This window comes from Pseudogemmobacter lacusdianii (assembly GCF_030848395.1).
Lineage (GTDB): Bacteria > Pseudomonadota > Alphaproteobacteria > Rhodobacterales > Rhodobacteraceae > Pseudogemmobacter > Pseudogemmobacter lacusdianii.
Window position 1 is genome coordinate 57,139 of record NZ_JAVDBT010000015.1, and the last position, 46,551, is coordinate 103,689.

The 46,551-nt window shown below is 61.5% G+C and carries 52 protein-coding genes and 1 tRNA gene (1 of these 53 only partly in view); 22 read left to right on the forward strand and 31 right to left on the reverse strand.

Annotation, left to right across the window (positions count from 1 at the left end; all coding sequences use genetic code 11):
- From Q9295_RS14970 to Q9295_RS15005, 8 genes are all read left to right on the forward strand, one after another.
- A protein-coding gene (locus tag Q9295_RS14970; RefSeq protein WP_306681386.1) for a fructose bisphosphate aldolase crosses the window boundary here: on the forward strand, window positions 1-153 show its end. The gene continues 741 nt to the left of window position 1, outside the view; only the last 153 of its 894 coding nucleotides appear in the window; its start codon lies off the left edge, out of view; the stop codon is at window positions 151-153.
- Window positions 154-256: 103 nt separating this feature from the next.
- Window positions 257-724, forward strand: coding sequence for a hypothetical protein (locus Q9295_RS14975; protein ID WP_306681387.1), 468 nt, complete (start codon window positions 257-259; stop codon window positions 722-724).
- Between the two features lie 115 nt (window positions 725-839).
- A complete protein-coding gene (locus tag Q9295_RS14980) occupies window positions 840-1,142 on the forward strand; it encodes an FtsB family cell division protein (RefSeq protein WP_306681388.1) in 303 nt (100 codons plus the stop codon).
- Window positions 1,143-1,494: 352 nt separating this feature from the next.
- Window positions 1,495-1,998, forward strand: coding sequence for a serine protease inhibitor ecotin (gene eco / locus Q9295_RS14985; RefSeq protein ID WP_306681389.1), 504 nt, complete (start codon window positions 1,495-1,497; stop codon window positions 1,996-1,998).
- 199 nt (window positions 1,999-2,197) lie between these two features.
- A complete protein-coding gene (locus Q9295_RS14990; protein WP_306681390.1) occupies window positions 2,198-2,785 on the forward strand; it encodes an MOSC domain-containing protein in 588 nt (195 codons plus the stop codon).
- A 330-nt stretch (window positions 2,786-3,115) separates the two neighbouring features.
- Entirely contained in the window at window positions 3,116-4,102 is a 987-nt protein-coding gene (pdhA, locus tag Q9295_RS14995) for a pyruvate dehydrogenase (acetyl-transferring) E1 component subunit alpha (protein ID WP_306681391.1), read from the forward strand.
- A gap of 13 nt (window positions 4,103-4,115) precedes the next feature.
- Window positions 4,116-5,507 carry a pyruvate dehydrogenase complex E1 component subunit beta gene (locus tag Q9295_RS15000; RefSeq protein ID WP_306681392.1) on the forward strand — a complete coding sequence of 464 codons (1,392 nt, stop codon included), beginning with the start codon at window positions 4,116-4,118 and terminating at the stop codon, window positions 5,505-5,507.
- 14 nt (window positions 5,508-5,521) lie between these two features.
- The gene (locus Q9295_RS15005) at window positions 5,522-6,832 is read left to right on the forward strand and encodes a pyruvate dehydrogenase complex dihydrolipoamide acetyltransferase (protein ID WP_306681393.1); all 1,311 of its coding nucleotides are present in this window, start codon (window positions 5,522-5,524) and stop codon (window positions 6,830-6,832) included.
- Window positions 6,833-6,920: 88 nt separating this feature from the next.
- Here the strand turns inward: Q9295_RS15005 and Q9295_RS15010 are convergent, their stop codons facing one another.
- The 25 genes from Q9295_RS15010 to fabG form a co-directional block, all read right to left on the reverse strand.
- Window positions 6,921-7,547, reverse strand: a complete 627-nt coding sequence (locus Q9295_RS15010; protein WP_306681394.1) for a CDP-alcohol phosphatidyltransferase family protein — start codon at window positions 7,545-7,547, stop codon at window positions 6,921-6,923.
- Complete coding sequence (locus tag Q9295_RS15015; RefSeq protein WP_306681395.1) at window positions 7,547-8,491, reverse strand: phosphatidate cytidylyltransferase; 945 nt, start codon at window positions 8,489-8,491, stop codon at window positions 7,547-7,549. Before Q9295_RS15015 ends, Q9295_RS15010 begins: the two co-directional genes overlap by 1 nt.
- A complete protein-coding gene (locus tag Q9295_RS15020; RefSeq protein WP_306681396.1) occupies window positions 8,488-9,141 on the reverse strand; it encodes a lysophospholipid acyltransferase family protein in 654 nt (217 codons plus the stop codon). Before Q9295_RS15020 ends, Q9295_RS15015 begins: the two co-directional genes overlap by 4 nt.
- Window position 9,142: 1 nt before the next feature.
- Window positions 9,143-9,949, reverse strand: coding sequence for a serine O-acetyltransferase (gene cysE, locus Q9295_RS15025; RefSeq protein WP_306681397.1), 807 nt, complete (start codon window positions 9,947-9,949; stop codon window positions 9,143-9,145).
- A gap of 174 nt (window positions 9,950-10,123) precedes the next feature.
- Window positions 10,124-14,011 carry a baseplate multidomain protein megatron gene (locus Q9295_RS15030; RefSeq protein ID WP_306681398.1) on the reverse strand — a complete coding sequence of 1,296 codons (3,888 nt, stop codon included), beginning with the start codon at window positions 14,009-14,011 and terminating at the stop codon, window positions 10,124-10,126.
- Window position 14,012: 1 nt separating this feature from the next.
- Entirely contained in the window at window positions 14,013-14,480 is a 468-nt protein-coding gene (locus Q9295_RS15035) for an NlpC/P60 family protein (RefSeq protein WP_306681399.1), read from the reverse strand.
- Window positions 14,477-15,388: a phage/gene transfer agent baseplate hub protein gene (locus tag Q9295_RS15040; protein WP_306681400.1), complete on the reverse strand. Its 912-nt coding sequence runs from the start codon at window positions 15,386-15,388 to the stop codon at window positions 14,477-14,479. The genes Q9295_RS15035 and Q9295_RS15040 overlap by 4 nt, the downstream gene beginning before the upstream one ends.
- Window positions 15,388-16,020 carry a DUF2460 domain-containing protein gene (locus tag Q9295_RS15045; RefSeq protein WP_306681401.1) on the reverse strand — a complete coding sequence of 211 codons (633 nt, stop codon included), beginning with the start codon at window positions 16,018-16,020 and terminating at the stop codon, window positions 15,388-15,390. The genes Q9295_RS15040 and Q9295_RS15045 overlap by 1 nt, the downstream gene beginning before the upstream one ends.
- 9 nt (window positions 16,021-16,029) lie before the next feature.
- Entirely contained in the window at window positions 16,030-16,683 is a 654-nt protein-coding gene (locus tag Q9295_RS15050; RefSeq protein WP_306681402.1) for an RcGTA-type gene transfer agent tail tape measure protein, read from the reverse strand.
- Window positions 16,670-16,897, reverse strand: a complete 228-nt coding sequence (locus Q9295_RS15055) for a rcc01693 family protein (RefSeq protein WP_306681403.1) — start codon at window positions 16,895-16,897, stop codon at window positions 16,670-16,672. The genes Q9295_RS15050 and Q9295_RS15055 overlap by 14 nt, the downstream gene beginning before the upstream one ends.
- Complete coding sequence (locus Q9295_RS15060) at window positions 16,894-17,214, reverse strand: gene transfer agent family protein (RefSeq protein ID WP_306681404.1); 321 nt, start codon at window positions 17,212-17,214, stop codon at window positions 16,894-16,896. Before Q9295_RS15060 ends, Q9295_RS15055 begins: the two co-directional genes overlap by 4 nt.
- On the reverse strand, window positions 17,214-17,627 hold the full coding sequence (locus Q9295_RS15065; protein WP_306681405.1) for a phage major tail protein, TP901-1 family: 414 nt from the start codon (window positions 17,625-17,627) through the stop codon (window positions 17,214-17,216). Before Q9295_RS15065 ends, Q9295_RS15060 begins: the two co-directional genes overlap by 1 nt.
- Before the next feature lie 50 nt (window positions 17,628-17,677).
- Complete coding sequence (locus Q9295_RS15070) at window positions 17,678-18,073, reverse strand: DUF3168 domain-containing protein (protein ID WP_306681406.1); 396 nt, start codon at window positions 18,071-18,073, stop codon at window positions 17,678-17,680.
- Window positions 18,070-18,408 carry a head-tail adaptor protein gene (locus Q9295_RS15075; RefSeq protein WP_306681407.1) on the reverse strand — a complete coding sequence of 113 codons (339 nt, stop codon included), beginning with the start codon at window positions 18,406-18,408 and terminating at the stop codon, window positions 18,070-18,072. Before Q9295_RS15075 ends, Q9295_RS15070 begins: the two co-directional genes overlap by 4 nt.
- Window positions 18,405-19,004, reverse strand: a complete 600-nt coding sequence (locus Q9295_RS15080) for a head-tail connector protein (protein WP_306681408.1) — start codon at window positions 19,002-19,004, stop codon at window positions 18,405-18,407. Before Q9295_RS15080 ends, Q9295_RS15075 begins: the two co-directional genes overlap by 4 nt.
- A 79-nt stretch (window positions 19,005-19,083) precedes the next feature.
- Complete coding sequence (locus Q9295_RS15085) at window positions 19,084-20,292, reverse strand: phage major capsid protein (RefSeq protein WP_306681409.1); 1,209 nt, start codon at window positions 20,290-20,292, stop codon at window positions 19,084-19,086.
- Window positions 20,293-20,340: 48 nt separating this feature from the next.
- Complete coding sequence (locus tag Q9295_RS15090; protein ID WP_306681410.1) at window positions 20,341-20,907, reverse strand: HK97 family phage prohead protease; 567 nt, start codon at window positions 20,905-20,907, stop codon at window positions 20,341-20,343.
- 12 nt (window positions 20,908-20,919) lie between these two features.
- The gene (locus Q9295_RS15095) at window positions 20,920-21,165 is read right to left on the reverse strand and encodes a GTA head formation protein, RCAP_rcc01685 family (RefSeq protein WP_306681411.1); all 246 of its coding nucleotides are present in this window, start codon (window positions 21,163-21,165) and stop codon (window positions 20,920-20,922) included.
- Window positions 21,162-22,340, reverse strand: a complete 1,179-nt coding sequence (locus Q9295_RS15100; protein ID WP_306681412.1) for a phage portal protein — start codon at window positions 22,338-22,340, stop codon at window positions 21,162-21,164. Before Q9295_RS15100 ends, Q9295_RS15095 begins: the two co-directional genes overlap by 4 nt.
- A gap of 92 nt (window positions 22,341-22,432) precedes the next feature.
- Entirely contained in the window at window positions 22,433-23,776 is a 1,344-nt protein-coding gene (locus tag Q9295_RS15105; protein ID WP_306681437.1) for a DNA-packaging protein, read from the reverse strand.
- The gene (locus tag Q9295_RS15110; protein ID WP_306681413.1) at window positions 23,727-24,053 is read right to left on the reverse strand and encodes a hypothetical protein; all 327 of its coding nucleotides are present in this window, start codon (window positions 24,051-24,053) and stop codon (window positions 23,727-23,729) included. The genes Q9295_RS15105 and Q9295_RS15110 overlap by 50 nt, the downstream gene beginning before the upstream one ends.
- Window positions 24,054-24,264: 211 nt before the next feature.
- The gene (gene mltG, locus Q9295_RS15115) at window positions 24,265-25,425 is read right to left on the reverse strand and encodes an endolytic transglycosylase MltG (RefSeq protein ID WP_306681414.1); all 1,161 of its coding nucleotides are present in this window, start codon (window positions 25,423-25,425) and stop codon (window positions 24,265-24,267) included.
- A 3-nt stretch (window positions 25,426-25,428) separates the two neighbouring features.
- The gene (gene fabF / locus Q9295_RS15120) at window positions 25,429-26,688 is read right to left on the reverse strand and encodes a beta-ketoacyl-ACP synthase II (RefSeq protein ID WP_306681415.1); all 1,260 of its coding nucleotides are present in this window, start codon (window positions 26,686-26,688) and stop codon (window positions 25,429-25,431) included.
- A gap of 191 nt (window positions 26,689-26,879) precedes the next feature.
- Window positions 26,880-27,113: an acyl carrier protein gene (locus Q9295_RS15125; protein WP_306681416.1), complete on the reverse strand. Its 234-nt coding sequence runs from the start codon at window positions 27,111-27,113 to the stop codon at window positions 26,880-26,882.
- Between the two features lie 227 nt (window positions 27,114-27,340).
- Entirely contained in the window at window positions 27,341-28,078 is a 738-nt protein-coding gene (gene fabG / locus Q9295_RS15130; protein ID WP_306681417.1) for a 3-oxoacyl-[acyl-carrier-protein] reductase, read from the reverse strand.
- Between the two features lie 247 nt (window positions 28,079-28,325).
- On the opposite strand from fabG, the gene Q9295_RS15135 reads away from it, so the two are divergent.
- Window positions 28,326-29,063, forward strand: coding sequence for an outer membrane protein (locus Q9295_RS15135; protein ID WP_306681418.1), 738 nt, complete (start codon window positions 28,326-28,328; stop codon window positions 29,061-29,063).
- Window positions 29,064-29,158: 95 nt separating this feature from the next.
- On the opposite strand, the gene fabD is transcribed toward Q9295_RS15135, so the two are convergent.
- A complete protein-coding gene (gene fabD / locus Q9295_RS15140; RefSeq protein WP_306681419.1) occupies window positions 29,159-30,094 on the reverse strand; it encodes an ACP S-malonyltransferase in 936 nt (311 codons plus the stop codon).
- 209 nt (window positions 30,095-30,303) lie between these two features.
- Here fabD and Q9295_RS15145 point away from each other — a divergent pair, with 209 nt between their 5' ends.
- Window positions 30,304-31,530, forward strand: a complete 1,227-nt coding sequence (locus Q9295_RS15145; protein WP_306681420.1) for a cytochrome b/b6 domain-containing protein — start codon at window positions 30,304-30,306, stop codon at window positions 31,528-31,530.
- Between the two features lie 75 nt (window positions 31,531-31,605).
- Here Q9295_RS15145 and Q9295_RS15150 read toward each other — a convergent pair whose 3' ends face one another.
- Window positions 31,606-32,181 carry a YceI family protein gene (locus Q9295_RS15150; RefSeq protein WP_306681421.1) on the reverse strand — a complete coding sequence of 192 codons (576 nt, stop codon included), beginning with the start codon at window positions 32,179-32,181 and terminating at the stop codon, window positions 31,606-31,608.
- Window positions 32,182-32,462: 281 nt separating this feature from the next.
- Here Q9295_RS15150 and Q9295_RS15155 point away from each other — a divergent pair, with 281 nt between their 5' ends.
- From Q9295_RS15155 to Q9295_RS15175, 5 genes are all read left to right on the forward strand, one after another.
- Entirely contained in the window at window positions 32,463-32,906 is a 444-nt protein-coding gene (locus tag Q9295_RS15155; RefSeq protein WP_306681422.1) for a PACE efflux transporter, read from the forward strand.
- A 165-nt stretch (window positions 32,907-33,071) separates the two neighbouring features.
- Entirely contained in the window at window positions 33,072-33,485 is a 414-nt protein-coding gene (rpsF, locus tag Q9295_RS15160; RefSeq protein ID WP_306681423.1) for a 30S ribosomal protein S6, read from the forward strand.
- Window positions 33,486-33,511: 26 nt separating this feature from the next.
- Window positions 33,512-33,739 (forward strand): 30S ribosomal protein S18, encoded by a 228-nt coding sequence (gene rpsR / locus Q9295_RS15165; RefSeq protein ID WP_125327012.1) that lies wholly within the window; start codon window positions 33,512-33,514, stop codon window positions 33,737-33,739.
- 12 nt (window positions 33,740-33,751) lie between these two features.
- Window positions 33,752-34,321: a 50S ribosomal protein L9 gene (gene rplI / locus Q9295_RS15170; protein WP_306681424.1), complete on the forward strand. Its 570-nt coding sequence runs from the start codon at window positions 33,752-33,754 to the stop codon at window positions 34,319-34,321.
- A gap of 142 nt (window positions 34,322-34,463) precedes the next feature.
- Entirely contained in the window at window positions 34,464-35,408 is a 945-nt protein-coding gene (locus tag Q9295_RS15175; protein ID WP_306681425.1) for a DMT family transporter, read from the forward strand.
- Between the two features lie 104 nt (window positions 35,409-35,512).
- On the opposite strand, the gene tig is transcribed toward Q9295_RS15175, so the two are convergent.
- Both tig and Q9295_RS15185 read right to left on the reverse strand, forming a co-directional pair.
- Entirely contained in the window at window positions 35,513-36,847 is a 1,335-nt protein-coding gene (gene tig / locus Q9295_RS15180; protein ID WP_306681426.1) for a trigger factor, read from the reverse strand.
- 24 nt (window positions 36,848-36,871) lie between these two features.
- Window positions 36,872-36,956 (reverse strand) — tRNA-Leu (locus tag Q9295_RS15185).
- A gap of 265 nt (window positions 36,957-37,221) precedes the next feature.
- Between Q9295_RS15185 and Q9295_RS15190 the strand changes: the two genes are divergently transcribed.
- The 4 genes from Q9295_RS15190 (at window position 37,222) to Q9295_RS15205 (ending at window position 40,867) form a co-directional block, all read left to right on the forward strand.
- On the forward strand, window positions 37,222-37,707 hold the full coding sequence (locus tag Q9295_RS15190; RefSeq protein ID WP_306681427.1) for a Hint domain-containing protein: 486 nt from the start codon (window positions 37,222-37,224) through the stop codon (window positions 37,705-37,707).
- A 385-nt stretch (window positions 37,708-38,092) separates the two neighbouring features.
- Entirely contained in the window at window positions 38,093-38,431 is a 339-nt protein-coding gene (locus Q9295_RS15195; RefSeq protein WP_306681428.1) for a P-II family nitrogen regulator, read from the forward strand.
- Between the two features lie 101 nt (window positions 38,432-38,532).
- Window positions 38,533-39,942 carry a type I glutamate--ammonia ligase gene (gene glnA / locus Q9295_RS15200; protein WP_306681429.1) on the forward strand — a complete coding sequence of 470 codons (1,410 nt, stop codon included), beginning with the start codon at window positions 38,533-38,535 and terminating at the stop codon, window positions 39,940-39,942.
- A 163-nt stretch (window positions 39,943-40,105) separates the two neighbouring features.
- Window positions 40,106-40,867, forward strand: a complete 762-nt coding sequence (locus Q9295_RS15205) for a hypothetical protein (RefSeq protein ID WP_306681430.1) — start codon at window positions 40,106-40,108, stop codon at window positions 40,865-40,867.
- Between the two features lie 29 nt (window positions 40,868-40,896).
- Here the strand turns inward: Q9295_RS15205 and Q9295_RS15210 are convergent, their stop codons facing one another.
- Window positions 40,897-41,700: a heme-dependent oxidative N-demethylase family protein gene (locus tag Q9295_RS15210; protein WP_306681431.1), complete on the reverse strand. Its 804-nt coding sequence runs from the start codon at window positions 41,698-41,700 to the stop codon at window positions 40,897-40,899.
- Between the two features lie 178 nt (window positions 41,701-41,878).
- Here Q9295_RS15210 and dddP point away from each other — a divergent pair, with 178 nt between their 5' ends.
- Window positions 41,879-43,219 (forward strand): dimethylsulfonioproprionate lyase DddP, encoded by a 1,341-nt coding sequence (dddP, locus tag Q9295_RS15215; protein WP_306681432.1) that lies wholly within the window; start codon window positions 41,879-41,881, stop codon window positions 43,217-43,219.
- Between the two features lie 92 nt (window positions 43,220-43,311).
- On the opposite strand, the gene Q9295_RS15220 is transcribed toward dddP, so the two are convergent.
- On the reverse strand, window positions 43,312-43,773 hold the full coding sequence (locus tag Q9295_RS15220; protein ID WP_306681433.1) for a hypothetical protein: 462 nt from the start codon (window positions 43,771-43,773) through the stop codon (window positions 43,312-43,314).
- A gap of 470 nt (window positions 43,774-44,243) precedes the next feature.
- Between Q9295_RS15220 and purB the strand changes: the two genes are divergently transcribed.
- Together purB and Q9295_RS15230 are read left to right on the forward strand one after the other, a co-directional pair.
- Window positions 44,244-45,545 carry an adenylosuccinate lyase gene (gene purB / locus Q9295_RS15225; protein WP_306681434.1) on the forward strand — a complete coding sequence of 434 codons (1,302 nt, stop codon included), beginning with the start codon at window positions 44,244-44,246 and terminating at the stop codon, window positions 45,543-45,545.
- Between the two features lie 214 nt (window positions 45,546-45,759).
- Complete coding sequence (locus tag Q9295_RS15230) at window positions 45,760-46,524, forward strand: hypothetical protein (protein WP_306681435.1); 765 nt, start codon at window positions 45,760-45,762, stop codon at window positions 46,522-46,524.
- Window positions 46,525-46,551 lie beyond the last annotated feature (27 nt).

Genomic DNA, 46,551 nt, shown 5'->3' on the forward strand with positions numbered 1-46,551 from the left:
GCCAATGCGATCTTGGCGCGCAACCGCGGGATCATCGCCAGCTTCAGCCGCGCTTTGAGCGAAGGGCTCTCGGCGCAACAGTCGGACGCCGAATTCGATGGCATGCTGGAAGGCGCAATTGCGTCGATCCACGCCGCCTCGGTCGCGGGTTAAGCCCGTGCGGCGCGGGTTTGCCTTCGCCGCCTTCCTGGCCCTTGCAGGGGTTTCTGCAGGGGCCGAAAGCCCGTTCCCGGACTATCCGCCAAAGGTTGGCGATATGGTCGGAAGCTTGGGCGGCGCGCCGGTTGCTTGGGAAACCTATGACTTCTCGGTGGGCGCCTATGACAGCTCGGCTTGGGCGGATCTGGACCCTGACAGCAAAAGGGTCAAAGCGCGCCTGATGGGCTATCTTGTTGGAAAGCCTGATGAAAGACCCGGCCGCATCTTCGCGATTGGTGAGACCGGCAAGGCCTTGCGCAAAGGCAAAGCGCGCAAGGTTGAGGTGAAGATCTTGCAAGGCGAAGACCTTGACGGGCCAAGGCTCAGCTCGGAGGGACAAAGGGCCGAGATGCGGATTGACCATGTCGGCCCGCAGATCCCCGACAGCTACAATCGCAAGGTCACCGGACGCATCAAGGCCAAGCTTTGCCCGATCGATTGGCCGGGCCAAAAATGCCAAAACATCGAGCTGACATTTGACACTTTGATGCAGGTCGAAAGCACCCTGCCCATCGTGGCGGATTGACGCCAAAGCCCAAGAATTTCAGGGTTCCTGCACATTTACGGGATTCCCTTAATGAGATTTCTATGCCAATCTCGCGCCATGCCTCCGATCAAGAGAGGCAATCGAGGCACGATCAATGACCCATAAAACCGCGCGTCACACCTTTGGCGGCCTGATCTTTTTCTTCATGGCCTTCGCCTTGGGCACCTATTTCACCTTTGCCGCTGTGCAGGGCGATTATGGCGTGTTTCGCCGGGTCGAAATCTCGGCAGAGGCGGATAATCTGCGGGCTGAACGGGACCGTTTGCAGGCCGATTTGGCCGAGGTGCAGAACCTGACGCGGCGGTTGTCGGATGAATATCTCGACTTGGATCTGCTGGACCAACAGGCCCGCGAAGTGCTGGGCTATATGCGCACCGATGAGATCGTCATCCGCTAAGGGTGAGATGCTAAGACGCTGATTTCAGCCAGAAATCGACGTATGGATCACGTCTGTTTGACGTATGGTTTAGGTATGGCTTTGCGCATGACGTTGGCGCTTGGGCAATCTTATCGAATTGTCAGCGCCCCAGCCGCCTGAAGGCTGTGCTTTGTGGCAAGGTCTCAAGAGTTCCGCCCCGCCTCTTGCGGTATATGCTGGCCGTCGATGCCGCAGTCACAACCTGCCTTTGTCCCTCTGGCGCAGAACACGAGCCCGTGACAGCTTGGAACGACATGAAGACTCGGACGTTTCCCTTGCAAGTCCGACGCTGAACCATGCGCGGACGGATGAAATATTATAAGGTTAGAAAATGACGCTTAAGGCCCTCGCCAATGTTTTGGCTTTCACGCTTGTAGCGGGCGCTGCCCATGCACAAACCGCTGAAAACACTCCTGCCCCCGTGGATACCAGCATCTTCCCTGCGGCGAAAAAGGGTATGGTTCAGCATATTTTGACCGTTCCGGCCGAAGAACATGAAGAAAACTTCATCACGGAAATCGTGGTGGGTCGCATGATGGAGGTCGATTGCAACAAGGTCGTGATCGGCGCTGATCTGGAGCGTGAGGATTTGGAGGGCTGGGGTTACAACTATTTCGAGGTGGAAGATATTTCTGAACCTGCCTCAACCATGATGGGATGCCCCGACAACACCCGGACCGAGAAATTCGTGAGCTTCAACTTCGGCAATGACGCGTTCCAGCGCTACAACAGCCGCATGCCGCTGGTGATCTATGCGCCCGAAGGTGTGACCGTTGGCTACCGCATCTGGTCTACGGATGGCGAGCTGCATCAAAATGCACCCGCCGCGAACTAAGCGACTGTTCTAACAAACAAAGGTCGGGCTTTTTGCCCGGCCTTTGCATTTAAATTTGGGCTGACGCGCCGCAGATGAGTGGCGGTATTCTCCGCAAAGCGACGCATCGCTGGGCAAACACTGTGTTTGGTGACTGCGTCTGAGTGCCGTAACGGGGCGCGGCTTGCCGGACCGAGCGGTCATTTCCGCGTAACAAGAAATGGATATCGTTCAGGAAACTTACCTCAGAAAAAAGCTGCGCTGCTCCATGCCTTCTATTCTCTCCGTCTCCCGTTCTCGGCTTCATGATTTCTCCAAGGCAAATGAGGATCATTTGGTCCTTGTTGAAAACTATGGGGTGGAGGGAGACGCTCATGCTGGAGAAACGGTCAAACATCGCTCGCGGGTTGCTGTTGATCCGAGCCAACCCAACCTTCGGCAGGTCCATCTCCTGCATCATGAGCTGCTTGCATCCTTGGCGGATAAGGGCTTCGATTTGAAAGCTGGGGATTTAGGCGAAAATATCCTTACCAGTGGCATCGATCTGCTTGGCCTGCCGACAGATACCGTTCTGGCCATCGGAGCAGATGTGAAGCTGAGGGTGACCGGCCTTCGGAACCCTTGCGCCCAGATTGAAAGCTTCCGCACGGGATTGCTGCAAGAGGTTGTCACGCGGGGGGCCGATGGAAATCTTGTGCGCAAAGCGGGGATTATGTCGGTGGTTGTTGCAGGTGGCATCGTTAAGCCCGGCGATGAAATCAGGGCCATTCTGCCTGACCTTCCTCATCTGCCGTTAGAACGGGTGTAGGCGCGGCAGGCAGCTGAGCGCCCCTGCGGGCTGCAACTTCGGCATCAGACCGGGTGCTGGTCTTGAAGCGGGGCTAGAGATTAATTTGCCTTTGCCGCCAAGCCGGGCTTCAGCGCCTTATGGCCCCCGGTCAACGCAGAGCTGAGCGCCGATCGAGCGCGTTGCCCTAAGCGCTTCCGGCGCGGCATCGCAGCAATTTGGGCGATCGGCAGAAAGGCTCTGCTTCTGCCCCCTGCCCGCGAAAAATCTTGCCAGACTCTAAGTTTCTCCGTATTGTCAGATATAGTTTAACGTTAAACAATCTGCCAACCTCCGGGGAGGAGTAGCCCTATGGCGAAGAAGCCTGATGCGAGACCCAATGTCTCGAAGGACGATCTTCTGAAGTATTATCGTGAAATGCTGCTGATCCGCCGCTTCGAAGAGAAGGCCGGGCAGCTTTACGGCATGGGGCTGATCGGCGGGTTCTGCCACCTCTACATCGGCCAAGAAGCGGTTGTTGTGGGCTTGGAAGCGGCCGCGAAGGAAGGCGATAAGCGCATCACCTCGTATCGCGACCACGGCCATATGCTGGCTTGCGGCATGGATGCCAAGGGCGTGATGGCCGAGCTGACGGGCCGCATTGGGGGCTACTCCAAGGGCAAGGGCGGCTCGATGCATATGTTCTCGAAAGAGAAGCATTTCTACGGCGGCCACGGCATTGTGGGCGCGCAGGTGCCGCTGGGTGCGGGTCTGGCCTTTGCGGATAAATATCTGGGCAATGACAATGTGACCTTTACCTATTTCGGCGATGGCGCGGCCAACCAAGGTCAGGTCTATGAGACCTATAACATGGCCGAGCTGTGGTCGCTGCCGGTGGTTTTTGTCATTGAAAACAACCAATACGCCATGGGCACTTCGATGAAGCGGGCGACCAAATCGGAATCGCTTTACGGCCGCGGCGTGGCTTATGGCATTCCGGGCGAGCAGGTTGACGGCATGGATGTGCTGGCGGTGAAAGCGGCTGGCGAGAAGGCCGTGGCGCACTGCCGCGCGGGCAAAGGCCCCTATATTCTTGAGATGATGACCTATCGCTACCGCGGTCACTCGATGTCGGATCCGGCGAAATATCGCACCCGTGAAGAGGTGGAAAAGATTAAGACCGAGAAGGATTGCATCGAGCATGTCCGCGATCTTCTGACCCAAGGCGGCTTGGCCTCGGAGGAAGAGCTGAAAGCGATTGATAAGGATATCAAAGCCTTGGTGAACGAGGCTGCGGAATTCTCGAAAGAAAGCCCGGAGCCGCCGCTGGACGAGCTCTGGACAGATATTTACGCCTGAGGGGGGAAAGACCATGGCAGTCGACATTCTAATGCCCGCGCTTTCTCCGACGATGGAGGAAGGCACGCTGGCCAAATGGCTGGTGAAAGAGGGCGATGCGGTCAAATCGGGCCAGATCATCGCCGAGATCGAGACCGATAAGGCGACGATGGAATTTGAGGCGGTGGATGAGGGCATCCTCGGCAAGATCCTGATCGCGGAAGGCACGGCAGGCGTGAAGGTGAACACGCCGATCGCGGTGCTGGTGGAAGAGGGCGAGTCTGTTTCGGACGCGCCTGCGGCCAAGGCTGAGGCCAAGATCGAAGCGCCAGCGCCCTCGCCCGAGGCAGCGCCTTCGGTGCCGGCATCGGTCGCCAAGGCCGATGCCCCTGCCCCTGAGGCAGCGGCGGGCTGGCCGCATAGCGATGTGCCGGAAGGTGTGGCCACCAAGACCATGACCGTGCGCGAAGCCTTGCGTGAGGCGATGGCCGAAGAGATGCGCGCGGACCCCAATGTCTTCCTGATGGGGGAAGAAGTTGGGGAATATCAAGGCGCTTACAAGATCAGCCAAGGGCTTTTGGATGAGTTCGGCGCCAAGCGCGTGGTCGATACCCCGATCACCGAAATTGGTTTTGCGGGCATCGCGACCGGCGCGTCTTGGGCCGGGCTGAAGCCGATTGTCGAGTTTATGACCTTCAACTTCGCCATGCAGGCGATGGACCATATCATCAACTCGGCGGCGAAGACGCTTTATATGTCGGGCGGTCAGATGGGCTCGCCCATGGTGTTCCGGGGCCCGAATGGTGCTGCGGCGCGCGTGGGGGCCCAGCACAGCCAAGACTTCGCGGCTTGGTATGCGGCGATCCCGGGTCTGCGGGTCTGCATGCCCTATTCGGCAGCGGATGCGAAGGGTCTGTTGAAATCGGCGATCCGCGATCCGAACCCGGTGATTTTCTTGGAAAATGAGATCCTTTACGGGCGGTCCTTTGAGGTTCCGGCCGAGGGTGATTTCACCATTCCCTTCGGCAAAGCCTCGATCATGCGGGCGGGTTCGGATGTGACGATGGTCTCCTTCGGAATCGGTGTCGCGCATGCTTTGGCTGCGGCGGAAGAGCTGGCGAAAGAGGGGATTGAGGCCGAGGTGATCAACCTGCGCACCCTGCGCCCGATTGATTACGACACGGTTTTGGCCTCGGTGATGAAGACCAATCGTTGCGTGACGGTGGAAGAAGGCTTCCCCGTTGGCTCGATCGGCGATCACCTCGCCTCGACCATCATGCAGCGCGCCTTCGACCATCTCGACGCGCCGGTGATCACCTGCACCGGCAAGGATGTGCCGATGCCTTACGCAGCCAATCTTGAGAAACTGGCGCTCATCACCCCGGCGGAAATCGTCGCGGCGGTGAAGTCGGTTTGCTACCGCTAAGGGAGGGGAGAGACATGGCGATTGAAATCTTGATGCCCGCGCTGTCCCCGACGATGGAGGAAGGCACGCTGGCGAAATGGCTGGTGAAAGAAGGCGATACGGTCAAATCGGGTCAGGTTATGGCCGAGATCGAGACCGATAAGGCGACGATGGAGTTTGAGGCGGTGGATGAGGGCGTGATCGGCGCTTTGCTGATCGCCGAAGGCACGGCCGGGGTGAAGGTTAACACCCCGATCGCGACTTTGCTGGAAGAGGGCGAAGAAGCGGGTGCGGCCCCTGCCCCCAAGGCCGAGGCGAAAGCGGCCCCGGCTGCGGCGGCGCCCGCTCCTGCGGCGCCAGCCCCGGCTGTGGTTGCGGCCACGGGTGCGGCGGTGGCCTCGGGCAGCCGGGTCTTCGCCTCGCCTTTGGCGCGGCGGATTGCCAAGGAGAAGGGTCTCGATCTTGCCTCGGTGAAGGGCTCGGGCCCGCATGGCCGCATCGTGCGGGCGGATGTCGAGGGCGCGCAGCCGGGGGCCGTGGCCCCTGCGGCGGCAGCGGCTCCGGCACCTGCGGCAGCTCCGGCAGCGGCGGCGAAACCGACGGCGGTTGCTGCGGGCATGTCGGCGGAAACCGTGCTGAAGATGTATCAAGACCGCGACTTCGAGGAAGTGGCATTGGACGGCATGCGCCGCACCATCGCCGCGCGCCTGACCGAGGCCAAGCAGACCATCCCGCATTTCTATCTGCGGCGTGAGGTGCGACTGGATGCGCTGATGGAATTCCGCGCGCAGCTGAACAAAGGGCTGGAAAGCCGCGGCGTGAAGCTGAGCGTCAATGATTTCATCATCAAAGCCTGTGCGGTGGCGCTGCAAGCCGTGCCCGATGCCAATGCGGTTTGGGCGGGCGACCGGATCTTGAAGCTGAAGCCCTCGGATGTGGCGGTGGCTGTTGCGGTCGAAGGCGGGCTCTTCACGCCGGTGTTGAAAGACGCCGATAAGAAGACGCTGTCGGTGCTTTCGGCTGAGATGAAGGATCTGGCGGCGCGGGCGAAGACGAAAAAGCTGGCCCCGCATGAATATCAAGGCGGCAGCTTTGCGATTTCCAACCTTGGGATGATGGGGATCGAGAATTTCGATGCCGTGATCAACCCGCCGCATGGCGCGATTTTGGCCGTGGGTGCGGGGATCAAGAAGCCTGTGGTGCAGGCGGATGGGTCTTTGGGCGTGGCGACCGTGATGTCGATGACGCTCTCGGTCGATCACCGGGTGATCGATGGCGCTTTGGGGGCCGAGTTCCTGAAAGTGGTTGTCGAGAGCTTGGAGAATCCGATCTCGATGCTGGCTTGAGGGCTTGTGACCGGCAGCGGGGGCCAGCCCCCGCACCCCCGGGATATTGAGAGACAGAAAATGAAGGGGAGGCTTTGGCCTTCCCTTTTTACTTTGTGTTCAGGGCTTTGAGGAGGTGGAGGGCGCGGCGGGCGATGGTGGCGGCCGCGCCGATCGTGATGATCCAAAGGGTCATCTGCAGCACCCAATGCGGCGCATAGAGGGCGGAGATCACGGTGCCGAGGGTGAGCGCGGCCATGCGCTGGGGTTTGGCCATCGGGCCGGAGAAATCGGGGGGGAAGCCCTCGGCCCGGCCAAGCTCGCGCAGGTAAGCGGTGGCGATGGCGAGGGCGGCGGCGGTGAGGCCAAGCGCGGGGGTGTGGGCGGCAAGGCCTGCGCCTGCAAGGAAGAGGAGATCGGCGGCGCGGTCCGGGGCCTCGTTCCAGAAGGGGCCGGTGGGGCTGGATTTGCCGCCCTCAATCGCCACCATCCCGTCGAGAAGGTTGCAGATGAGGCGTGCTTGGATTGTGACACCGGCGAGGATCAGGGCAGCGCTTTGGGTGAGGCCTTGACTGCAAGAGGCCGCCCAGAAGGCAAGAAAGCCAAGCAGCGCAAAGCCCACGGATGCGGCGGAGATTTGGTTGGGGGTGATGCGGCTCGCCACCAGTTTGCGGCTCAGGGCCTGCGCCCAAGCGGCGTTGCGCGAGGCCAGCGGGCGGCGGTTTGGCGCCGCCATCAGACCGCATATCCGTAATTGGTGAGATGGAAAAAGATCGGGGCGGCGAAAATCACCGAATCGAGGCGGTCAATAAAGCCGCCGTGGCCCGCGATCTGATGGCCCCAATCTTTCACGCCCTTATCGCGCTTGATCGCCGACATCACGAGGCCCCCGAAGAAGCCCATCGCGGTCAGGATGAGGCAAAGGCCCGCCGCCTCGGTCAGGCTAAAGGGGGTCATCCACCAGAGCGAGGCGCCGATCAGGCTGGCCGAAAGCGCGCCGCCGATCAGCCCTTCCCAGGTCTTGGAAGGCGAGAGATTGGGCGCAAGTTTGTGGCGGCCGATCAGCTTGCCCCAGACATATTGCAAGACGTCAGAGAGTTGGACAACGAAGATCATCCAAGCGATCAGCATCACGTTGCGGCCCTCAAACCCGGGAATGTCGAGGGTCAGAAGGGCCGGCACATGGCTGATGCAGAAGATGCAGATCATCAGCGCCCATTGGGTTTCCGCCACGCGGACAAGGAAATGCTTGGTGGTGCCGTGAAGGGCCGAGACCACCGGCAGCAGAAGGAAGGCATAGACCGGGATGAAGACCGCATACATGCCAGTCCAATTGGTCCAGATCAGCCAATATTGCACCGGCAAGATCACGAAGAAGCTGGCCGCGAGCGACCAATGGTCAGCCGCATGTTTGGCGGTAAGGCTGAGAAACTCACGCAAGGCCGCGAAAGAGAGCAGCGCGAAGAGCAAGATCACCCCGGCGCGTCCGGCCAAAAAGGCGATGGAAAGGAGCGCCACCATGCCCCACCAAGCCGTGATGCGGGCGTTTAGGTTTTGCAGCACCGGGTTGGTGCCCCTTGGGTCAAGTCTCAGTTGCAAGGCCTGACCGACCACGGTGGCCAGCACCAAGACACCGGCAACCCCCATCAGGAGCAAGATCAGATGCGGGGCTTCCGTCATGGCTGGGGTCCTGAAAGGGCCAAGAGGCTGGCTTCAGCGCGAGCCAAGAAGGCCTCTTTGCTCTCACCCTGGGCCAGATGCAGCGGCGCGCCGAAGGTCAGCGTGCAGATCAGCGGCACCGGGACGACCTTCCCCTTGGGCATCACATGGTTGAGGTTTGAAATCCAGACCGGCACCAGATCAACTTGCGGGCGCTGCGAGGCCAGATGGAAGAGGCCTGATTTGAAAGGCAAAAGCGGGGTGTCTCCCGAGTTGCGCTGGCCTTCGGGGAACAGGATCAAGGAGGCGCCTTCGTCCAAGGCCGCCGCCATCTGCGCCACAGGATCTTCGACCCGCCCCTCTGGGCGACGGTCGATCAAGACGGCGTTGATCACCTTGCGCGCGATAAAGGCGCGTAGGGGCGAGGTCAGCCAATAGTCCAACGCTGCCACGGGTCTGGTGCGGGCCCGCACCCGGGCCGGCAGCACCGTCCAGATCAGCACGAAATCGGCGTTGGAGCTGTGATTGGCAAAATAGACCCTTTGGGTCAGATCGGGCTCAATCCCCTGCCACAAAGCCCGAGGGGCTGTGACGAAGCGGGCGAATAGGGTGATCGCCTTACCAGTTGCAAGGGCCGCGGCGGACTGGAGCGCTGCCTTCAACCGCTCCATCTCAGTCGAGCTTCAGGATTTGGTCCATCGTCAACGCCGGCTGGGCGCAGCCCGCCTTGCCAACCACGCGCGCTGGCACCCCGGCGACGGTGGTGTTGCGTGGCACCTCTTCAAGGACCACCGAACCTGCCGCGATACGCGAGCATTGGCCGACTTGAATGTTGCCCAGAACCTTCGCCCCTGCCCCGATGAGCACGCCATCAGCGATCTTTGGGTGACGGTCACCGTCTTCTTTGCCAGTGCCGCCCAGCGTCACCGAATGCAGCATCGAGACATTGTCGCCAACCACCGCCGTCTCGCCGATAACAATGGAATGCGCGTGGTCGATCATCAGTCCACGGCCCAATTTCGCCGCCGGATGGATATCGACGCCGAAGACCTCAGAGATCCGCATCTGTACGAAATAGGACATCTCCTTGCGGCCCATCCGCCACAGCCAATGGCCAATGCGGTAAGCTTGAACCGCTTGGTATCCTTTGAAGAATAGGATTGGCTGGATGAATTTATGGCAAGCCGGATCACGCTCATAGACCGCCATCAGATCGGCACGAGCAGCGCCTCCCAAGTCGGGGTCGGCGGCATAGGCCTCATCGGCAAGGTCGCGCAGAACCTGTTCGCTCATCTCGGGCGATGACAGCTTCATCGCAAAGCGATGCGCCAAGGCGCGCTCAAGCGTCGAGTGATGCAAAAGCGCCGAATGCACCATTGCCCCGACCAGCGGCTCAAGACGGATGGCCTCTTCGGCCTCGTCACACAGACGGCGCCATAGCGGATCGATGGTTGTCACCTTTTTGCGTGCATCGGCCATGGTCTTGCGTCCTGTTACTGCTGGCCCGACCAAAGGCCGGAACAGCAGATATCCGTCAGGATGCGACCTGTTTCAAGACCGGCTGTGCAGCAATCGGCATGTAAGGGGGATCAAATATGCTGCGCGCACTGCTTTCTCGGCGCAGCAATTGGGCCTGTGACGCGCGCGTTGCGCTTAAACTGCAATATGTAGTTTGCGGAATGGACCGGGGCCAAAGCGGCTCGAAAGCTGTGCCACCGCCAAATCAAAGGCGCCCGAGACCCCATCAGCGATCTGCGCCGCCGCGGAATAGGCGAAAAGCGGGGCCGCAGCTTGGTATTCGGCCAAGAGCGTTTCGCCGTCGAGCACGCGGATCACATAGGCTTCGCTTTCTTCCCCCAAAGGCACCTCGGCTTGCTGCCAATTGTCGCCATCTATCCGGGTACGACGCCGCCAGCTGAGCTGAAGATTGCTGCCCACCGTGCCGGTGCAGCGCAGATGACAAGGCGCATAGGGCCGCAAACCGATGCCCTCAAAGGCCTCGTCGCGCGCCACCACCGCCGGGTCATCATAACCGCGCAGCGCGGCCCCGATGCGGTAATGCCGCAAAAGCCCCCTTGCGGCGCTTTCCAGCCCAACCTGACGCAAGGAAGTGTCGATAAGTACAACCGTGCTGCCGATCGGCCAGGTTTCGGGCATCAGGCCATCGGTGCCAAGTTGGCCGCGCAGGCGCTGCGATAGCTCGTAGGTGTTTGGTGCGACCAACTCAGCTTTGGCAAATTGGAAAAGCTCCCATCGGTCGTTGCTGCCATCGCCAATGGCGATCAAATTTGCCCCATTCAGCACCGCCAAGGGTTGGGCCGAGCTGAGATGTCCACCGACCATCTCAACCCGCAACGGCGCGCCACGGTCCCAGATGCCGGGCCGGGCAAGTGCCATAGGACTTTGGGTGACGCCAACAGTGGCTGGCGCCGGGATAATTTGGTTCAGCACGAACCCTGCCGCAGGATTGTCCGAGGACCACAGCACCATCACCCCCGGCCAAGGCTCTGCTGTCACTGCCAGATGTGGCGCATGCGGCTGCTCGGTCCCGGTGATCAGGGGTAAATCCAAAAATACCGGATGGCTTGGCACCGGGCCGACGAATGGCCTTGGTGCGATCACCTCTTCCTCGATCGCCCCCGCGCGATAGCTGCCTTCCTCAACCCTCACCGCCTCGATCTGCGTGAGCGCGCCGATTTCAACCCGGTCCACCCGCCAGCGCCCGCCTTGAAGCGCCACCACATCGCCTGCCCCCACATCGAAGCGCGAAAGCGGCAAGGCAAAGCTGATCCCATCGCGCGAGATGCGATCCTCGGCCAGCCAGCGGTAGGTCAGGCCGCGCGCCTCGGCCGCCGTTAAGCCCAGCGCAAGCTCGGTTGCAGCCACAGCATGCAGGCTTTCATCGGGAAAGCGCGCCTCAGCGGAGCGTATCTCAAACTCGCCTTGCACATCGACATAGCTCAGCCGCAAGCTGCCACTCGCTGTGCCCGATCCTTGCCGGGTGATCTGCGGATACCCGTTAGTCTCATCGCTCACGGCCAACTGATCGGGCGCAAGCACATGATCCCCCCGGCCATCGCGCAGAAAGAACCGCAACAGCCCAGCGCGCTCGACCACATCGGCGCTATAGCCCAAAAGCAAGGGCTGCAGGCTCGCCCGTCCCGACTGCACCTCACCTATGGCATAGCCGCGCACCACGCCGTGGAGTTGTGACAAATCCAGCGCCTCCAGCCCGCTCTGGCCACAGATCTCGCGCACCACCGCCTCTAGCGGCTGACCCGAGGCACGCCCGTTCAACCAATGGCCGCGGGAATAGGCCGCAGCATCCGCCCAAAGGTCGGAGCGGGCTGGAAAAGCCGGGAAAGGTCGCGCATCCCAAGCCCAAGCATGGGCATGAGCCATATCCACCATTGCGCCACCATAGACCGGTGAGACCGGGTTATGACTGGCATCGGCAAAATGCAAAGCCATCGCCCGCAGATATTGCATCTGCACCAGATCATCCCGCCGTCCGGTCGAGGCCCGAGGCATCGCGGATTCCGAAGAAAGGACGTCCAAGAAGCGATTGGGCTGATTGGTGCCTTTGTCGATTGCTGCACAGCCATATTCGGTGAAGCGGATCGGCTTTGACATTGCAAGCCAAGCTGTCGGCGTGCCCTGCCTGAGACCGGCGATCCTTGGGTAATGCCGGTTGGACCACCAACCTTGCAGATCCTTGGCACGAAACACCCAAGGCTCATCATAGGCCTCATCCGTGATCGGCTCGCGTCTCTGGAAAGCCTCAGCTTCCGCAGAGTCGTAATACCAATCATGATACTCGCCCGCTGCGATATTGGCCCGCAAATAGTCGAGGTTGTAGCCACTGCCCCAATGCGCATCAGCATGCCCCTCCTCATCGCGCCAATCGGCCAGAGGCAGGTAATTGTCGATGCCGATGAAATCGATATGCGGACTGGCCCAAAGGGGATCCAAGGGGAAGTAAATGTCGCCGCTGGCCTGATAGGCGGCATATTCCGACCAATCCGCCGCATAGCTGACCTTGCAGCTTGGCCCAAGGATCGCCTTCACTTCCGCGGCCAGCGTCATCAGCTGCACCACCGCGGGAAAGCTGTCCCCCGCCCCGCGCAGTTGCGTCAGCCCCCGCATCTCCGAACCGATGCAAAACGCATCCACGCCGCCCGCCGCCGCACAAAGATGCGCGTAGTGCAGAATGAAGCGCCGCATGCTCCATTCCTCAGGACCATGATAGAACACGCGCCCGCCCGAGGTGGTGAAATCCCCCGGTGCCGCAGTGCCAAAGAAGGCCGCCACCTCCGCCGTCGCGGTCAAGGTCCGATCCGGCGTGCCCGCCCGTCCGGGCGCCACCGAGCCTGTAATCCGCCCGCGCCACGGCAGCACCGGCTGATCGGGCGCATCGCTATAGGGATCCGGGCGACCATTCCCGGCAAGCTGCTCCATCAAAAGGAAGGGATAGAACATCACCTCCATCCCCTCGGCGCGGATCGCTTTGATTGCCTCTATCACCGATGCATCGGCAGGCGTGCCGCCATAGACCGAGCGTCCCTCGACCTTGGGCACAATCGCCGCTTCCGTCCGCGTGATGCCCCCCGCGCGCCAAGGCATCCCCACGCCGTCGGTATCGGCCTGTTCGACCTTGGGCTGAACCGTGCAATCCCCACAGCGCAGATCATCACCAAACCAACTCACGATCAACGAGACCGAGCCGCAATTGGGCAACTCGCCCACCAGATGCTGCAAGGAGGTGGCAAAATCCGTACGCCCAGACGCAGTATGCACATTGGTCGAGACATTGCGCCCGAGCCCGTGGTTCATATGCACCGGCGTCGTCGCATAGGCGTATTCCCCCGTACCTGGGATCATCGCCACCGCCCGCACCGCCTCTTGCAGGCCCGAAGCCTGACCCGAGGCCGCCCGTATCACCTCAAAGCTGAACTGCGGCACCCGGCTGCCATAGGGCGAAAGGTCCAGATCCTCGATCACCACATAGGCCGTGCCGCGATAGGCCGGTGCCATCGCCGCCCCTTCGACCGCCACGATCTTCGGGTCCGCCGTCTGCGCCTCATCCCCCCGATAGAGCCGCAGGTTCAGGCTGTCGGGCGCGATCTCGGTGCCATCCGCCCAGATCCGGCCCAGCGCGAGGATTTCTCCCTCGCAAAGCGCAATCGCAAGGCTGATCGAATAGCTATAGTCCCAGACCCGCGGTTGCGGCATGCCCTTCCCGCCACCGCGCCGCGTCGCATGTTCTTCAAACTGCGTCGACCAGATCACCTGACCCGCCAGCCGCATCCGACCCCAAACCTGCCCGATCGCCGCCCCTTCCGAGGCGCCCGTCAAACGCAGCCGGTCAATCCGCCCCACCTCCACCGCATCCGAACCACCGCCCAAGATCCGCTGGTCAATGCTGCGCCCAATGGTGGCGCCAATCGCCCGCCCGATCACCGCGCCAGAAAGGCCCAGCACCGTGCCGCCAAAGCCCGCGCCAATGGCCGCACCGGCCGCCGAGAGAAGAAGGGTGGCCATGTCAACGCGCTCCTATGGGAAAGGCGAAACGCGCCGCAATGCGGCGACGCCAGGGCTCCGTCAGCGGGTTCTCAATCACCCCGTGGCCGCTATAGGCATGGATGAACTGGGGTTGCGGCCCGGTTTCTGTCTGCAAGCCCAGATGCTTGGCAATGCGTCCTTGGCGCATGCGAAAAAGGATCACATCCCCCCGCTGCGCATCGCCCAAAGTCTTTTGCTGCAACAGCCGCTGCCCGGCCCAAAGGAGAACCTCCTCGCCGCCCGGCTCGGCCCAATCTTGCGTATAGGCGGGCACGCTTTCGGGCTCCAAGCCGTAAAGCCCACGCCAAATCCCACGCAAAAGGCCCAGACAATCAGCTCCAGCGCCTCGGCAACTTGCTTGATGCACATAGGGCGTCCCCAGCCAAAGCCGCGCCTCTTGCACCGCGCGCTCGGGCAAAGTCAGCGGCAGAGCCTTACACCGCTTCATGCCAAGCCCCCAGCGCGAAAGCCCACCGCTCCCCCGGTGTTTTGTCCGGGTCTCGGAGAGGCCGTCAGCCAATCCTCACCGGGGATATGCGGAAAGCCGCGAAAATTCGCCAGATTGGCAAACTTCGCCCTGCAGGTTGCAAGCCGTTTGTCGCAGCCCGCCGTGAAGCGCAGCAGATCCCCCGCTTGAACGCCGCCGCGCAGCCCGTGCCAAAGCTCAATCTCCCGCCCCGAGCCAAGGGCCTGATCGAGCTTCACGAGGCCAATCAAGCCCAGCGCAGAGCCACTGAGAACCTCTACCCGCCCATAGTCGAACCAGCGATCCGCAAATCCTGAGAATGCCGCAAAACGAAAGAGCCGCCGCTCTTCGTCAAACCCCTCAACCGGCCTCTCAACGAAATATCCCGGCTGGGTCGTGTCAAACTTACAACGCGCATCCCCCAGCACAGCCGAGCAATCACGGCTGTAGGCCCGACCCACCGGTTGGTTCAAAGCCTCCGTCAGCCCACGCAACTCGGCCCGAAATGACAAACCACTGCGCGAAACCTCTCCCACATTGCCGCGAAACAACTCCGCGCGCTGGGCGGTCTCGGCCCAATTGACCAGAAAGATCCGCACTTCGGCCGCATCATAGCGCCCCGCCGCAAGATCCGCCTCCGACAAAACCTCATCGGAAAGAGCAATCTCTGACAAAGCGCCCAAGGCTTCGGAATTATCGACCGCCAGCCCGGTGCCTTGCTGCAAAGTCCGCGCTGTCAGACCCGAGCTGGCCTTGTAGACCACGCCCTCAATGAGCAAGTCCTGGTCGTGATCGGTAAAGCCCAACAGCCCGCCATCACGGCGCAGAACCGTCCAGGCGCGGCAAGTCGTGGTGGCCCCCGATGCCAAGTGTTCCAGCAATGTTCCCATCACAGCCGCACCTCCACCACCGGTACCCGCGGCACATCCCCCGCTTGGAATGACGCGACCGAGGTCTGGATGTGATCGGTCTCAAACCGCACCGGAACGTCGAACTCGAACCCCGCCGAGACCTCGGTGCCCAGCGCCGGGGCGGTATCGAACGTGATCACCCCGCGTTCGACATCGACCTCGAACTCCAGGCCCTCGACCTTCGGGTCCTGCGCCACGGCCACGAGAACCGTACCCCGCACCGGCTTCACCACTGGCCGCACATAGCTCTGCTCACCCGAAATATAGTGCTTCACCAAAGCAAAGCTGAGCTGCAAGCCATCCCCGGTGCCGATCACCTGATCCAAAGCCGATGGCGCGCGCGAAGCAGGACAGGATTTATAGTCCGACCAATCCTTCCAGCGAAACCCGTGCAACTGGCCCCGGCGCGCCTCAAAGAACGCGATCAAAGCCTCGACATCATCCAAGGAGCGCAGCCCCAGCCCCGCATCATAGCGCCGCCGCGAATGCGCCCAGGGAGCGTTGCGCTCCTCATAGCCGTTTTGCAGCGTCACCACCTCCGTGCGCCGCTCCGGCCCACCGATTGAGCCGAAGCTGAGATTGGCCGGAAATCTGATCTCGTGAAACGCCATTGAATGCCCTCACCTGTTGCGCTGGCCACGCGCCAAAGCGCGGCCCATCTGGGCGGCGATCTGGCTCTGACTGCGCTGGAACCCCTGCACATCCGGGGTCGAGATGTTCATCACCACCTGCACCGGCCGCCCGCCGCCGCCCGATTGCACGCCCAAACGGCCATCCGCCCCGCGTGCCAAAGGCAAGATCGCCTCCGGCCCCGCCTCGCCCATCAACCCGCGCCCGCCGCGCATTGGAAACATCGTCGGAGCGCTGACGATGCCGCCTCGGGCAAAGGGCATCACCTTGCCCGAGGTAAAAGCGCCGCCTTGGGCAAAGGGCATAAACGCACCCATCGCCCCGGCAATCCCTTGCGCCAAAACCCCGCCCAAAGCATGGCTCACCGGCCGCATCGCGATGTTGTAAACCGTTTCGCTGATAGCCTTGCCCACACCGCGCAACGCCTCCGAGAGCTTCATTCCATCGAAGACCAGCCCATCAAAAGCCTTGCGCAGCCCCTGGCTTAGCCCCCGCGACAAAGTGCCAATCTCGCGCCCGGTGAAAACCATGCTGCTTTGCATCCGCGCGAGCTCGCCCTCAAAGGCCGCCACCATCGCGGCCGAGCCGCCCATGCGCTCGTCCAAGACCTGCAAAGCCTCGGCCAGATCCTCAACCCGCTCCATCCGTGCCCCCATTATTTTGACGATCAGCCCCCGGACGATCCGGGAAGGCGGCAGCCAATTCTGCCAGCCGCGCCCGCGTGAAGGCCGGAGCTGCCGCTTCCGCCCCCAGCATGATCCGCAACTCGACCGGGGTGAGCCGCCAGAAGACCGCAGGCTCCAAGCCCAACTCGCGCAGGCCCGCCCGCATCAGCCCCGGCCAGTCGATGCCGCTCATCGCTCGCCCGGCAAGGCGAAGGCACGCGCCAAAAGCGTTGCCGCCACCCGCGCCGCCTCGACCAGGCCGCCGCCGATCTCAACTTGCAAAAGGTCCGAAGCTTGCCCCTGCCAACCGCCGCCGCGCAGGCCCGCCACGATCAAAGCCAAAACATCGCGGCTGGAAAAGCGCCCGGTCTCGAACCGCTCCACCAGTTGCAAAAGCCCGCCCTCAGGCAGGCCTGCTTCCATCTCGGCCAATGCCCCCAAAGTCAGCTTCGCCAGATGGCGCTGCCCATCCAACACAAGCGCCACTTCGCCCGCGAAAGGATTGGCCATCATAGCGCCGTGAAGCTCAAAGCCCCCGCCGAGGCCAGCGTCAGCTCATAGCTCGCCTCGCCATTATGGCTGCCAGCATATTCCAGGTTTGAGATCTGAAACGCCCCCACCACGGTGCCGAAATCCGGGATAACCACCTGAAACTCGGGGATTTCGCCATCAAAGAAGATCTGCCGCGCCCGCTCATCGGTGTTGGCATCGCGAAACACGCCCGAGCCCGAGATGCTGGCAGATTTCACCCCAGCCCCCGCCAGCAGCTCCCGCCAACCGCCTTGGCTTTCCAGCGAGGTCACATCCACCGTCTCAGCATTAAAGCTGATCCGCGTGGCCCGTAGACCGGCGATGGTCTCAAATTGCCCATCCCCCGTCTGGTCAATCTTGATCAGCAAGTCCTTACCTGCCTGAACCGCCATAGCCTATCTCCTTGATATACCTGTCTTCAGACCTGCCATCGGCCCAGCGCCTAAAGGGCGATGCGGGCGCGAAAGCTCAGATCGATCCGCCGCGCAGTGCCTTCATCCAGCCGCTGCGCCACCGCTTTCAGGAATGCCACGCTGACCAGATCGCCGCGGGTCAGGGTCAGATCGGCCCCGGCCAAACGGTCCGAGATCGCCGCCGCGATGGTCTTTGCGGCCAGAAACCCAGCCGCATCCGAGATCACGCTGATCACCAGCCGATGCTCGCCGCCCGCCCCCGTCGCGTCCGAGGCATCGCGCACCTCCTCGGGGCCCAAAAGCACGAAGGTGCCCGCAGGCCCTGCCGGCACCGCATCATAGACCGCGACCCCCGCCAAAGCCGGATCCAAGGTCAGATGCTCGTAAATCGCCGCCTGCAAAGCCGCTGCTGCGCCATAGCTCATTGCGGGGCCTCCTCACGGCAAAAGCAGGTCAGATAAAGCCCCGCCGGATCGCGCTCACTCACCGCGAGCACCGCGAAGACCCGAGAACTTTCGAGGAACCTTTGCCCCGGCTGGGGCCGCGCCTCAGCCCCAACTTCGGCCGCGCGCACCGTGATCCGATAGGGCGTTGAGGTCAGAACCAGTTCCTCCCCCGCCACATCGCGCCCCGAGCCCGGCCGCACCTCGGCCCAAAGCGTGCCGAGGCTCTCCCAACTCGTGGTAAAGCCACCGGCGCCATCCGGGCTTTGGACAGCCCTTTGCAACTCCAGCGCCCGGTTGAGATGTGGCACCTTCATCGCCGCCCCCCGCCGCCCAAGACCCGCACCTGCCGCCAGGGTTCAATCAACGCATTGACCGCGCTGGGCAGGCCCGAGGCCGCGCCCGCATCATGGCGATGCTCATAAAACTCCGCCGCCAAAAGCAGCACCGCTTGCTGCAAATCCGCCGGAACGCCCTCCCAATCCGCCGCGAAACCCGCCACGAAGGAAATGAGAACACGGCCCTCGCTCGGCACCAGTGGCAGCCCGCCCCCGCGCCCCGCCAGACGCGGCCGATGCCGGTCCGCAATCAGCCGATAGCCAGTCTCAGCCACCGTCCATTCGGCCCCGCCTGCATCGACCATGCTGAGGCTCAGGATTTCCGCCACCGGCGCCAGCGGCATCGCCACCCCATCCGGGTCGCGCCACTCGGCCAGCTCCCAAAGAAACGCCCGCTGGATCAAGGCCTTGGCGACCCTCGCTTCAATCGCCGCAATGGCCGCCCGCAGATGGCTTTCCAGCAAGACCTCCTGCCCCTCGGGCAAGGCAAAGCCCGTACCCAGCCGCAGATGCGCAATCAGCCCCCCCACCGGCAAAGCAGCCCCCGGCACCGCCGTCACTTCGGTCAACATCATCTTCAACCTCCGATGCCGCATAAGGCTTTCCGCCCGGCGCGCGCCGCCCAGACACAGCGCGCGCCCCTCTCGCCCCCGCTTACGAGGTGGCAATCTTCAAAAGCTTGATCGCGGCGTAATCGGTGATGTCGCCGCCCACCCGCTTTGAGGCATAGAAAAGCACATGCGGCTTGGCCGAGAACGGATCGCGCAGGATCCGCAGATCCGGCCGCTCGGCCACCGTGTAACCGGCCGCAAAATCGCCAAAGGCGATCGGATAGGCATTGGCCGCCACATCCGGCATATCTTCGCAAACGAGCACCGGATAGCCCATCAACTGCGGCGGCTGGCCCGCCGCCAGACTGTCGCCCCACATGAAGCGCCCATCGGCATCCTTCATCTTGCGCACGGCGCCTGCCGTCTTCGAATTCATCACGAAGGCGCCATTGGCCCGGTAATCCGCGCACAAGGCATAAACCAAGTTCACGATGCAATCGCTCGCATTGGTCGAGGCAAAATCCGAGGCCGCACCACTGGCCACATAGCCCAGATTTCCCCAAGTCCAGCTGGCATTGGCCACTTTGGTCGGCAGCAAAATACCTTTGGGCTTATCGATCCCATCGCCGCTGATGAACGCCGCCGATTCCGCGCGGATGAAGCGGGTGGCGATCTTGCCCGCCAACCAGCCCTCCACATCAAAGGCGCTGTCATCCAACAGGCGCTGGCTGGCCTTTGGCATCGCCGAAAGCTCATGCAGCTTGATCGAGATCCGCTCCAAAGTCGGCGTCGTGGTCTCGGCCTGCGCCGCCGTCTCGGTGGCCCAACCCGAGCTCACCTCGCTGCGATCGATCAACACATCAAAGCTTACCGCCTCGACCTGCACCACCGTGGCCAAAGCCCGCAAGGACGAGGTCGCCACCAGCATCGAGCGGATGCTTTCGGCCGTCTGCGGATCGACCAGATAGCCGCCATCGGCCGCGACGGCGGTGCTCATGGCCTTGCCTTCCAGCGCCAGCCCCCGCAGCCCATCATCATCGCCCGAGCGCAGATAGGCGTTGAACGCCTTGCGATGCGGGACATCCATCTCCGCCGCCGCCGAAAGGGCTGGGCGGGCATGGGTCGTCACTTTGCGATCCAGCATGGTCATTCGCTCTTTCTGATGTTGAAGCATTTCCTTAACTTCGCGCTGAAACTGACGGATATCATTCAGAAAACCCGCAACCTCAGCCTTTACATCTGCCGCAGCAGAAGCACCCGCCATCTGGCCCAAGGACAAATCTTCCCCGGCCCGAGCTTTGCTCTCGGTCATCGTCCAATCCCTTCTTTCCTGATCACTTCACCGCCCGCAGGCGCGGGTTTAGCGCGCCCCGAAGCTCAGCCGTGCGGCGCGAAAGACCTCTGCCAACTCCTGCAAAGCGCCCTCAGCCGCCTCCGATTTGGCCGCCACCCGTGCCTCTTTCAGCATCGGGAAAGTCACCAACGACACCTCCCAAAGCTCCAACTCCTGCAATAGCCGCCGCCCCTTGGCATCGCGCTCGGCCTTCACCGTGCGGTAGCCGATTGAAAGCCCGTCAATCGCCCCCGCATCCAGCAAAGCCGCCGCCTCTCGGCCCCGCGCCACCTCGCCCAAGATGCGGCCCTTGACCCAAAGCCCCATGGCGTCCTCGCGCACCTCGTCCCAGATGCCAATCGGCTGCGCGGGATCGTGCTGCCAGAGCATTTTCACCCGGCCACCGGCCCCCGACAGCCGCGCCAAAGACGCCGCATAAGCACCTTTTTGCACCACATCGCCGCCCTGATCCGCCCGCCCAAAGACCGAGGCATAGCCCGAGATCACCCGGTCCCCGCCCGCCGCTCCGCTGATCGTTAACCCCGCCTCGGGCCGGAGGTATTTCCGCTCGGGCGCGCCATAATCCTGCATCATCCGTCCCTCTCCCTAACCCATCGCCGTTCGGATCAGCACCTCGGCCAGTTGCGCCAGCAAAAACGCCGTCACCCCATAGACGCCTAGCCAAAGCCGCCGCTCCAGCCGCTCCAAAGCTGCGTCGATCTGACCAAGGCGAAACTCCAACGCGGTCCAGCGCTCCTGCATCACCCGCTCATTGGCCTCGATCCGGGCATGGGCGGCATCGAAGCTATCAAAGAGAAAGCGCGAGCCGCTCTCGCGCCGCGCCCCGCTCATTCCTCCTCCGCCAGCCTCGGCAAGCCCAAGAGCACCCGCTTCTCCGCCACGGTCAGGAAATCGGCCGCCCCGACCCGCGCCCATTGCTGGTCACGCTCCACCGCCAAAGCCGCGATCTGATCGAGGTCAGGCTTCAGCTCCACCCAAGTGCCGCTTGCTTGCCCCAGCCAATGCGCCAAAGCCGCCAGCACCCGCGTCGCCAAAGGCAGAACCGTCAGCCGATAAAACGCCCGGTTGGCCTCTTGGTAATTGGCGTAAGTCGCATCGCCCGGAATGCCGACCAGCATCGGCGGCACGCCAAAGGCGATCGCGATCTCGCGCGCGGCGGCGAGCTTGGTCTCATGAAACTCCATATCGGCGGGGCTGAACCCCATCGGCTTCCAGTCAAGCCCGCCCTCCAGCAGCATCGGCCGTCCGGCATTGCGCGCGCCCTGATGATGCGTCTCGATCTCGCTGACCAGTCGGTCGTACTGATCCGATGACAAAACCGACTGCCCATCCACGCCCTTATAGACAATCGCCCCCGAGGGGCGGGCCGCATTGTCCAAGAGCGCCTTCGACCAACTCGAGGCGGAATTATGCACATCCACCGCCACCGCCGCCGCCTGCATCGGCGACAGCCCGTAATGGTCATCGGTCGGATGAAAGGCGCGGATATGGCAGATCGGGCTTTGCCCTTCGCTCACCGCAAAGCGGTGCACCCGCCCGCCCACGGCGTAATCATAGCCCACCGGCCAGCCATCCGTTCCCGGCACCAAGGCCATCCGGTCGGGACGCAAAACATGCAGCTCTGCGGGCAATGCCTCCGCCCCCGCCACCGCCTCCAAATAGGCATTGCCGGCCAGAAGGAGATAGCCATAGACCGCCTCCAACAGCTCCGCCCGGCCCTGCGCCGCATTGGGCCGCGCCAAAAGGTCCAAGACCGGATGCACCTCATAGCGCCGCTCGGCATCTTGGCAGATCACCGGCAAAGCAGCCGCCGCCTCGGCCACCAACCGCACTGCCCGGTAGCCAATCGGATTGCCCTGAAACCCGGTCCGCGTCAGCGAGACCGTGTCTCGCGGGCTCCAAGCCACTCGCCCAGAGGCGCCCCAGGCCAGCACCCGCCCCGCAGCACTGGCCTTGCGCTCCACCGCGACAAGCGGGCCACCTCGCTTGAGAAAATCGAACACCATTGCCGCTCCTCTTGTCGCCGCCTCGATCTAGGCAAAGCCCGACCGGCCCAAGGCCAAGGCCTTGGGGCGTGTGGTTGTCAAAACTGGTTGAGTTACAACGTCCGCAGCCCCGGCTGCGCCATTCGCCCGGCTTGATCCACCACCAAATCGGTCAGCGCCCAGACCAACGCGTCCAAACGGTCCGGGCTGGCCTGCCCCTTCCAGCCGGTCCGCGCCATCTGCATCATCTGGCCTTCCAGCGCGTCCAGATGGGCCAGATGCGCCACACGTCCCTGCTCGTACAAAGCCGCCACCGGCTCGGCCCGCAGCATCTTGTTGCGCATCGCGCGCACGGCGCGGAACGGCACCAAAGGATCGATCTGACGGATCACGCCCTGCACCAGATCACCGCCTTGGTTGACCTCGGCCACCAGCCGCTCGGCACCAAACTCCTCCACCGCCGCCAGTGCCGCCCGCGCCCAGCCATCCGGGCTTGCCCCCTTGACCGAGCGGTCAGCCAGCACCACCGCCCGCCAGCGCGAGGGATCGCCGCGCGTATCTGCGCCTACCACCACGATCCCGCATTCATCCGAGACCTTGGTCGCGGTGACCGGCGGGTCCACCGCCACCACCACACGCGTCACCTCCACCGGTGCCGCCGCCCGCGCTGCCGCGATCATCGCCACCGTCCACAAAGCATCCGGCACATCCTCGACCAACTCACCGAGCAACTCTTGCCGCCCCAAGAGCGTGCCGCCAAACCGCGCCTGCACCTCCCGAAGAAAGCTCGAGGCCAGATAAGCCCGGTTCGCCTCGGTTGGCGCATGAGTGATCACCGTCGAAGGGTTCTTCAAGATCGCCTTCAACACCTCAACATTGCGCGGCGTGGTGGTGACGATCTGCTGTGGGTTCTCCCCGAGCCGCAGACCAAATTGCAACTGATCCCAAGTCGCCTGCGCTTTGGGCCATTTCGCCAGCTCATCCGCCCAGGCCGCATCAAACTGCGGCCCCCGTAACGCCTCGGGGTCATGGGCTGAGAAGACCCGCGCCTCAGCACCATTGGGCCAAACCAAGGTGTTGCGCGTCGAGATCCATTTCGGCCGCCGATCCGGCGGCGATGAGGCCAAGATCCCGCTATCGCCCAAGACCATAACCTCGCGGCCCTGATCCAAGGTCTCCGCCACCAAGGCCACACGGCGCGCCCGACCCGGATCGCTGGGCTTGGCGCCTTCAACCTGACGACGCACCCATTCAGCCCCAGCCCGCGTCTTGCCCGCGCCGCGCCCGCCCATCACCACCCAAGTGGTCCAAGCCCCCTCGGGCGGCAGCTGATGTGGCAGCGCCCAAAAATCAAACACCCAAGGCAGCGCCAAAAGCGTCGCCTCGGACAACCCACCCAGAAAGGCGTCAATCTCCTCTGCTTGCGCGGAGGACAGCCAGACGGCGCCCGATTTCATCGCGCGCGGCGTCGAGATCATGCTCTGTGCCGGCTCCGACAGCCCCGGCAACCTGTTTACGGAGTGCTTCGACATTTGCCCTTTCCCGAACCAGATCCATGCCAATCGCACGCAGATCGCGGATGGCCGCCTTGGCCACCTTGACCTCGGCGGCTTGGCCCGCCCGCAAAGCGCTCACCACGCCCCGCAGGTCGCGGATCGCCATCCTGAACAATTCTTCGGTGAACCCCACCACATCGGTGGGGATCTCATCCCCTTCGGTGAACCTGATGCTCATCCTGCCGCCCACCTCGCATGCCACCCTCCGCACGAGCGAAATGCAAAAAGCGGCACGGGGTTGCCCCCGGCCGCTTTCGACAGTTCTTCTATCATGCCCTAAGTGCTACATCAGCGCGGACGCAGAGTCAATTAAATTCATCAATAAAAACATGCACTTATGAGCGCGCGCCATTAACTTTTCGTTAACTACGCCGCAGCAAGCGCCTCACTCACTCTGCCGCCGCTGCTCGCTCCAAAGCCCGGAAGGCCTCAACATTGCGGTTATGCTCGTCCAAGGTCACCGCAAAGACGTGGCCATCGGCAGGGTTCAAGGTCTTGGCAACAAAGAAGATATAGTTGCTGTCGGACGGGTTCAGCGCCGCCGCGATCGCCTCACGACCCGGATTGGCGATCGGCCCCGGCGGCAGTCCGGAAATCACATAGGTGTTGTAAGGCGTCTCGCGCCGCAGCTCACTTTGCCGCAAGCCCCGGCCCAGCACACCCTCGCCCTTGGTGATGCCGTAAATCACCGTCGGGTCGGTTTGCAGCCGCATACCTTGGTTCAAGCGGTTCACGAACACCGCCGCCACATCGGCGCGCTCCGAGGCGATTCCGGTCTCTTTTTCGATGATCGAGGCCATGACCATCGCCTCTTCCGGCGTGTCATAGGGCAGATCCGCAGCGCGCTGCGGCCAAAGCTCGGCCATCACGGCAGCCTGATCGGTGACCATTTTGGCCAAAAGATCCTCACGTTTGCTGCCTTTAACCACGTCATAGGCTTTCGGCGCCAAGGAACCCTCAGCCGGAACGGCGGCAATCTCGCCCTCAAGGAAGGGCACTTTGCGCAATCCGTCCACCACCTGCCAGCTGGTCGCGCCTTCCACCACAATCACATTGTAGCGCAGATCGGCTTCCGCCACCGCCGCGGTATATTCCGCCGGAGCTTCCGCCGCCGGGTCGAACTTCACCACTTCAACAAAGCGCTGCGTCTCGGGGTCCAGCTCGCGCAACACCACCTCATGCGAGGCCACGCCGATGCGGAAGTTCACTTCCTTACCGCAAGACGAGGCGCCACCCGCAGTGATCTGCTGCAAGACCTCTTCCATCGAAGCGCCCTGCTTTACCAGATACGACCCGAACTTCAGCTTGTCCGAGCGGTCCGAGTAATCCGCACCGATCCGGAAGATCCGCGCATCGCTCACCGCGCCACGCTCTTCCAGATTGCGGCTCACCGCCGAAAGCGAGGCCCCCGGCTCAACCCGCAGGCAGATCGCTGTTTCCAGCGGCCCCACCTTCACGAATTCGTTTCGCCCCCAAGCAACCAAAGCCGCAGCCGCAATCAGCATGACGATCAGCAGCGTCAGCGCGTTGGAGGCGATACTTTTCCACATGGATTACTTCACCCGGCCCAGAACAAGGCTGGCATTGGTGCCGCCAAAGCCAAAGCTATTGGACAAAGCCACATCGATCTTGCGCTTCACCGCCTTGTTCGGCGCCAGATCCAGCTTCGGCGTCACCGCCGGATTGTCCAAGTTGATCGTCGGCGGAGCGACTTGGTCTCGGATCGCCAAGACGCAGAAAATCGCCTCAACCGCACCCGCAGCCCCCAAAAGGTGCCCAATGGACGATTTGGTCGAGGACATGGTGGCCGAAGCCGCCGCATCCCCCATAAGCCGCTCCACCGCGCCCAATTCAATGGTGTCAGCCATCGTCGAGGTGCCATGTGCGTTGATGTAATCCACATCCGCAGGCGAAACGCCTGCCCGCTTCAGCGCTGCCGTCATCGAACGGAAGCCACCGTCGCCATCCTCGGAGGGTGCGGTGATGTGGTAAGCATCGCCCGAAAGGCCATAGCCCAGCACTTCGGCATAGATCTTAGCGCCGCGCGCCTTGGCATGCTCGTATTCTTCCAAAACGACCACGCCCGCGCCTTCGCCCATCACGAAACCATCGCGGTCGCCATCATAGGGGCGCGAGGCTTTGGTCGGCTCATCCGCACGTTTGGTCGACAAAGCTTTGCATGCGTTAAAGCCGGCAATGCCAATCTCCGAGATCGGGCTTTCCGCCCCACCGGCCACCATCACATCGGCATCGCCGATCATGATCAGCCGCGCCGCATCGCCAATCGCATGCGCCCCGGTCGAGCAAGCCGTCACCACCGCATGGTTCGGCCCTTTAAAGCCAAACTTGATCGAGACCTGGCCGGAGATCAGGTTGATCAGGCTGCCCGGGATAAAGAAGGGCGAAACACGCTTGGCGCCCTTTTCTTTGATCAGCACCGCCGTCTCGGCAATCGTGGTCAACCCACCGATGCCCGAGCCGATCATCACGCCCGTGCGCTCTTTTTCTTCCTCGGTCGCCGGCTCCCAGCCCGCATCCTTCACCGCCTGCGTTGCCGCAGCCAGCCCGTAAAGGATGAAATCATCGACCTTGCGGCGGTCTTTCGGCTCCATCCACTCATCAGGATTGAAGGTGCCGTCGCTGCCATCGCCAAAGGGGATCTCGCAGGCATAGGTGGTCACGACACCCGAAGTGTCGAACCGCGTGATCGGACCTGCGCCCGATTGCCCGGCAAGCAGCCGGCTCCAGGTCTCTTCCACTCCGCAAGCCAGCGGCGTGACCATTCCAAGACCGGTGACGACTACTCGGCGCATTAGCTTCCCCCAAAGGCAAACATTGGTTTTTTCGGTTGTTACACGGCAGGGCGAGACGGCGCAACTGCGGCCCGCAGCCTGCGGCATCCGCTTGCCCATGCATCGCCGGCCCTGCCCATATGAAAAAGGGGCGCCCCTTGGGCACCCCTTTCCTCCCTTGCGGGACAGTCTGATCTCAGGCGACCTAAAGCTTAGGCGGCCGAGGAGATGAACTTCACTGCGTCGCCAAAGGTCTGGATGGTCTCTGCAGCGTCATCCGGGATCTCGATGCCGAACTCTTCTTCAAAGGCCATCACAAGTTCCACGGTGTCCAGCGAATCTGCGCCCAGATCGTCGATGAACGAGGCAGTCTCGGTCACCTTGTCTGCTTCGACGCCGAGATGCTCGACAACGATCTTTTTCACGCGATCGGCGATGTCGCTCATGTTCTTTCCTCTATCCTTGCGGGGTGAGCCCCGGTCTGATGGTCAGTTCCGCGCCCACAGTCGGGCCGTTCGACCGCAACTGCGGCCACTCGCCTCGAGTCTCCCCCGGCGAATTCTGCGCGCCTATAGCAACAGGCGCTTCATTACGCAAACCCTTTCCCACGATCCTCGGGGAAAGCTTTCCCTTGGCCCCCGCCATCCTATCCAGATTCTCAGGGGCCGTTGGATCAGATCATCGCCATGCCGCCGTTCACATGCAAGGTGGAACCGGTGACATAGCCCGCTTCTTGCGAGGCAAGGAACAAAACTGCCGCGGCGATCTCAGCCGGCGTGCCCATCCGCCCGGCTGGAACCGAGCCCAAGATGCCAGCGCGCTGCGCCTCATTCAGCTTGTCGGTCATCGCGGTCTCGATGAAGCCCGGCGCCACGCAATTCACCGTGATGCCCCGACTTGCGACTTCGGCCGCCAGCGACTTCGACAGGCCAACCATGCCAGCTTTCGAAGCCGCATAGTTCACCTGACCGCCATTGCCAGTCTGCCCCACGATCGATGAGATATTCACGATCCGGCCCCAACGCGCCTTCATCATGCCGCGCACCGCCGCACGGCAGAGACGGAAGGTCGAGGTCAGGTTCACGTCGATGACGCTGGCCCAATCTTCATCCGACATCCGCATCACCAGCCCGTCGCGGGTAATACCGGCATTGTTGACGAGGATATCCACCGCGCCCATCGCCTCAACGCCGCGCTTGATCAGCCCTTCGACCTCAGCAGCATCCGAGAGATTGCAAGGCAGCACATGGGCGCGCTCGCCCAGTTCTGCTGCCAAAGTCTCCAACGGCTCTACCCGCGTGCCCGAAAGGCCGACAGTCGCGCCTGCGCTGTGCAAGGCGCGCGCAATCTCGGCCCCGATGCCACCCGAAGCGCCAGTCACCAGCGCCGTTTTGCCCGTAAGATCGAACATAGTCTTCTCCTTATTGGAGCTTATTTCTCCGTCAGCTTCGTTCTTTAGCAGGGAAGCCCGCGGCTGACTACCTGCTGGCCCCGCTCCCAAGGCAGATGACAGCAAATGCACATGGCACCACTTGTGGTGGCCAAAGTGTCACGTCATTAACACGATCATCGACGAGAAGATTGTTACGCCTTTTTATGGTGCCATATCAAAGCCTAACAGCCAAATTCTGAGTGATAACCCCCCAAAGGATAAGATTTTGAAGAAGTGCCTTGCCTACGCCTACAGCCTTTCCGCCCTGCTCGCTCTTGCTCCCGCGGCCGCATTCGCAGATCCGTCCAAGCCGCATGACTTTAGCGGCAAGCATTTTACCCTTTCCGTTGGCGGCACGGCCTCTGACACCAAAGTCACTGATATCACTGGCGAAGAGTTCGGAGAATTCGCTGTTCGCACCCCTGGTGGTGTGCAGTCGCTCAACGGCAACGGCTCATATTTTGGTGTGGCTCTGGGCTATAATGTGCAAAGCGGCGCCCTCATTTATGGCGGTGAGCTTGAGCTTGGCCGTCTAGACATCAATGACTTGGTGGTGCGTAACGGTGATGACGGTATTTATACCAAAATGTCGAATTTCATCGCTCTAACCGCACGGCTTGGCTATGCCAAGGATCGCACGCTGTTCTATGCAAAGGCCGGCCCGGCTTGGGCAAAAATCCGCAATGCGGGTGGCGAATTTGAGGGATTCGGCGAAGAGCAGTCCGACGGTTATTGGGGTTTTGACGGCGATGAGGCCGGCTTCGGTGAGGGCATCCGGAATGGCTACCTCCTCGGGCTTGGCTTCGAACATGTGCTGCCTTCGGGTCTCTCCTTTGTGGCAGAATATAACTACGCAGATTTCGGAGCGGTCACTTTAGGCCATGTCGATGGCAATATGTCAGAGCCTTTCGCCTTTGAAAACGAACTGCATTTGGTAAAGCTTGGCCTAAGCTACCGTTTCTAAGGGCATATTCTTCCCCCTAGAACCAGCGTAACAAAAAGGGCCGTGCAGTTCACCTGCACGGCCTTTCTCTTAAAGCGATGAAGCCTGCTCAGCCCTTAGCCCTTAGCGGCCAGCACATCATCCGGGGTGCCGATGGCCCGCGTGGTGACCTCGCCTGCGGCGATGCGCTTGACCATGCCCGAAAGCGCCTTGCCCGCACCGATTTCCCAGAAATCAGTGACGCCCGCGCCTTCCATCCACTGCACGCTCTCACGCCAGCGCACGGAACCGGTCACCTGTGCGACCAAGAGATCGTGGAACCGGTCAGGCTCGGTCACAGCTTCAGCGCGCACGTTCACCACCACCGGAACCACGGGCTTCGAGATCACGACTGCCGCCAAAGCCTCGGCCATCTGCGCCGCCGCAGGCTGCATCAGCACGCAATGGAACGGGGCCGAGACCGGCAGCAGCATCGCCCGCTTGGCGCCGCGCGCCTTGGCAATCTCCACCGCGCGCTCGATGGCCGCTTTATGGCCCGAGACCACGACTTGCGCCGGGTCATTGTCATTGGCCGCTTGGCAAACCTCACCCTGCGCCGCCTCTTCGGCCACGGCTTTCGCGCCTTCGAAATCAAGGCCCAAAAGCACCGCCATCGCGCCGACGCCCACCGGCACTGCTGCCTGCATCGCCTCACCGCGCAGGCGCAAAAGCCGCGCGGTGTCCGAAAGCGTCAAAGCGCCCGCGGCACAAAGCGCCGAATATTCGCCCAAAGAATGCCCAGCCACAAAATCCGCCGTGCCTTCCAGCGTGATGCCTTCGGCCCGCAACGCCGCCATCGCCGCCATCGAGGTCGCCATCAACGCAGGCTGCGCATTGCGCGTCAGCGTCAGCTCGGCAATATCGCCCTCCCAGATCAGGGTTGAGAGCTTTTCACCAAGCGCCTCATCCACCTCATCGAACACGGCTTTCGCCTCGGGCCAGGTTTCGGCCAATGCCCGACCCATGCCGATGGTTTGGGCGCCCTGCCCGGGGAAGATGAATGCGCGGCTCATCCGACGCTCCTTCATATGCGGTTATCTGTGCGAGAGCCTTGGAATAACGCCCCGAAGCCCAAATCGCAATGCGCCGCTCAGGAAAGTGCCCAAACGCACGCTTTGCGCTCAACCTCACCACGTCAGGCGCACAGTGCCTGTGCCTCGCTGCGCCTTCCGGCCCCGGCTGAGGCTGCTATCATAGCATCAAGCCGCGCAAAGGAAGCCGCATGCCCCCTCATCTGCCCCCCAACGCCCGCAACAGCGCTGTCAGCTATGGCCGTACCGCCCGCCTTTTGCACTGGCTCACGGCCTTGCTGATGCTGATCACCTTCCCGCTGGGCCTGATCGCCAATGCCCTGCCTTACGACAGCTCCGAGGCTTTGGCGTTAAAGGCGCAGGTCTTCTCGGTCCACAAAACCCTTGGCGTGACGCTGTTCTTTGTGGCGCTCATCCGCATTCTCTGGGCGCTTAGCGGAGAGAAGCCCCGCCCGCTGCACCCCGAGCGGCGGGTCGAAAGCTTTCTGGCCGAGCTGGTGCATTGGGCACTCTATCTCGCGCTGGTTCTGGTGCCGCTTTCGGGCTGGGCGCATCACGCGGCCTCAACCGGCTTTGCACCGATCCTGTGGCCCTTTGGCCAAGACCTGCCGCTGATCGCGAAATCGCCGGAGTTGGCGAAAAGCCTTGGCCATGCGCATGTGATCTTCACCAAGCTGCTGCTCGGCGCTTTGGTGCTGCATATCGCGGGGGTGGTGAAACATGTGCTGATCGACCGCGACGCCACGCTGGCGCGGATGAGCAAAGGCGTGGCCGCAGGCGACGAAAACACCCCGCATAGCCGCCTGCCCAACCTGATGGCTGGCCTACTCGCCGCAGCCATCTTCGCCGCCGCAGCATCCGCCGTCGTTGCCCCGCGCCCCGCTCCACTGGAAGGCGCAGCCGAGACGCCGACCGCTTCGGCCCCGCTTGCCGCGACGGAAGGCCCGGTCTGGCAAGTCAGCGAAGGCAGCCTCACCTTCACCGTTCAACAAATGGGCGCCGCCGTCACCGGCCAACTGCCCGCATGGCAAGCACAGATCGCCTTTGACCCTGATCTTGGCACCGGCACTGTCAGCGTTGGCATCGACACCACCGCCCTCACCTTGGGCTCGGTGACCGAGCAAGCCAAAGCGCCCGACTTCTTCGACAGCGCCACCCATCCGCAAGCGATCTTCGAAGGCGACATCGCCGCAAACGAAGGCAGCTATATTGCCACCGGCACCTTAACCTTGCGCGGTGTGACTGTGCCCGTCAACCTGCCCTTCACCTTGCAGATTGAAGGCAATCAAGCCGAGATGACCGGCCAAGTCACCCTAGACCGCCGCGATTTCGGCATGGGGGAAAGCTACAGTGACGAAAGCTCGGTCGGCTTTGGCGTCGAGGTGGCGATCAAGCTAACGGCGCAGCGGCAAAGCTAAGCCGCGTAACGCCCAAGCATAAAAAAGGGCCGCCCTTTCGGGGCGGCCCTTCGCATTTCAAAGATCGAACGACGATCACTCAGCCTTAGCGGCTTCGATCTCGATATCGATGTTGATCTCGTCACCGATGAAGGGCGTGAACGCCCCCAGACCGAAGTCCGAGCGCAGGATCGTGATCTCGCCCGAGAAGCCAGCCCACATTTTCTTTTCCATCGGGTGTTCACCTGCTTGGTTCAGCTCGGCATCAATCACCACCGATTTCGTCACGCCATTGATCGTCAGGTCGCCGGTGATATCGGCCTCTTTATCGCCGGTCACTTTGATCGCGGTCGATTTGAAGCTGACGGTCTGATCCTTGGCCGGATCAAAGAAATCAGCGGTCATGAAGTGCTGGGTCCGCGCATCCCAACCGGTGATCATCGAGTTGGCCGGGAAGGACACCGAAACCGACGAAGCTTCGGGGTTGGCCTGATCGAACATGATCTCGCCTTCAAAACCCGAGAACATGCTGGTCGTGGTCGAATAGCCCAAGTGGTTATAGGTAAAGACGATCTGGCTGTGGCTGGGATCGATCGTGTATTTTTCGGCTTCGGCAAAGGCCGGAGCAGCCAAAAGGGCAAAGGCCGAAACAGCGGCGGCGGTACGGAACATCGAGAACATCCTTCTTTAAGAGCAAGAGTGATCACTCACTCAGGGGGCGGGCGGCCAAAACTGGCCAAGGTAGCCGTTCAATAGTCAACTGGGCATTCAGAGAGCAATTCGCCAGCGCTGAACAGGCTCTGCGCATCCACGAACGCTCACGCTTGCGTGGGGCGGCCTTGAGGTGGCGGATCAGATGCCCCCCGGCGCGCGGGCCGCGTCGGCTTCGTACTTCGCCCCGGCCACTGTCTTCAGGACTGGCCTTCCCCGCCGCGCCGCCATATTTTGCGCGCATGACCGATACATCCGCCCCGCGCCTCAGCCCGATCCGCCGCCGCATTGTCTTTGCGCTTCTCTTTGAGGCCATTGGCTTTGTTTGCAGCAGCCTGATTCTGATGGGCTTCGCCTCGGCCGAGGCCAGCACCGCCACCGGCGCGGCCGCGGGTTCAATGATCATCGCCCTGCTTTATAACTATGTGTTCAATGCCGGCTTTGAGGCTTGGGAGCGGCGCCAATCCGTCAAAGGCCGCAGCTGGAAGCGCCGGCTTGCGCATGGCGGACTTTTTGAGCTGGGGCTGGTGGTGCTGATGGTGCCCTTCCTTGCATGGTGGATGCAGGTCTCGCTTCTTGACGCCTTGATCTATGATGCGGTCCTGTTGGTCTTCTTTGCGCTTTACACTTTGGGCTTCACTTGGGCCTTCGACCGCCTCTTTGGCCTGCCCGAATCTGCGCGCTGACCCAGCCCCACTTATGCGGGCCGCCTGCCCTCTTGCGTTGGCGGCCAAACCCCGTATAAGGCCCCATCTTTCCGCATTACCCATGAACCGGCGATGCCTCTCGTGGACGGGCCGCGGAAAGTGTTTGCCCGTTCGTTGAAGCCGCCTCGAGACGAAGGATTGCACATGCCGCTCTACGAGCATGTTTTCATCTCGCGCCAGGACCTGTCCTCCGCGCAAGCCGAAGGCCTTGTCGAACATTTCTCCACGGTTCTCGCAGACAACGGCGGTAAAGTCGTTGAATCCGAGTACTGGGGCGTCAAGACGATGGCCTACAAGATCAACAAAAACCGCAAGGGCCATTTCGCTCTGCTCAAGTCGGACGCTCCGGCTGCTGCAGTGCAAGAAATGGAACGCCTGATGCGTTTGCATGACGACGTCATGCGCGTGCTGACCATCAAGGTCGAAAAGCATGCCGAGGGCCCTTCGGTCCAGATGCAAAAGCGTGACGAGCGTGAAGGCCGTGGCGACCGTGAAGACCGCGGTGATCGCGGCGACCGTGGTGACCGTGGCGGCTTCGACCGTCGCGAGCGTCGTTGATCTCGGGCTGGAAAGGACAATAAACTATGGCGAATAAACCATTCTTCCGCCGCCGCAAGGTTTGCCCCTTCTCGGGCGACAATGCTCCGGCGATCGACTACAAAGACACCCGTCTGCTGCAGCGCTACATCTCTGAGCGCGGCAAGATCGTTCCTTCGCGCATCACCGCAGTCTCGGCCAAGAAGCAACGCGAACTGGCAACCGCCATCAAACGCGCCCGCTTCCTCGCCCTGCTGCCCTACGCCGTGAAATAAGGAGAGACCTCAATGCAAGTCATCCTTCTGGAACGTGTGGCCAAGCTTGGCCAAATGGGTGAAGTCGTAAACGTCAAAGACGGTTACGCTCGCAACTTCCTCTTGCCGCAAGGCAAGGCGCTGCGCGCCAACGCTTCGAACATCAAATCTTTCGAGACCCGCAAGGCTCAGCTCGTTGCTGAAAACCTTGAGACCAAGAAAGAGGCCGAAGGCGTTGCTGAGAAACTGAACGGTCAAACCTTCGTGGTGATTCGTTCGGCTTCGGACGCTGGTGCGCTTTACGGTTCGGTCACCGCTCGTGACATCGCCGAGGCTGCAACCGCTGCTGGCTTCACCGCTGGCCGCAACCAAATCGTGCTGCAAAGCCCGATCAAGGATCTCGGCATCCATGCTGTGACCGTGGTTCTGCACCCGGAAGTCTCGGCAACGATCAACATGAACGTTGCGCGTTCGCCGGAAGAAGCCGAGCTGCAAGCTTCGGGCAAGTCGATCCAAGATCTGGCTGCTGAAGCTGAAGCAGCTGCTGACTTCGAAATCAGCGAGCTCTTCGACGACATCGGTGGCGCAGCCGCCGACGAGTGATCTTGATCACTTAAGCTTTAAGAACCGCGGCAGATCAGCTCTGCCGCGGTTTTTTTATTTGTTTTAAGGGCTTGCATGTCCACGACAGGTTCCGTCGCAATCAGCGTTGCAATCACAGCGCGAAGCGGCGATGGATCGGCCTATGCGTAACATCTCTCCCACTTCCCTAGGCCTGCTTTGCGTGATCGGCGGTATCGCGATCTTTTCACTGCAGGACGTTGTTTTGAAATCCATCTCGGGCGCTTACCCGCTGCATCAAGCGATGGTGCTGCGTTCTTTGACCGCGATTCCCTGCTTGCTGCTTTTCGTGCGGATCTTTGACGGGCCGCTCAGCACGCTGTTCGCGCCCGGCTGGTGGAAACTTCTGGCGCGCGGCGCGCTCAACTTCTCCGCCTATTGCTTATACTACCTCGGCCTTGCCTCGATGCCGATGGGAGAAGTCGTGGCGATCAACTTTGTCGGGCCTTTGGTCATCACCCTTGCGGCTTGGGTCATGCTCGGCGAACGTGTCGCCCCCCGCGCGCTCGTGGCCATTTTCTTCGGCTTCAGCGGCGTTCTGATGATCGTCCGCCCCGGCGCCGAGACCTTCCAGCCCGCCGCCTTGCTGCCAATGTGCGGCGCCTCCTGCTACGCGATCTCGATGGTGATGACGCGCAAATGGGCTGGGGTCGGCAGCGCCGCCTCAATGGCAGTTTGGAGCAATTCTTGCTTCATGGTGCTGGCCCTGATCCTTTCGGCCATGTTCTGGCAGGGCAGTTCCGGCAAAGGTTTGCATCCAGCGATGGCCTTCCTGACCCGCGGCTGGGCGATGCCGCCGGCGCTTGATCTGATCTTGATGCTCTCCTGCGGTGTTGTCGCCTCGATCGGCATGGTGCTTTTGAACTACGCCTATCGCATCGCCCCCTCGGGTGCGATTGCCCCGATGGAATACAGCTATATGTTCTGGGCCCTTCTCTGGGGCTGGAGCTTCTTTGGCGAAGTCCCCGATACCGCGGGACTTTTGGGTATGCTCATCATCGTTGGCGCCGGGCTCTTCGTCCTGCGCCAACCGCCCCTGCCTACGATCGCCCCCAAGCCCGCGGCCTAACCGCCGCGCGGCTTGCCGCTCTCGCTTTTCCCTTCACCCTCAACATGAAAAAGGCCGCCTCCTTTCGGAAGCGGCCTAAATTCTTTGCCCTTAGGCGGAGAAGCTCAGAGCTCGTCCAGTGCCTCAACGGCTTTCTCGAGATCGGCTTTCGAGACTTCTTTCTCGGTCACTTTGGCTTGGCCAACGATGTGATCGATCACTTTGTCTTCGAAGATCGGCGCGCGCAGTTGCTGTTGCATTTGCGGGTTCTTCTGAACGAATTCAAAGAACTGACGCTCTTGGCCCGGGTATTGACGGGCTGCATTCAGGACAGCTTGGGTCATCTCAGCATCCGAGACGGCGACTTCGGCATTCTTGCCAACTTCCGCCAGCACGAGGCCCAGACGCACGCGGCGCTCAGCCAAAGCTTTGTGCTCGTCGGTGGCTTCGATCGCGCCGTGGTTGTGGCCGTGATCCTCGGGATGCTCTTCGTGGTACAGCTGGTGCGCGATCTGACCGGCTTCAGCTTCGACCAGCTTCGAGGGCAGATCGAACTTCACCAGACCGTCGAGTTGGTCCAGCAAAGCGCGCTTCAGCACTGCGCGGCTTGCGCCAGCATATTCGGCTTCCAGACGCGAGGCGACTTGGGTCTTCAGACCGGCCAGATCCTCGGCACCGTATTTCTTGGCCAGCTCGTCGTCCAGCTCAGCAGCTTTGGCTTCTTTGACCGCTTTCACGGTGCAAGCGAAGACAGCGGCTTTGCCAGCCAGATGGGCTGCACCGTAGTTTTCCGGGAAGGAAACGTTGACCGAGACTTCGTCGCCAGCTTTTGCACCGACGAGTTGCGCTTCAAAGCCCGGGATGAAGCTGTTCGAGCCCAGAACCAGCGGATAATCTTCCGCCGAACCGCCTTCAAACAGCTCACCATCGACCGAACCTTTGAAGTCGATCACAACTTGATCGCCGTCTTTGGCTTTGGAGCCTTTCTTGCGATCTTCGTAGGATTTCGCACCTTCGGCGAGGTTCTTCAGAGCCTCATCCACAGCTGCGTCATCGGCTTTGACAACCAGTTTCTCGATCGAGATGGCCGAAGCATCGAAGCTCGGGATCGGCGGGAGATTCTCATACGAGATCTCAACGACCACGTCCGAGCCCTCTTTCCACTCTTCGCCGCCAACCATTTTCACTTCCGGCTGCAACGCAGGACGGTCGCCGGTTTTCTCAAAATGGTCTTTCATCGCGCCATCGATGGCGTCTTGCATCGCGTCGCCCAAAAGGCGCGGGCCGAATTGCTTTTTCAGGATCGCCAGCGGCACTTTACCCTTACGGAAGCCTTTGACTTCCACCTCGGGCTGGGCCTCGAGCAGTTTTTCCTGCACTTTGGCATCCAGCTCAGCCGCCGAAACGGTGATGGTGTAGCCGCGCTTGAGGCCTTCGTTCAGGGTCTCAGTGACCTGCATGTTTCCGTCCTTCTTCCCAATCTCTGGTGCGGGTGGAGGGACTTGAACCCCCACGCCTTGCGGCGCTGGAACCTAAATCCAGTGCGTCTGCCAATTTCGCCACACCCGCATGTCCTAACTTTCACGACCCATTTGACCGGCCCTCTGCGACAGAGAGAGGCCCGGCCGAGCCGGAAATTCCGCGCCCTTCTAACAAAGGCCAATGGCGGATGCGAGCGGAAAATCTCATGCGATTTTCTTCGGCCATTTCGGCGCAAAAAGTAGAGCGCCCGAATGTTTACCCAAGGGCGGCCCATTCTTGCCACAGTCTAAGGAAAAGACTGGTGCGTATTCGATCCAAAGTCTTTCTGACTATGCAAACAAACGGGGTCCAGATGAACGTGCCGTCGCTGACCACCCAGATTGAAACCGAAAACACCGCAGCGCTGGCGGATCTGGCCGGCGTTTGCGCGGGCACCTGCGTGCTCACGCTCGACGGCGATCTGCCCGTCCAATTTCTGGCCCCCGGTGACCGCGTCGTCACCCGCTCGGGCGCACGCGTCCTAACGGCGATCACTGTCACGCTGCTCTATGATGCAGAGATCATCCGCATCGCTTCCTCGGCGCTTGGCCACAACCGGCCCGAGGATGACCTTTTCCTCGCCCCCGCCCAACAAATCTTGCTGCGCGACTGGCGTGCGATGGCGCTTTATCAAAGCCCAACCGCTTTGGTCGAAGCGCAACGCCTGGCAGACGGTGACTATATCCGCAAAGAAACCGTGGCTGAAGTCCGGATTTACACCCTTCATTTCGCACGCGAAGAGATCATCTTTGCGGGCGGAGTTGAGCTGGCCTGCGCGCAAGCAAAAGTCAGCGCATAGCGTTTCCTTCAAGGCTTCCTGGCAGAACCTGTGGGAATCTGGCCGCTCTTCGGAGCGGCCTTTTTTTTACCTTTTCACGCCTTACGACGTTGATTTCATCTTGATCCAAATACTCCGGGGTCCGGGGCAGCGCCCCGGCCGACGCTGGCCAGAAGCGCGCCGCCGAACATGCGCAAACCCTCGCCGCAAGCCCCGTCACAGAGCAGAATTTATGCAATCCGCAGCAATGCCCTTCGCAAAGAGCCGCTTTAAAAGTCGCATTGCACAAATTTTAGGCAGTCACTCGCATTTTCACCGCAATCTTGCCGGATCACGCGCCAGTTCGATTGCCCGCCCCTCGGGTTGGTGGTCAGAAGGGTTCAGCGAAAGCGGGAGAACACGGCCGATGAAGAAAATCGAGGCGATCATCAAGCCCTTCAAGCTCGACGAGGTGAAGGAGGCTCTGCAAGAGGCAGGCATCCAAGGGTTGACCGTGACCGAGATCAAAGGCTTCGGCCGTCAAAAAGGCCATACTGAGCTTTACCGTGGCGCCGAATATGTCGTGGACTTCCTGCCCAAGGTGAAGATCGAAGTCGTTTTGACCGATGACATGGTAGATGCCGCCGTTGAGGCGATCGTCTCCGCCGCCCGCACCGACAAGATCGGCGACGGCAAGATCTTTGTCAGCAACATCGAACAAGCCATCCGCATCCGCACCGGCGAGACCGGCGACGACGCGGTCTGACAACAAGGGCCTGCCGCTTCAAGCCGCAAGCCCTTGAAACGAACAACCAAACACCGGGCTCTCGGGCCCATAGCGAAACCGATTAGCGAAAAGGCAGCATGATGAGCGCAGTTGCAAAGGCTCTGAAACTGATCGCGGACGAAGAGATCGAATATGTCGACGTCCGTTTCACCGACCCGAAAGGCAAGCTCCAGCACGTCACGCTGAGCGTCGATATCGTCGATGAAGACTTCTTCGAAGAAGGCCTGATGTTCGACGGCTCCTCGATCGCCGGTTGGAAGTCGATCGATCAATCCGATATGAAACTGGTGCCCGATGCGGCAACGGCCTATATCGACCCCTTCTACGCCGAAAAAACCCTCTGCGTGCATTGCAACGTGGTTGAGCCCGACACCGGCGAAGCCTATGACCGTTGCCCGCGCCAAACCGCGCTGAAGGCGGAAGCCTACCTCAAATCCTCGGGCATCGGCGACGCAGCCTATTTTGGTCCGGAAGCCGAGTTCTTCATCTTTGATGACGTGCGCTATTCGGTCACGCCGAACAAAGTGTCGTACCAACTCGATGCCGAAGATGCGGCTTGGAACACCGACGCCAAGTTCGAAGGCGGCAACTTGGGCCACCGCGCCGGCTACAAAGGCGGCTATTTCCCGGTCAACCCGATCGACACGGCGCAAGACCTGCGCTCGGAAATGCTCTCGACCATGAAGCGCATGGGCATCCGCGTTGACAAGCACCACCACGAAGTCGCGACCTGCCAGCACGAGCTGGGCATGATCTTCGGCGGCCTGGTTGAGCAAGCCGACAACATCCAAAAGTACAAATATGTCATCCACAACGTCGCGGCCGCTTACGGCAAGACCGTGACCTTCATGCCCAAGCCCATCAAAGGCGACAACGGCTCGGGGATGCATGTGAACATGTCGATCTGGAAAGGCGGCAAGCCGCTGTTCTCGGGCGACAAATACGCTGACCTTTCCCAAGAGGCGCTCTATTTTATCGGCGGCATCCTGAAGCATGCCAAAGCCCTGAACGCGCTGACCAACCCCTCGACCAACAGCTACAAACGCCTGATTCCGGGCTTTGAAGCGCCGGTTCTGCGCGCCTTCTCGGCCCGCAACCGCTCGGGTTGCGTCCGTATTCCGTGGACCGAATCGCCGAAAGCCAAACGTGTGGAAGCCCGCTTCCCCGATCCGGCAGCCAACCCCTATCTGGCCTTCGCGGCCTTGATGATGGCAGGCCTTGACGGCATCAAGAACAAGATCGATCCGGGCCCGGCTTCGGACAAAGATCTCTACGATCTGCCGCCCGAAGAACTGGCACAAATCCCGACCGTCTGCGGCTCGCTCCGCGAGGCTCTGGAAGAGCTGGAAAAAGACATGGACTTCCTTCTGGCTGGTGACGTCTTCACCCGCGAGCAACTGGAATCCTATATCGCGCTGAAATGGGAAGAGGTTTATGCCTTCGAGCATACGCCCCACCCGATCGAGTACCAAATGTACTATTCCTGCTGATCCGATCAGCAAGTTTGCGAAAGGCCGCCCCTTCCGGGCGGCCTTTTTGCTGGATGCGGGGCGCACTGAAGCGTCACTTTCTTCGAAAAGCCCCTGCCAAAGCCATGATCTCGCCAGATTGCCCCCGCACCTTTTGGTCATCGTCCTTGTGGGGAGGCTGAGAATGTCCCGTCAAAGCAAGCCCGGTCGCCCTAAGATCTGGGTCGATGGGCAGCAGAACCCGCGATTTGAGCTGCGCGCCTTTGCCGGCGCTTCGCTGCATTTTGCGCGTGGTGGTATGGGCCGGCTGTTGAACCGCTGCGCCATTGGGCAAAGCCGCTTTGCCGATCAGGTTGGCTCCGGGCGCTGGCGGGTGCCCTCGGAAAGGCTTGGCCGCAGCGGCCGCTTTCTGCCCAGTGTTGAGCGCACAGCTTCAGCGCTGCATTTCATGGCCGACCTGCTTGACCGCGCTGGGGCGCATGTAACGGACGGACCTCAAGGAGAGGCTCCGCAACCGATGGATCTCTCGCCCCGCTTCACCGCCCCTCTCGCTGCGGCTGCCACGAAACGACCTGCTCCCGAACCCCAGCCGGCTTCCGCGCCCGAGCCTGTGCCCATTCATACTGAGCCGGCACCTTTAGTTAGGCTCGATGACAGCGACTTGTTGGCCATCCGCTCAGCGATTGCAGCCAGCCAAACCGCTCCGCCGAAGTCTGGACCGTCAAAAACGGCGCAAGCACCTGTCGTCACGGACATCGCGACCGCAGCCCATTTGACAAGCAAACACCAAGCCGCGCGCAGCGAAGCCAGCCTGAAAACCCGCGAAACCGCACTGCGCTACTTGTCGCCCGTGCTTGGTTATGCGCTCTTGGTCCTCGCCTTACCTTATGGCGCGGCTTTGGCGATTCTTGCCCACCTTAACGGGCAAGATTTGCGCGATCTGTAGGCGACGACCGCCCCCCGCAAAGCCGTCCCTCAATGCTCTTGCGCGACTTTCAAGGCCGCAATCTCGGCCTCGGTCAAAGTCTCGGCCAGCACGACATAGGTGTGCACCGCGAAAAGTACCGCCCGGGTTTGCGGCAAGCGCAGCAAAGTCTGCCGCTCGCACCGCACGAAAAAATGCCCTTGTGGGCGCGGACGTCGCTGACCTTCCAGTCGCGGCTGGAACAATTGGTAGTCATCATAGGTCAAGAAGTTCATCCGCCAGAGCGGCTGGCCCACCCGGATCGCATCGAAAAGCCGCTGCACCCGTTTGGCGATGCTATCGTCATAAGGTTGCACCGGCTCATGGATCGAAATCAGCGCCCGGCCAACCTTTTGGCGCAACGACCAGCTTGCCGGGAAACACAAGATGCCGCCGGTCAGCCGATGCTCCTCGCCCTCTTGCTCCATCAACAAAAGGTCTTCTTGCAGCAATTGCCCCAAAGTGAGCAGCGGCTGCGCGCGGTCAAGTGCCACTTCAACCCCATCCGGCCTTAGTACCGTATCCGCACCGATCCGGAAGCCCTCCATCCGGGTCAGGCGATCCAGCACGATATCATAGAGCTCTTCCGCTGCGGGCCGCCCCTCTGGCAGCAAGGCATGCACATCTTCGGGGACGGCGCGGATCAGCCGCGCGCGCTCGGCCATTTGCGCGGCATAAGCGTCATCGACGCGAAGCCAGTCTTCGCCCTCGACCGGCAGCACCCCGGGGAGGCGTGCGGTTCGGGGGTCCATCCACGGCAGGAAGGGCAAGCGAGATTGCAGGATCGGGGCGGGCTGCGGCACGATGTCATTCATGGGCCTCACGCTAGCGTGAGGATTACGTTAGGGAAAGCCCCTATAATGGATCAATTTCCCCCAAAGCGCCTGCGCATTGCCGTCATGCAAACAACCAGCAAATTGCGACACGCGGCGTCGCCGCCGGACGATCATTGCCCCTGCGATCACGCAAGCCTGCCTCTATTGGAGGACGCATATGACCCAGGCTTATTCGCAGACCCGACGGAAGATTGACCCCGCCCGCGGCACCACGTTGGGCGATGGTACGCCCAACGACAATGACCGCGTCGAGATTGGCCCGACCCAACTTGCCTTTGGCGAATGGCAAGCCGCAGGCCTGATCCTGCCCAACCTTGAGGCGATGCGCAGCTACCGCTGGAAGCGCCTGACCCAAGCTTTGGTCGATCGCGATATTGGCGGGCTTTTGATGTTCGATCCGCTGAACATCCGCTACGCCACCGACACCACCAATATGCAGCTCTGGAACAGCCATAACCCGTTCCGCGCCGTCCTTCTCTGTGCCGATGGGCATATGGTGATCTGGGAATACAAACAGGCGCCCTTCCTTGTGACCTTCAACCCGCTTGTTAAAGAGCTGCGCTCCGGCGCGTCCTTCTTCTACAACGTCTGCGGCGACCGGACCGAGGCGGATGCCACCTCCTTCGCCGGCCAAGTCGATGAGGTGATGCGCGCCCATGCCGGCTCTAACCGCCGGATCGCAGTGGATAAAATCATGGTCCACGGGCTGCGGGCGCTCGAGCGGGCCGGGTTTGAAGTCCTGGAAGGCGAAGTCGTCACCGAACGGGCCCGCGCCATCAAAGGCCCCGATGAGATTCTGGCGATGCGCTGCGCCCATCACGCCTGCGAAAGTGCGATTGCCGAGATGGAGGCCTTTACCCGCGCAGATGTGCCGAAAGGCGGCATTTCCGAGGATGATATCTGGGCCGAACTGCACAAGGGCAACATCCGGCGCGGCGGCGAATGGATCGAGACGCGGCTCTTGGCCTCGGGGCCGCGGACCAATCCTTGGTTCCAAGAATGCGGCCCAAGGATCGTGCAGAACAATGAGATTGTCGCCTTTGATACCGATTTGGTCGGCAGCTACGGCATCTGCATTGATATCTCACGCTCGTGGTGGATCGGCGATCAAAAGCCGCGCCCGGACATGATTTCGGCGATGAATCATGGGCTTGACCATATCCGCGATCACCAATCGCGGCTGAAGCCCGGTGTGACGATCAAAGAACTGACCCATGGTGGGCATCAGCTTGAGGCCAAGTATTGGAAGCAGAAATACAGCTGCAAAATGCATGGCGTCGGGCTTTGCGACGAATGGCCCTTCGTGCCCTATTCTGACGCTTGGGTCGAAGGGGCGTTCGATGTGGCGCTAGAGCCGGGCATGGTGCTTTGCGTCGAAGCGCTGATCTCACCCGAGGGCGGCGATTTCTCGATCAAACTGGAAGATCAGGTGCTGATCACTGAACACGGCTGCGAGAACCTAACCTCCTATCCGTTCGACCCGAGACTGGTGGGATAACTTAACGAAATCGTAGGCTTGCGAGGTAGAGTTAAGACATCTTATGAGAAGATGTGGGCCAATGGTGGAACCTTTCTCCATTGGCCGCAGCCTTACCCCACGCGGCTTGAGGCGCTTGGTGCCGCGCCATCCACCGGCGCTTCGCGCCCAAGGCATATTCCAGCATCTGCCAATATGCCTTCCGCCACTCGTCGCAGCGGGCGGCGCATCTCAATCTGGCAACTCAATTGCATGGCCTCAGAGCCGATGACAGCGGCATAAAAGCGCAGCGCGCCATCCGCGGCCTGCGCCGGTTGCAGCCCTGCGGCTGAAAACAGCGCTGAAAGCTGCGCCAAGCGCCGCGCATCGACGCGCCGCATTACCGCTTGCGCGGCAGGGTCCACTTGCGCCCAACTGCGCATCGCCGCCTCTACCGCCGGGGCGCTGGCCCCGTCTTCCAACGGCGGTGAGACCAGATCGCACAGCCTCATCAAACGCGCGATGGGACCACCGGAGCCCAAAGCCTCGGCCGTTGCAAAGGGGCGCGAAGCAAGCGCCTCATACGATTCAAGCATTGCATCAAGAAGACCCCTTAAATCATTGAAGTAATATCTAAAATCTTTATCACACGCCGCCACACACCGCTGCAAAGAGGCCACTTGCAATGCCGTTGGTCCGGCGCGGATTAAGAGCTGAAAGCCCGCCAAAATCCAATCCGAGCGCATCACATCAGGCCGCATCGCCGCCTGCGATGGCAACAGCCAAGGCCGCCCTCTAGCCCCCACTGTCGCCTGAACGGCGGCTTGTGGCGCGCTCATCGACCAGCCACCGCGCGCATGACGAGCGCAGCAATCTGCACAGAATCTGGCCGCCTAAACTCCTGCCGCATCCTGTCCCTCCATTCTGCAAAGGTGGTGCCCTGCGGCACCCTCATTCCGCACCCTAAACCACCAAGGGTTAACCACTCCCAAACGCAGACCCACTTGCACCTTGCCCCCCCGCGGCTTAATCGGGCTGCAATCCCCAGAAACTGCCAGAGGCCCCAATGATCCCGCGTTATTCCCGCCCTGATATGGTTGCCATCTGGTCGCCCGAGACCAAATTCCGCATCTGGTATGAGATCGAGGCCTATGCCTGCGACGCTCAGGCCGAACTCGGGGTGATCCCGCGCGCCAATGCCGAGGCCGTCTGGCGCGCCAAGGATGTCACCTTTGATGTCGCCCGCATCGATGAGATCGAGGCCGTCACCAAGCATGACGTGATCGCCTTCCTCACCCATCTGGCTGAACATATCGGTTCGGATGATGCGCGCTTCGTGCATCAGGGCATGACCTCGTCGGATGTGCTGGATACCACGCTGAACATCCAGCTCGTCCGCGCTTCGGATCTGCTGATTGCCGGGATGGACCGGGTGCTGGCCGCGCTGAAAACCCGCGCGCATGAGCATAAGGACACCGTCCGCATCGGTCGCAGCCATGGCATCCATGCCGAGCCGACCACGATGGGCCTGACCTTCGCGCGGTTCTATGCCGAGATGAACCGCAACCTCTCGCGCCTGAAAGCCGCCCGCGAAGAGATCCGCACCGGCGCGATCTCGGGCGCGGTCGGCACTTTTGCCAATATCGATCCGCGGGTTGAGGAATATGTCTGCGAAAAGCTGGACCTGATCCCCGAGACGATCTCGACCCAAGTCATCCCGCGCGACCGCCATGCGATGTTCTTTGCCACGCTGGGCGTGATCGCCTCGTCGATCGAGAATATCGCGATCGAGATCCGCCATATGCAGCGTACCGAAGTGCTTGAGGCGGAAGAGTTTTTCTCGCCCGGCCAAAAGGGTTCCTCCGCGATGCCGCATAAGCGCAACCCGGTTCTGACCGAGAACCTGACCGGCCTTGCGCGTCTGGTGCGCATGTCGGTGGTGCCAGCGCTGGAAAACGTGGCGCTTTGGCATGAGCGCGACATCTCGCATTCCAGCGTGGAACGCGCGATCGGCCCTGACACCACGATCACTTTGGATTTCGCCCTGCACCGTCTTGCGGGCGTGGTCGAAAAGCTGGTGATCTACCCCGAGAATATGCTGCGCAATATGAACCAATTCAAAGGCTTGGTCATGTCGCAGCGCGTTCTGCTGGCGCTGACCCAAGCCGGTGTGAGCCGCGAAGACAGCTACCGTTTGGTGCAGCGCAATGCGATGAAGGTCTGGGAGAAGGGCGCCGATTTCAAGACCGAGCTTCTGGCCGATGCTGAGGTGACCGCCGCGCTGACCCCGGCGGAGATCGAAGAGAAATTCGATCTTGGCTACCACACCAAACATGTGGACACGATCTTCAAGCGCGTCTTCGGCTAAGGCCAATCACCGCTATCTGAGCTTTAAGCCCCGCAGGCCTTGCCAGCGGGGCTTTTTTACGTCCATTTTTATGCATCTGCCCGGCGCCCGCTTTGCAGCGACCGCCGCGCGCTAAACCTCTGTTAAGGGGTAGCTGCCACCCTGCCCCTTGCCGCATGAACTGCCAGATTCGGCCCAAACTCGTCTTAGGTCGTGCCACTTGGGGAAGATGCTGATGAATGAAGAAAGCCATGCGCTGGCCCGCATCCCGCTTGGCCAAAGGATGCCGGCCATAGCGCCTGGCGGATCGGTGGCGCATCTCCTGTCGGCGCGGCAAAAGGCGGCCGTTATCGTGCGTTATCTGATCGGCGAAGGCGCCTCGATCCCGCTGACAAAACTGCCCGAGAAGATGCAGCAGACGCTGGCCGAGCAGATGGGCGCGATGCGGCTGGTGGATAAGCAGACCCTTGATGCGGTGTTGGAAGAGTTCCTTGAGCAAATCGACGCGGTGGGCTTGGCCTTTCCAGGTGGGCTGGAGGGCGCCCTGTCCTTGATGGACGGCCATATCTCGCAAAGCACCGCCAGTCGGTTGCGGCGCAAGGCTGGAATGAATGCGCGCCATGACCCATGGGAGCGGCTGGTGGCACTGCCGGTGCCGCAGCTGTTGCCTGTGATCGAGGAGGAAGCGGTTGAGGTCTCGGCCGTCGTCTTATCGAAATTACCGGTGACCAAAGCGGCCGAGCTGTTGGGCCGGCTGCCCGGAGAAAAGGCCCGTCGCATTGCCTTTGCGGTGTCTTTGACCGGCAGTATTGAGCCTGAAACCGTGCGGCGGATCGGCATTGCGGTGCTCAACCAGATCGACAGTAAGCCGGCGCGCGCCTTCGAGACCGGCCCGGGCGAGCGGGTGGGCGCGATCCTCAACATCTCTCCCGCCGCAACAAGAGATGAAGTTTTACAAGGACTAGGGTCAGGACCCATTGATTATCCACTCGCGGCGTGATTCAGGCTCCGCGAGGAGACTGACAGA

What these genes read in the sequence shown, in the direction of transcription:
- Q9295_RS15090 (WP_306681410.1), bottom strand. Translation starts at nt 20,907, where the DNA reads ATGATGCAGGATTATGGCGCGCCCGAGCGGAAATACCTCCGGCCCGAG.
- Q9295_RS14980 (WP_306681388.1), top strand. Translation starts at nt 840, where the DNA reads ATGACCCATAAAACCGCGCGTCACACCTTTGGCGGCCTGATCTTTTTC.
- Q9295_RS15175 (WP_306681425.1), top strand. Translation starts at nt 34,464, where the DNA reads ATGCGTAACATCTCTCCCACTTCCCTAGGCCTGCTTTGCGTGATCGGC.
- Q9295_RS15155 (WP_306681422.1), top strand. Translation starts at nt 32,463, where the DNA reads ATGACCGATACATCCGCCCCGCGCCTCAGCCCGATCCGCCGCCGCATT.
- eco (WP_306681389.1), top strand. Translation starts at nt 1,495, where the DNA reads ATGACGCTTAAGGCCCTCGCCAATGTTTTGGCTTTCACGCTTGTAGCG.
- rpsF (WP_306681423.1), top strand. Translation starts at nt 33,072, where the DNA reads ATGCCGCTCTACGAGCATGTTTTCATCTCGCGCCAGGACCTGTCCTCC.
- Q9295_RS15205 (WP_306681430.1), top strand. Translation starts at nt 40,106, where the DNA reads ATGTCCCGTCAAAGCAAGCCCGGTCGCCCTAAGATCTGGGTCGATGGG.
- Q9295_RS15190 (WP_306681427.1), top strand. Translation starts at nt 37,222, where the DNA reads ATGAACGTGCCGTCGCTGACCACCCAGATTGAAACCGAAAACACCGCA.
- rplI (WP_306681424.1), top strand. Translation starts at nt 33,752, where the DNA reads ATGCAAGTCATCCTTCTGGAACGTGTGGCCAAGCTTGGCCAAATGGGT.
- Q9295_RS15065 (WP_306681405.1), bottom strand. Translation starts at nt 17,627, where the DNA reads ATGGCGGTTCAGGCAGGTAAGGACTTGCTGATCAAGATTGACCAGACG.
- Q9295_RS15040 (WP_306681400.1), bottom strand. Translation starts at nt 15,388, where the DNA reads ATGGGAACATTGCTGGAACACTTGGCATCGGGGGCCACCACGACTTGC.
- Q9295_RS14990 (WP_306681390.1), top strand. Translation starts at nt 2,198, where the DNA reads ATGGATATCGTTCAGGAAACTTACCTCAGAAAAAAGCTGCGCTGCTCC.
- Q9295_RS15020 (WP_306681396.1), bottom strand. Translation starts at nt 9,141, where the DNA reads ATGGAGCGGTTGAAGGCAGCGCTCCAGTCCGCCGCGGCCCTTGCAACT.
- Q9295_RS14975 (WP_306681387.1), top strand. Translation starts at nt 257, where the DNA reads ATGGTCGGAAGCTTGGGCGGCGCGCCGGTTGCTTGGGAAACCTATGAC.
- Q9295_RS15045 (WP_306681401.1), bottom strand. Translation starts at nt 16,020, where the DNA reads ATGGCGTTTCACGAGATCAGATTTCCGGCCAATCTCAGCTTCGGCTCA.
- fabF (WP_306681415.1), bottom strand. Translation starts at nt 26,688, where the DNA reads ATGCGCCGAGTAGTCGTCACCGGTCTTGGAATGGTCACGCCGCTGGCT.
- Q9295_RS15230 (WP_306681435.1), top strand. Translation starts at nt 45,760, where the DNA reads ATGAATGAAGAAAGCCATGCGCTGGCCCGCATCCCGCTTGGCCAAAGG.
- Q9295_RS15050 (WP_306681402.1), bottom strand. Translation starts at nt 16,683, where the DNA reads ATGGAGCGGGTTGAGGATCTGGCCGAGGCTTTGCAGGTCTTGGACGAG.
- Q9295_RS15085 (WP_306681409.1), bottom strand. Translation starts at nt 20,292, where the DNA reads ATGACCGAGAGCAAAGCTCGGGCCGGGGAAGATTTGTCCTTGGGCCAG.
- Q9295_RS15030 (WP_306681398.1), bottom strand. Translation starts at nt 14,011, where the DNA reads ATGGCCACCCTTCTTCTCTCGGCGGCCGGTGCGGCCATTGGCGCGGGC.
- Q9295_RS15145 (WP_306681420.1), top strand. Translation starts at nt 30,304, where the DNA reads ATGCCCCCTCATCTGCCCCCCAACGCCCGCAACAGCGCTGTCAGCTAT.
- Q9295_RS15095 (WP_306681411.1), bottom strand. Translation starts at nt 21,165, where the DNA reads ATGAGCGGGGCGCGGCGCGAGAGCGGCTCGCGCTTTCTCTTTGATAGC.
- Q9295_RS15100 (WP_306681412.1), bottom strand. Translation starts at nt 22,340, where the DNA reads ATGGTGTTCGATTTTCTCAAGCGAGGTGGCCCGCTTGTCGCGGTGGAG.
- tig (WP_306681426.1), bottom strand. Translation starts at nt 36,847, where the DNA reads ATGCAGGTCACTGAGACCCTGAACGAAGGCCTCAAGCGCGGCTACACC.
- Q9295_RS15010 (WP_306681394.1), bottom strand. Translation starts at nt 7,547, where the DNA reads ATGGCGGCGCCAAACCGCCGCCCGCTGGCCTCGCGCAACGCCGCTTGG.
- fabG (WP_306681417.1), bottom strand. Translation starts at nt 28,078, where the DNA reads ATGTTCGATCTTACGGGCAAAACGGCGCTGGTGACTGGCGCTTCGGGT.
- Q9295_RS15210 (WP_306681431.1), bottom strand. Translation starts at nt 41,700, where the DNA reads ATGAATGACATCGTGCCGCAGCCCGCCCCGATCCTGCAATCTCGCTTG.
- cysE (WP_306681397.1), bottom strand. Translation starts at nt 9,949, where the DNA reads ATGGCCGATGCACGCAAAAAGGTGACAACCATCGATCCGCTATGGCGC.
- Q9295_RS15060 (WP_306681404.1), bottom strand. Translation starts at nt 17,214, where the DNA reads ATGGCCAATCCTTTCGCGGGCGAAGTGGCGCTTGTGTTGGATGGGCAG.
- mltG (WP_306681414.1), bottom strand. Translation starts at nt 25,425, where the DNA reads ATGTGGAAAAGTATCGCCTCCAACGCGCTGACGCTGCTGATCGTCATG.
- rpsR (WP_125327012.1), top strand. Translation starts at nt 33,512, where the DNA reads ATGGCGAATAAACCATTCTTCCGCCGCCGCAAGGTTTGCCCCTTCTCG.
- purB (WP_306681434.1), top strand. Translation starts at nt 44,244, where the DNA reads ATGATCCCGCGTTATTCCCGCCCTGATATGGTTGCCATCTGGTCGCCC.
- Q9295_RS15150 (WP_306681421.1), bottom strand. Translation starts at nt 32,181, where the DNA reads ATGTTCCGTACCGCCGCCGCTGTTTCGGCCTTTGCCCTTTTGGCTGCT.
- glnA (WP_306681429.1), top strand. Translation starts at nt 38,533, where the DNA reads ATGAGCGCAGTTGCAAAGGCTCTGAAACTGATCGCGGACGAAGAGATC.
- Q9295_RS15015 (WP_306681395.1), bottom strand. Translation starts at nt 8,491, where the DNA reads ATGACGGAAGCCCCGCATCTGATCTTGCTCCTGATGGGGGTTGCCGGT.
- Q9295_RS15005 (WP_306681393.1), top strand. Translation starts at nt 5,522, where the DNA reads ATGGCGATTGAAATCTTGATGCCCGCGCTGTCCCCGACGATGGAGGAA.
- Q9295_RS15070 (WP_306681406.1), bottom strand. Translation starts at nt 18,073, where the DNA reads ATGAGCTATGGCGCAGCAGCGGCTTTGCAGGCGGCGATTTACGAGCAT.
- Q9295_RS15125 (WP_306681416.1), bottom strand. Translation starts at nt 27,113, where the DNA reads ATGAGCGACATCGCCGATCGCGTGAAAAAGATCGTTGTCGAGCATCTC.
- fabD (WP_306681419.1), bottom strand. Translation starts at nt 30,094, where the DNA reads ATGAGCCGCGCATTCATCTTCCCCGGGCAGGGCGCCCAAACCATCGGC.
- Q9295_RS15220 (WP_306681433.1), bottom strand. Translation starts at nt 43,773, where the DNA reads ATGCTTGAATCGTATGAGGCGCTTGCTTCGCGCCCCTTTGCAACGGCC.
- Q9295_RS15080 (WP_306681408.1), bottom strand. Translation starts at nt 19,004, where the DNA reads ATGATGTTGACCGAAGTGACGGCGGTGCCGGGGGCTGCTTTGCCGGTG.
- Q9295_RS15110 (WP_306681413.1), bottom strand. Translation starts at nt 24,053, where the DNA reads ATGAGCATCAGGTTCACCGAAGGGGATGAGATCCCCACCGATGTGGTG.
- Q9295_RS15035 (WP_306681399.1), bottom strand. Translation starts at nt 14,480, where the DNA reads ATGAAGCGGTGTAAGGCTCTGCCGCTGACTTTGCCCGAGCGCGCGGTG.
- Q9295_RS15105 (WP_306681437.1), bottom strand. Translation starts at nt 23,776, where the DNA reads ATGAAATCGGGCGCCGTCTGGCTGTCCTCCGCGCAAGCAGAGGAGATT.
- Q9295_RS15055 (WP_306681403.1), bottom strand. Translation starts at nt 16,897, where the DNA reads ATGAGCGGCATCGACTGGCCGGGGCTGATGCGGGCGGGCCTGCGCGAG.
- Q9295_RS15000 (WP_306681392.1), top strand. Translation starts at nt 4,116, where the DNA reads ATGGCAGTCGACATTCTAATGCCCGCGCTTTCTCCGACGATGGAGGAA.
- Q9295_RS15195 (WP_306681428.1), top strand. Translation starts at nt 38,093, where the DNA reads ATGAAGAAAATCGAGGCGATCATCAAGCCCTTCAAGCTCGACGAGGTG.
- Q9295_RS15075 (WP_306681407.1), bottom strand. Translation starts at nt 18,408, where the DNA reads ATGAAGGTGCCACATCTCAACCGGGCGCTGGAGTTGCAAAGGGCTGTC.
- pdhA (WP_306681391.1), top strand. Translation starts at nt 3,116, where the DNA reads ATGGCGAAGAAGCCTGATGCGAGACCCAATGTCTCGAAGGACGATCTT.
- dddP (WP_306681432.1), top strand. Translation starts at nt 41,879, where the DNA reads ATGACCCAGGCTTATTCGCAGACCCGACGGAAGATTGACCCCGCCCGC.